Genomic DNA, 57,671 nt, shown 5'->3' with positions numbered 1-57,671 from the left:
CTTCTGCGGGTTTCGTGGAGCCAAGCGCCGAAGGGCCTGGCAGTCAGTGCCAGTCGTTTTCGAGAAGTTCGCGGGTTTCCGCGACGGCCACGTCCCAGATCGCCAGCATGTCCTCGTCGGGACGCTGGTAGAGGCCGTGATAGTTGCCGTCGCCGAGGAGCGCACGTTTGCGGGCCGCGTCGACGCGGGCGAGGCCGGCGAAATCTACCTTCGGTTTGGCACCCGTTGGCTGGCGCTGGTCGGTCGTGCGGGTCCAGGGGAAATTCTCCATCCAGGAGGCGTGCGAGGCGGCCGGATCGGTTTCCTGCACCTTTGCCCAGGTTTTGGGCGCCCGCCACCAGTCATGGAATTTCACAGAGGTATCAGGATGTGCATTCAGCCATTCGGAGATGACGGCTGTCGCAGGCGTATTGCCGCCATGGCCGTTGACGATCAGGACACGCCGGAAGCCGGAGCGGTGGATGCTGTCCATCAGGTCACGGATCACGCCGACATAGCTTGAGAGCGTCAGTGTCAGCGTACCGGGAAAGGTCGCAAACGACGAGGCGAGGCCGTAGGGGAGGACCGGGAAGACCGGAATGCCGAGCGGCTCTGCCGCATCGAGCGAGACCTTTTCGGCAAGGATCATGTCTGTCGCGAGGCTGAGATAGGCGTGCTGTTCAACGCTGCCGATCGGAAGCACGCAACGGTCATCCTCGACCGTCCGTTGCTCCACCTGCATCCAGTTCATGTCCGCGATCTTCATAAATTTCCACCTGCATCCCTACTGCGCAAAATTTGACCAAGATCTCACTCCTGCGCACAAAAAATGTGCCTTGACAGGCGCTGTGCCGATCAAGTGTAAAGTTCCATACGGAACTAAAAAAAGAGATTGACAGCCAAATAAGCTATCGTCAAGTTCCATACGGAACAAAATCCAGGTAGGATTTCTGCGGGAGTTGACGGCGTTGCAATTGGAAATCTCATCCTTCGATGCGCTCCTCAAGCAGGGCGGCAAGGCGGCCGCCGGCAATCATGGCGTCGATGATCTGGTGTCAGTGAAGCTGTGGCAGAACCCCTGCTGGCTTTCCTTCCGCATCAATTTCCTGGCACTGCTGTTCAACGAGCCAATCTATCGCTGGATCGAAAAAGAGTACGGGCTCGCCCGGCCGGAATTCGTTGTTCTCTATTCGCTCGGCCTTTCCGACGGACTGACGGCAAGCGCCATCAGCAGCTCCTCCGGTTTCCCCAAGAATACGATGAGCCGGGCGATCCAGAAGCTGATCGACAAGAACATCATCCGGCGCGAGGTCGATGCGGCGGATCTTCGAAGCTTCGTCCTTTACATCACCGACGAAGGAAGGCGCATTGTCGACGAAACCATGCAGCCGATGGTGGAGCGCGAAAAAGTCATGCTGTCGGGGCTGACGCCTGCCGAAAAGCTGATGCTCTCCGAACTGCTGGCGAAAGTCGTCGTGGACTCACCCAACTGGCCCCCAATGATAAATATAGAGGAGAACGAACAATGACGATTTTGAAGACATTCCGCACGGCGGCTCTCGCCGCCGTACTGCTCGGCGGCGTTTCGGGTGCTGCACTTGCCGCCGACCTGACGATCGGCGTACGCGCCGGCCCGTTGTCGGTGGACCCGCATTTCACCGCCGCCGGCACCCATGCCGAAGCGGTCAAGCATATCTACGACTCGCTGGTGAAATCCGGCAACAACCTCGAACTCGAGCCGGGCCTTGCAACCAGCTGGACGGCCGTTGACAGCACGACCTGGGAGTTCAAGCTTCGCCCGGGCGTCAAATTCCATGACGGTTCCGATTTCACGGCCGAGGACGTGAAATTCTCGATCGAGCGCATCCCGGCAGTTACGGGCCCGAACCCGACCACCATCTACGTCCGCCGCGTGCGGGGCATCGAGATCGTCGATCCGCTGACGATCCGGATCAAGACCGACGGTCCTGCGCCGAACCTGCCGAACGATTTCATCCGCCTGTTCATCGTATCGCATACGGCTGCCAAGGATTTTTCCGCCAATGCCGACAAGGCTTCTGAGGGTTTCAATTCCGGCAAGGCGGCGATCGGCACCGGCCCCTACAAGTTCGTCTCCTGGACGCCGAAGGAGCAGCTCGTGCTGCAGAAGTTCGACGGCTACTGGGGTGAAAAGGAGCCTTGGGACAAGGTGACTCGCAAGGAGATCCCCAATGATGCGGCCCGCGTTGCGCAGCTGAAGGCCGGCCAGGTCGACCTGATCTCGCGCATCCCTGCTTCCGACGTCCCGACGCTGGAGAAGGATACCAAGCTCACCGTCGTGCGCCAGAACAGCGTCTACCTCTTCAATATCGCCTTCGACTTCCGTGAGAAGCCGCCGCAGGTGAGCGCCAAGGACGGCTCGCCGCTGCCGAAGAACCCCTTCCTCGACCCCAAGGTGCGCGAAGCCTTCGATCTGGCGATCGACCGCGAAACGATCACCGAGATCGCCATGGAGGGCATGGGGGCGGTTCAGTCGCAGCTCGTGACGCCGAACATCTTCGGCTGGAACCCGGCCGTCAAATCCACGAAGGCCGATCCGGCAAAGGCCAAGAAGCTGCTTGCCGAAGCGGGTTATCCGAACGGCTTCAAGGTGACCTTCTCCTTCACCAACGACCGCCTGCCGGGCGACAAGGATGTCGGCACAACGATCGCCCAGATGCTGACGGCGGTCGGCATCCAAGCGGAGGCGAACGCGCAGCCGGGTGCCGTCTTCTTCCCGGCCAATACGCGCGGCGACTATTCGATGGCGATGTCGGGCTGGGGCACGCTGACGGGTGAATCGAACTACACGCTGTCGTCGCTTGCACACAGCAACGACCCGAACACCAAGCTCGGCGCCTTCAATCTTCGCGGCTATGTTAACAAGACGATGGACAAGCTGATCGAGGACGCCGCCGTCGAGATGGACCCCAAGAAGCGCGAAAAATTCCTGATGGATGCCAATGCCCTGGTGTCGACCGACCGGCCCTATCTGGCGATCGCCTCGACCGTCTCGGCCTGGGGCATGAAGAAGGGCATCACCATCGTTCCCCGTTCCGACGAGGACACGCTGGCAATGAACATCCGCCCGGCGAAATAAGCATCCCGCCCTGTGAGCTACCGGCCGGGCATCTCGCCCGGCCGTTTTTTCTGAAAAGCCTTCAAGTTCGGACGGGAGAAGGACCGATGGGAAAGATTGCGCTGGCGATCCACGGCGGCTGCGGCGTCATGGCAAAACTCGACCTGAGCGACGAGGAATGGACGGCTGCCCGTGTCGATCTCGGACGGGCGCTGAAAGCCGGCTGGGAAATCCTGACGGCAGGAGGTGCGGCGCTCGATGCGGTGCAGGCGGCCGTGGTCGTCATGGAGGATTCGCCGCATTTCAACGCCGGTTACGGTGCGGCCCTCAACACCAACGGCAAACATGAGCTCGACGCTTCGATCATGGACGGGCGCACGCTCGAAGCCGGCGCGGTGACGCTGGTTCGGCGTATCCGCAATCCGATCAAGGCGGCTCGCAAGATCATGGAAAAGGGCGATGCGATCCTGCTTGGCGGCGATGCGGCCGACGATTTCGCCCGCGAGGCCGGTCTCGATATGGTCGAGCCGGACTATTTCACCACCGAGCGGCGCATCAAGGCTCTGGCGGCAATGAAGGCGCATGCGGCAGCCGGCACGGCTGCGAAAGCGAGCGAGGCGGAAAAGCACGGTACCGTCGGTGCCGTGGCGCTCGACAGCGCCGGGCATCTCGCGGCTGCGACATCGACTGGCGGATACAACAACAAGCCGGAAGGCCGGATCGGCGACACCCCGATCATCGGCGCCGGAACCTACGCCCGCGACGGCGCCTGCGCTGTGTCCGGCACCGGCAAGGGTGAATATTTCATGCGTTATGCCGTCGGCCATGAAGTGGCGGCCCGCGTCTCCTATCTCGGTGAGAGCGTTGAGAAAGCCGCCGCAAAGGTCATCCAGGAGGACCTGAAGCAGCACGATATCGGGGCCGGGCTCGTGGCGGTCGGCGCCGACGGCTCGATCACCGCGCCTTACAACACGGACGGCATGTTCCGCGGCTGGGTGACACCGGAGGGTGAATTCTACGTCGCCACCCATGGCGAGGTTTTCCCGATCAAGCCCTGAGCCGGCAGAGCTTTCGACACGAAAAGCCCGGCGGAATGACCGCCGGGCCTTGCACCCCTCCGGAGCTGCTCTTGTTATTCGGCGGCTTCCTGCGGCTTCAACACGCCCCGGCGGATCTGGTCTTCCTCGATGGATTCGAAGAGGGCGCGGAAATTGCCTTCGCCAAATCCTTCGTCGCCCTTGCGCTGGATGAACTCGAAAAAGATCGGGCCGATCACCGTTTTCGAAAAGATCTGCAGCAGGATCTTGGTCATGCCGCCGTCGACCACGCCTTCGCCGTCAATCAGGATGCCGTGTTTCTTCATTCGGTCGATCGGCTCGTCATGGCCGTGCACCCGGGTGCCGGACTTTTCGTAATAGGTATCCGGCGGGCCGGGCATGAATTTCAACCCATTGTCGGCAAGCTTGTCGGTCGCCTCATAGATTCCGTCTGCGCCGACCGCGATGTGCTGGATGCCTTCGCCCTTGTACTTCTTCAGGAATTCCTCGATCTGGCTGGTCTCGTCCTTCGACTCGTTCAGCGGGATGCGGATCTTGCCGCAGGGCGAGGTGATCGCCCGGCTCGTCAGGCCGGTGATGCGGCCGTCGATGTTGAAAAAGTGGATCTGCTTGAAATTGAAGAGTTCGCGGTAGAAGTCCCACCACTTGTCCATGTTGCCGCGATAGACATTGTGGGTCAGGTGGTCGAGGTAATAGAAACCGACGCCTTCGGGCCTGGGGTTGCGCTCGCCCAGCCATTCGAATTCAGCCTCATAGGCCGACCCCTTCTCGCCGTAGGTCTCGATGAAATAGAGAAGCAAACCGCCGATGCCGACGATGGCCGGCACGTCGAGCGTCTTGTCCTTGCCCTCATAAGGCGTGGCACCCTTGGCGACCGCGTGGTCGAAGGCGTGTTTGGCATCGACGACGCGCCAGGCCATCGCCGGCGCGCAGGGGCCGTGCTCATCGACGAAGCGCATGGCGTGGCTGCCCGGCTCGGCATTGACGATGTAATTGATGTCGCCCTGGCGCCAGACGGTGATGTTCTTCGTCCTGTGTTTCGCCACCGGCCTGTAGCCCATGCGGGTGAACAGCTCTTCCAGCTTCTGCGGTTCGGGATGGGCGAATTCGACGAATTCGAAACCATCGGTGCCGGCCGGGTTATCGGCGGTAATCTGCGAAACCGGTGCGTCGTGCGGGAAAGGACCCATGGCAAACTCCTCCTGTCATTTGATCATCATGATGATGCAGGAGAGGCGCATTGTGCTTGCAATCTTGGCGATGTTCTGCTCGATTTGTGCATGAAATGTGCGGACATGAGGAGTTCCATGCACGATGGACGCGCTGGACGGATATGACCTGAAGATCTTGAGCCATCTGCAGACCGACGGGCGGCTGACCAATAACGAATTGTCGGAACTCGTCGCGCTCTCCCCATCACAATGTTCGCGCCGCCGGGCGCGGCTCGAAGGCGAGGGGTTTATCCAGACCTATCGGGCACATCTCAACCGGCAGAAGCTTGGTCTCGACCTGCTCGTAGTGATCGCCGTGACGCTCGCCACGCATAATCGCGACAATGCCAAGCGGTTCGCGCGCCTTGTCGAGGACCTACCGGAAGTGCTCGAGTGTTTCTCGCTGACCGGCGAGATGGACTATCACCTGAAGGTGGTGACGCGCGATCTCGCGGGCCTGTCCCATTTCGTCAACGACATATTGCTGCCGCATGAGAGCGTGCAACATGTCAAAACGTCGATCGTTCTCAACGTGTTGAAGGATTTTGGTGGGATTCCGATTCAGAAGCCCGCCAAGGCTTAAAGATCGTCCGGCTCCGGTCGCTTTCCCTTGTCCGAGCGGCGGATGACTTGCTCGATTGCCGCGAGGCCGGTCGAAAGCGCCTTGATGCCCGCTTGGCCGATTTCCGCCTCCAGTTCGGCCTGATAGCGGCGGGCGAGCTCGATCAGTTCCCGGTAGGCCAGCTGCCCGGCGGCGGTCAGTTCCAGATGCTCGACCCGGCGGTCTGCCTCGTCCTGGCTGCGCTTCAGCCAGCGACGCTGTTCGAGCGCGAAGACGGCGCGGCTGACCTTGGTCTTGTGCATGCTGGAATGAGTGCCGACAGCCTTTGACGCCATGCGGCCCGAACTGCCGAGCGCTGCGAGCGTGCGCCATTCCGGCCGGGTCAGGCCGTACTTTGCCTTGTAGTAGGCGGCGAAGCGCAGGCCAACGAATTCGGCGGCGCGGTTGAGCCTGTAGGGGAGAAACTGTTCGAGGGCGAAACTATCGGTCGTCATGATGTTGATCGGGCGTTGATGGTTACAAAAATAATGGTTACGTTTGCAACCATGTCGTCATCATGGGAGGAAACAAGCCATGCTGGACAAGGTCGATCCAAACGCCACGCAATTCACCGGGGCGAATGTCGAGACGCTCGCCTATATGCCGGGTTTCGGCAATGATTTCGAAACCGAGAGCCTGCCGGGCGCCTTGCCGCAGGGCCAGAACAGCCCCCAGAAATGCAATTACGGGCTTTATGCCGAGCAGCTTTCGGGTTCGCCGTTCACCGCCCCGCGCGGTACCAACGAGCGCTCCTGGCTCTATCGCATCCGCCCGAGCGTGCGCCATACCGGCCGGTTCACGAAGATCGACTATCCGCTGTGGAAGACGGCGCCTCACATCGCCGAACACTCGCTGGCGCTGGGCCAGCTTCGCTGGAGCCCGGTGCCGGCGCCGAGCGAAACGCTGAATTTTCTCGAAGGCATCCGCACGATGACGACGGCGGGCGACGCGCTTTCCCAGACCGGCATGGCGGCGCATCTCTATGTCTTCAATGCCGACATGGTGGACGATTATTTCTTCAATGCCGATGGCGAGATGATGATCGTGCCGGAGGCGGGCTCGATCCGCGTCTTCACCGAACTCGGCAAGATGGATCTCGAACCGTCGGAGATCTGCATCATCCCGCGCGGCACGATGTTCAAGGTGACCCGGCTCGGCGAGGAAAAGGTGTGGCGCGGTTACATCTGCGAGAATTATGGCGCCAAGTTCACGCTGCCGGATCGCGGCCCGATCGGCGCCAACTGCCTTGCCAATCCTCGCGACTTCAAGACGCCGGTTGCCGCCTACGAGGACAAGGAGACGCCCTGCCGGGTGCAGGTGAAGTGGTGCGGCTCCTTCCATGTGACCGAGATCGGCCATTCGCCGCTCGACGTGGTGGCATGGCACGGCAATTATACGCCTTACAAATACGACTTGCGCACTTTCTCGCCGGTCGGCGCCATTCTCTTTGACCATCCCGATCCGTCGATCTTCACGGTTCTCACCGCACCGTCCGGCGAGGAGGGGACCGCCAATGTCGATTTCGTGATCTTCCCGCCACGCTGGCTGGTGGCCGAACACACGTTCCGGCCGCCCTGGTATCACCGCAACATCATGAGCGAGTTCATGGGCCTGATCCAGGGCCGCTACGACGCCAAGGAGGAGGGTTTCGTGCCGGGCGGCATGAGCCTGCACAACATGATGCTGCCGCACGGACCGGATTTCACCGGCTTCGAAAAGGCCTCCAACGGCGAGCTGAAACCGGTCAAGCTCGAGAATACCATGGCCTTCATGTTCGAGACCCGTTTCCCGCAGCAGCTGACGAAATTTGCAGCCGAACTGGAGACGCTGCAGGACAATTATGTGGATTGCTGGTCGGGGCTCGAGCGAAAGTTCGACGGTACGCCGGGGATCAAGTGAGGCGGCGTTACATTACGGTTGCCTTCTGGCGCGATCTCCACACATTCTGTGGGCAATACCAACGATAAAACGGGAAACACTCATTCATGAAGCTCGCGACACTGAAGGATTCCACCCGCGACGGCCGCCTGGTCGTCGTCTCGAAAGACCTCACCCAGTGCTCGGAGGTCGGTCATATCGCCCGGACCCTCCAGGCGGCGCTCGACGACTGGGCGTATGTCGGTCCGCGGCTCGAACGGGTGGCGGACGGTATCGAGACCGGTGCGCAGCCGACCATCCGCTTCCATGAACATGATGCGGCGTCGCCGCTGCCGCGGGCATACCAGTGGGCCGACGGGTCTGCCTACCTCAATCACGTCGAACTCGTGCGCCGGGCGCGCAATGCGGAGATGCCGGAAAGCTTCCGGACCGATCCGCTGATGTATCAGGGCGGCTCCGACAGTTTCCTCGGACCGCGCGATCCGATCCCGCTTGGCGACGAGGCCTGGGGTGCGGATATGGAAGGCGAGATTGCGGTGATCGTCGGCGACGTGCCCATGGGGGCTTCGGTAGATGAGGCGCGGGAGGCGATCCGTCTCGTGCTTCTCGTAAACGACGTGTCTCTGCGCGGGCTCATCCCCTCCGAACTCGCCAAGGGTTTCGGCTTCTTCCAGTCGAAACCGTCCTCCGCCTTTTCGCCGGTCGCGGTCTCTCCGGACGAGTTGGGTTCCGCCTGGGATGGCGGTAGGCTTTCGCTACCGCTCAAGGTCGATCTGAACGGCAAGCCCTTCGGCCGGGCCAATGCCGGCGTCGATATGACGTTCGACTTCCCGCAGCTGATCGTCCATGCGGCGAAGACGCGGCCGCTGGTGGCCGGCACGATCATCGGTTCGGGCACGGTCTCCAACAAGCTCGACGGCGGACCCGGCAGGCCGGTCGCCGATGGCGGCGCCGGTTATTCCTGCATCGCCGAGATCCGCACCATCGAGACGATCAACCTCGGCGTTCCAAAGACGCCGTTCCTGCATTTCGGGGATACGGTGCGGATCGAGATGAAGGACGACAAGGGTCATTCGATTTTCGGTGCGATCGAGCAGACCGTGACGAAATACGAGAAGGCAGGATGAGCGACACGGTTCTCTACGATTACTGGCGGTCCTCGGCGAGCTATCGTCTGAGGATCGCCCTCAACATGGTCGCCGAAACATTCCGTACGGTTCCGGTCGATATTCTCGCCAAGGAGCACAGGTCGCAGGAGCATCTCGCCCGCAATCCGCAAGGGCTGGTGCCGGTTCTAGAGATCGACGGGCACAGTTTCACCCAATCGCTGGCGGTCATCGAATATCTCGACGAGACGCGCGGCGGCGCCTTCCTGCCGGGCGATTCTGTCGGCCGACAGCGGGTGAGGGCGCTCTCCTACGTTATCGCCATGGAAATCCACCCCGTCTGCAATTCGCATGTCGGCGCCCATGTCATGTCGATCACCGGCGGCGGAGAAGAGGCGCGGGTTGCCTGGATGCGGAAGTTCATCGGCGAGGGGCTGGCGGCGTTCGAAGTGTTGCTCGATTCACCCTCGACCGGCGCGTTCTGTCATGGCGACCGGCCGAGCATGGCGGATATCTGTCTCGTGCCGCAGGTCTACAACGCGCGGCGATGGGGCGTCGATCTCTCTGCCTGCCCCAGGCTCGTCGCGATCGCTGACCGCTGCGTCGAATTGAAGCCCTTCGCAAAAGCCCATCCGGACCAGGTTAAGCCTTCAGGTAGCTGATCACCGCGTCGGCGATCATGCCCTTGTGGCGCTCCATGGTCGCCGGCTCCGAAAGATCTCGGCGGAAGATGGTGCCGAACGTGTAGCGGTTGGAGACGCGGAAGAAGCAGAAGGCGCTGATCAGCATGTGAATGTCGATCGGGTCGGCCGTACGGGCGAATACGCCGGCGGCGACGCCGCGTGCCAGGATCACGGTAATCGTCTCGATGACCGAGACGTTCAGGTCGCGGATCGCGTCCGAGCGCAGCATATGGGCGGCGTGGTGGATGTTTTCGATGCTGACCAGCCGGACGAAATCCGGGTTGGCTTCGTCATGGTCGAACGTGGTCGAGATCAGCACGCGCAGCGCCTGTTCCGGCGGCAAGTTGGAAAGCTGCAGATCCTCTTCCAGGGTGCGGATCTTGCGGTAGGCGCGTTCGAGGACGGCAAGGTAAAGCCCTTCCTTGCTGCCGAAATAATAATAGATCATCCGCTTCGAGGTGCGGGTCTTCTCCGCGATCGCATCGACGCGGCCACCGGCAAGCCCGTGAGTCGCAAACTCCTCCGTCGCCACGTCCAGGATGTTTTCCTGGGTGCGCTGCGGATCATTTTTCCTGCCGTTTTCGCGTTTTGCCGCCATCCTCAAAGCCGCCTTTGCCCTTGCGTACCGCCCGTGCTCAGAGAATCGGGCATTGTGGATACTCGATCGGCCACATCGAATTTCCGCATTTTTTCCAAAATCATAACGGGCTTGCGGGTCGCTTTCAATAGATCGTGCTTGGCACACTGACTAGTTCGTACATTTTATTGTTCTTGCCGATTGATCCATGAGGAGGCGGTCCCGGCGGAAGCTATCTTGTCAAACCAATTGGACGGGTGGCTGTATTTCAGCTGTTCACTGGCCGGGAGCCGGACGCGGCTCGTATGCTCCAGCATTTCAAGGCACTGGCGGCCTGAGCGAAATCCCTGAAGCCTGTTCGTCACATAGTCGCGCACGACGATACGCCATTCGGTCCCGGATTTGGGATCGAGGTGCGCCTTTTTGAGCGCCGGCGATTTTTGCCCGTTGTCCCCGCAGCGGGTCTGGCGATCCTGGCTTGGCCGACTATAGTGACCGGGCCGCGCCTGCTGCGGTATCACCCCCGCCTGCCGAAGAACGCCCAAGGTAATTTCTCATGACGCTTGCCATTTCCGCCAAAGACATCGACGACAAGGCTCTCATCGACGAGTTGAAGCAGTGGGTCGAGATCGAGACGCCGACGCTCGATGCGGTTGCGGTCAATGTATTGGCGGATCGGGTCGAGGCGATCGGCAAGGCGGCGGGTCTGGAGACGGAGCGGCTGCCGGGCACGCTCGGTTTCGGCGATATCCTCGCGGTCCGCTCGCCACGTCCGGCCGGTAGCAACGAAAAGACCGTCCTGGTCCTGGCGCATCTCGACACCGTGCACGCGGTCGGGGTGATCAACAACCAGCTTCCGCTGCGACAGGAAGGCGACAAGCTCTATGGGCCTGGCATCTACGACATGAAATCCGGAGCGCTGATGGCGCTCGAGGCGATGAAGCTTGCCGTCATGCATGGCAGCAGGATGCCGATCCACCTGATCTTCGTTCCGGACGAGGAGATGGGCAGCCTGTCATCGCGCGCCTTCATGGAAGACGCGGCGAAGAGCGCCGGTTACACGCTGGTGGTCGAGCCCGCCCGCGACGGCGGCAAGGTCGTGGTCGCTCGCAAGGGTGTCGCCATGTACGATGTCACCATCCGGGGGCGTGCGGCACATGCAGGCGCGCGGCCGCAGGATGGCCGCAGCGCCATTCGCGCCGCAGCCCGGCTGGTTCTGGAATTGGAAGCACTCAACGATACCGAGCGCGGCGTGACCGTCACGGTCGGCACGATCCGGGGCGGAACGGGTCGCAATACGGTGCCGGCAGAATGCCGGTTGCAGGTGGATGTGCGTGTGCCCGACGATGCGATCGCTAAGGAGATCACGACCAAGATCGAGGCGATGAAGCCGGTCGATCCGGACATCACCTTCGAAATCGACGGCCAGATGAACCGCCCACCCTTCGCGCAAACGGATGAGGGCAAGCGCCTCTTCGACGTTGCGGCGGAAATCGCCGACGGCCTTGGCATGAAGCTCGAAGGCATGGCGACCGGTGGTGGCTCGGACGGCAATTTCACCGCAGCACTCGGCGTTCCGACGCTCGACGGACTCGGTGCCGATGGTGCCGGCCCGCATACGTTCAACGAGCATATCTTCGTCAGCAGCGTTGCACCGCGCACCGCGCTGCTCGCCAACCTGATGATTTCACTGGAAGCGAAATAAGCCGTCTCAGGCCGGCAAGGTCACCTCGAACGAGTTGGCAATGCGGCTCTTGCCGACCTCGATGACGTGTCGCATGGCGAAGATCGCCTTGTCAGGATCACGGGAGGCGACCGCATGGGCGATCCGCAGGTGGTTGGTGGCGACCTCGTCGATCTTTTCCGGCGAGGCGGCCGGCGAGGAGAGCTGGAAGGAGATGGCAAGCGCCGCCTCGATCAGTGCGCTCGCCGAGCGCATGAACGGATTGCCGGACATGCGGGCGATGGCAAGGTGGAATTCGAGGTCCACCTTTGCGATGGTTTCCGGCGTATGGGATAGGTCGTCGAATTTCGCGGCGATCGCGTAGAGCGCGACGATGTCGTCGCTCGAGGCGCGCAGCGCGGCCGCGGCCGCGGCTGCCGGTTCCAGCGCCATGCGCATTTCCGCCAGATGCTCGATGAATTCGAAATCCAGCCCGGATTCGAAGCGCCAGCCGAGCACGTCCGAATCGAAGAAGTTCCAGCTGGCCTTGTCGAGCACGCGGGTGCCGACCTTGGCCTTGGCTTCGACCAGCCTCTTGGCCGAGAGCGTCTTCATGGATTCGCGCAACACCGTGCGGGAGACGCCGAAACGGGCGGAGAGCTCGGTATCACCAGGCAGCAGGGAACCTTCCGGGATCTTGCCGGAAACGATCCCCCGGCCGAGCTCCGCCACCACATGCGCGTGGTTGCTGCGGCGCTTTCGCCCACTGATCGTCGTTTCCAGAAGTCCCACTCAGATCTCCTTCAGCCGGCTCTCGGCCAGTCGCCGGTTTGAATACCAGATGATTCCGCGCTGCAATACAATGAAGACGAAGAGCAGGATGCCGATGACGATTTTCGTCCACCAGGACGACAGCGTGCCGTCGAAGACGATGTAGGTCTGGATCAGCCCCTGGATCAAAATCCCGATGAATGTTCCCGCGACCAGGCCGACGCCGCCGGTGAGCAGCGTGCCGCCGATGACGACGGCTGCGATCGCATCGAGCTCGACGCCGACCGTCGCCAGCGAATAACCGGACGAGGTGTAAAGCGTGTAAGCGATGCCGGCGAGGCCCGAGAGGAAGCCGGACAGCGCATAGATGCCGACCGTCGTGGAGCCGACCGGAACCCCCATCAGCTCGGCTGATTGCTGGCTGCCGCCGATCGCATAGACATTGGCGCCGAAGCGGGTGCGGCCGGCGATGAAGGCTCCGACGATGAACACCAGCAGCATCAGCAGGGCAAGCGCGGTCAGCCTGCCGCCACCCGGGAAGCGGAAATAGAAGCCCTGGATCGCGTCGATCATCTCGTGGCTGATCGGCACGGATTCCGTCGAGATCAGGTAGGCAGCGCCTCGGGCCAGGAACATGCCGGCAAGCGTCACCACGAAGGGCGGTATGCCGAGATAGCGGATCATGGCGCCCATCAGACTGCCGAACAATGTCGAGACGACCAGCACTGCAGCGAAGGCGACCAGCGGGTGGACGCCGAGCGAACCGACCAGGACGGCGACGAAGACGCTGGTAAAGGCAATCACCGAGCCGATCGATAGATCGATACCGCCCGACAGGATGACGAAGGTCATGCCGACCGCGGCGATGCCGAGAAAGGCGTTGTCGGTCAAAAGGTTACCGATCACCCGGGTCGACAGCATGTTCGGGAACTGCAGAACGCAGAGGGCATAGGCGATGACGAAGATGCCGAGCGTGGTGACGAAGGGCAGGTTGCGGGTATGGATCATCGGACCGTTCCCTCCGCCTTGTGGGATGACTCTCGGGATACAGTTTCGGCTTTGCGCCGTGGAGCCTTGACGAAGCCGAGCAACGCCATGATCGCCGGCGACTGCAGGGTCAGAACGATCATGATGATGCCGGCCTTGATGATCAGGTTGAATTCCGGCGGGAAGCCGGAAACGAGGATGCCCGTGTTGATCGACTGGATGATCAGCGCGCCGATCAGGGATGCGGTGATCGAGAAACGCCCGCCGTTCAGCGAGGTGCCGCCGATGACGACGGCGAGGATGGCGTCGAGTTCAAGCCAGAGGCCGGCGTTGTTGGCATCTGCGCCGCGGATATCGGCGGTGACGATCAGGCCGGCGATGGCGGCGCAGAGGCCGGAGATCGCATAAACGAAGAACAGCAGGAAGCGGGCGCGCACGCCGGCAAGGGTCGCAGCGCGGCGGTTGATGCCGGTTGCCTCGATCAGGAAACCGAGCGCCGAGCGGCGGACCAGCAGGCCGATGATCAGGGCGGCGCAGACCCAGATGAGGATCGGGATCGGGATGCCGCCCAGCGAACCGGAACCGAGCGCTGCAAAGCTGTCATTGTTGAAGGTGAGGATGACGCCTTCGGTGATCAGCTGGGCGATGCCGCGGCCGGCCACCATCAGGATCAGCGTGGCGATGATCGGCTGGATGTCGAGCAGGGCGACCAGCACGCCGTTCCAGAGGCCGCAGGCGAGGCCGACGCCGAGCGAGATCAGGATCACGACCGGCAGCGGATAATCGTGTGCGATCAGCGTCGCGGCGACTGCGCCGCAGATGGCGATCACCGCGCCGATCGAGAGATCGATGCCGCGGGTGGCGATGACCAGCGTCATGCCGATCGTCAGCAGCGCGACGGGGGCGGCGCGCACCAGGATATCGATCAAACTGCCGTAGAGCCGGCCGTTCTGGAACGAAACGTTGAGGAAGCCGGGCGCGACTGCCGTGATAAGGGCAAGGATGACTGCAAGCGCGACAATCTGGGGTGCCAGCCGTTTCAGCCGGCGGGTGAAGCGGTCCATCATGCGGCCTCCGTGTGGGCCGGCGCTGCGATCGCCTGCATGATGTTGTCGGCAGTCACCCGATCGCCCTTGAGTTCGGCGATATGTTTGCGGTCTGAAAGCACGATGACGCGATGGGCGATGGCGGTCAGTTCCTCCAGTTCCGAGGAGATGACGACCAGCGACATGCCGTCGGCGCAGAGTTTTTCGATCATTTTCAGGATTTCCGCATGCGCGCCGATATCGATGCCGCGGGTCGGTTCGTCTAATATCAGCAGACGGGGTTCGGTCGCCAGCCAGCGGGCGAGGATCGCCTTCTGCTGATTGCCGCCGGAGAGGAATTTCATCTGCCTGTTGGGATCGGCCGGCCGAATATCCAGCGACTTGATGAAGTTTTCCGCGAGCGCTGCCTTTTCCCGCGAGGAGATCGGCTTTGCCCAGCCCTGGCGGGCCTGGACCGCGAGCGCGATATTATCGGCGACCGAAAAATCGCCGATGATGCCGTCCGTCTTGCGTTCTTCGGGGCAGAAGCCGAAGCCGCTGGCAATCGCCGCTTCCGGGGAGGAGAGGGCGACATGCTGGTTGTCGACGGTCGCCGTTCCGCTGTCGGCACGGTCGATGCCGAAAAGCAGGAAGGCGGTCTCGGTGCGGCCGGAGCCGAGCAGGCCCGCGACGCCGACCACTTCGCCGGGTCGGATGTCCAGATCGAAAGGTGCGACGCTGCCGCGCTTGCCGTAGCCTGAGAAGCGGATCGGCGCTTCGGCCGTCGAGGCGACGGTTTCCTCCTGCGCCTGATGTTCGCGGGTGATGTGCTGCAGCTCGCGGCCGAGCATCATCGAAATCAGCTCCAGCCGCGGCAATTCGGCGAGCTTGCGGGTGCCGACAAGCCGGCCGTTGCGTAAGACCGTGACACGATCGGCGACCGCATAAACCTGGTTGAGAAAATGGGTGATAATGATGATGCCGAGGCCTTCCTCGCGCAGCCGGCGCAGGACGGTAAACAGCATCTCCACTTCGTGAGCGTCGAGGCTGGCGGTCGGTTCGTCGAGCACCAGAACCTTGCCGGACAGGTCGACGGCGCGGGCGATGGCGACAAGCTGGCGGATTGCTACGGAATAGGTCGAGAGCAGGGCGTCGACATCGATGTCGAGGCCGTAACGTTCCAGAAGCGCCTTTGAGCGGCGGCGCATCTCGCGGCGGTCGATCAGACCGAACCGGCGCGGCTGGCGGCCCAGGAAAAGGTTCTCCGCGACCGTCAGGTTTTCGAGGAGGTTGACCTCCTGATAAACGGTGCCGATACCGAGGCCTTGTGCTTCCGCGACGCTCGACGGGGTCACCTCGGCGCCATCGAGGCGCATGGTGCCGTGATCGCGGCTATAGACCCCGGTCAGGATCTTGATCAATGTTGATTTACCGGCGCCGTTTTCCCCGAGAAGAGCATGAATCTCGCCGCGTTCGAGGGTGAAATCCACGCCCTCAAGCGCTGTGATGCCGAGGAAGGCCTTGCCGATGCCCCGGGCTTCCAAAAGTGAATTCGTATCCGACATGCCTAAGTCCCGCGTCTATCGAAGAACCGGAGCGGCGAGGTGCACCGCTCCGGTTGCTGGAGTCGCCCGGCTCTAAGGGGTAAGGGTAGAGCCGGGCGGCGGGAGGTCAGTAACCGAGGCCTTTCTTGGCTTCGTAGACCTTCATCGGGTCATCCTTGGCGGTATAGAGTTTCGATTCCGTCTGAATCCACTTCGGCGGAGCCTTCTTGTCCTTGAGATAGGCATTGAGGGCTTCGAAGGCGGGGCCGGCCATGTTCGGGGTCAGCTCGACCGTCGCATTGGCTTCGCCCTTGGCCATCGCCTGGAAGATGTCCGGCACGGCGTCGATCGAGACGACCTTGATGTCGGAACCGGGCTTCAAGCCGGCTTCCTTGATCGCCTGGATGGCGCCGACCGCCATGTCGTCGTTATGGGCATAGACCGCGCAGATATCCTTGCCGCCGCCCTCGGCCTTGATGAAGCTTTCCATGACTTCCTTGCCCTTGGTGCGGGTGAAGTCGCCGGTCTGCGAGCGGGCGATCTTGATGTTGGAATGTCCGGCGATCGCCTGTTCAAAACCCTTCTTGCGGTTGATGGCGGGCGAAGAGCCGGTCGTGCCCTGAAGTTCCACGACCTTGCAGTTCTTGGAACCGATTTCCTTGACCAGCCAATCGCCGGCGACCTTACCTTCGAACACCTGGTCGGACGTGACGGCGGTCAGATAGAGGTCCTTCGGCGATTCGATGTCGCGGTCGAGCAGGATGACCGGGATTTTCTCTTCCTTGGCTTCCTTGAGAACCGCATCCCAGCCGGTGGCGACCACCGGTGCGATGAAGATCGCGTCGACCTTTTGGGCGATGAAGCCACGGATCGCCTTGATCTGGTTTTCCTGCTTCTGCTGGGCGTCGGCGAATTTTAGGGTGACGCCGCGTTTTTCGGCTTCCTGCTTGGTGACCGTGGTTTCGGCGGCACGCCAGCCGGATTCCGAACCGATTTGCGAGAAGCCGACCGTTAGAGACGCGGCGGAAACACCGGATGCCAAAGATAGGGTGAGAGCGGCTGCAGCTGCCGCGAGAGCTCTTTTCATCTTAAATCCTCCCAGAGATGAGAAAGCGAACTGACGCTGCAAGGTTTGGCATATAATATTACTTTTTCAAGCGCTATTTTCGAATGAATTTTGAAAAGAGCGACGTCCCCTCTACCATTGAGGGAAACAATCGTTTGAATCTGCAGGATAAATGGGGTTTCTGAAAAATATCGGAATTGGCGAAAGCGCTTTTTCTTATCCTTGACAAGCCCGCCGCCAATCCAATAGTCGTATTAATGACTACATCGGGCCAGACGGTTCTGATGGGAGGAGTGGCATGGCGACAGGAGACGCCATGTTGATATTGGAAGCATTTGGGTGATGAAATCGATGTTGCGGGTTCTTCAGGTCGTGAATGGCGCTGGTGCGTCTATTGTCGTCGCGTGGGATGGCGAAGGTGCTGCCCGCGCGGTCAACGGCGTTTCGTCAACCTATGACCTCGCCTCCCAGGCGATTGCCGCCGGCCGGACTTTGGCTCAGCGTATCGACACGGCCGGTCTCGGCGATGTCGTCGATCTTGAAAAGGCCGCGGGCGAGGGTCGCCTTGGCCTGCCGATCACCCATCCGGACCCAGCGCATTTCATCGTTGCCGGCACCGGATTGACCCATCTCGGCTCGGCCGATGGCCGTGACAAGATGCACAAGGCGGCGCAGTCGGCGGAAAAGCCGACCGATTCCATGCGCATGTTCCTGATGGGCGTCGAAGGCGGCAAGCCGAAGCCCGGTGAGGCCGGCGTGCAGCCGGAATGGTTCTATAAGGGCAACGGCTCGCAGCTTCGCGCCACCGGCAGTGATCTCGTGTCGCCGGCCTTTGCGCTCGACGGCGGCGAGGAGCCGGAACTGGCGGGCATCTATCTGATCGGTCCGGACGGCACGCCCTTCCGGCTGGGCTTCTGTCTCGCCAACGAATTTTCCGACCACGTGACGGAGAAGGGCAACTACCTCTGGCTCGCCCATTCCAAGCTGCGCCAGGCCGCCCTCGGCGCGGAACTCCTGGTCGGTGACCTGCCGGACCACGTGGAGGGTACGTCCCGCGTGCTGCGCGGCGGCGAGGTAATCTTCGAAAAGCCGTTCCTGTCCGGCGAGGCGAACATGTCGCACACGATCGCCAATCTCGAACACCATAACTTCAAATACGACATCTTCCGTCAGCCCGGCGATCTGCATGTGCATTTCTTCGGCACGGCGACGCTGTCATTCTCGGAAGGGATCAAGACGGAGCCCGGCGACGTTTTCGAGATTTCCGCTGCTCCCTTCAAGCTGCCGCTCGTCAACCGGCTGACTGTCGCGGCGGACACGCCCGTGACGATCAAGAAGCTCTGAGGCGGCCATGGCTCCCATCCGCGTTGCTATTGTCGGGCTTGGAAAGATCGCAAGGGATCAGCATCTCGGCGCGATCGAAGCGACCGACGGCATCGAGCTCGTCGCCGTCGCCAGCCGTCACGCCAAGCTCGATGACATCGCTTGTTTCCACGAAATCGGCGACCTGCTCGCCTCGGACGTCAAGTTCGACGCTGTCTCTCTCTGTACGCCGCCCGTGGGGCGCTTCGAGCAGGCAAAGGCGGCACTCGATGCCGGCAAGCATGTGATGCTCGAAAAGCCGCCGGGTGCGACGCTTTCGGAAGTGTACGCGCTGGAAAAACTCGCCAAGGCGAAGGGCGTTTCGCTGTTCTCGACCTGGCATTCGCGGGCTGCCGCTGCCGTCGAGCCGGCGCGGGCGCTGCTTGCCAAACGCAAGATTCGCAGCGTTGCGGTGGAATGGAAGGAAGACGTCCGCCACTGGCATCCGGGCCAGGCCTGGATCTGGGAGCCCGGTGGCCTCGGCGTCTTCGACCCCGGCATCAACGCGCTGTCGATCGTCACGCGCATCCTGCCGGAGAGCTTTCATCTCACCCGTTCCGAATTGACCTTCCCGGCCAACCGGGCGGCGCCGATTGCGGCAAGCCTGTCTTTCGAAACGGATAGCGGCGTGCCTGTTTCGGCCGAATTCGACTGGCGCCAGACCGGACCGCAGACCTGGGATATCCGTGCGGAGACCGACGAGGGTCCGATCGTTCTGACCCATGGCGGCAGCCGCCTTTTCGTCGATGGCAAAAGCGCGATCGTCGAAGAAGACCGGGAATACCGCAATCTCTATCGTGATTTCGTCACGCTGGTGGCCGAAAGCCGCAGCGATGCCGATTTCTCGCCGCTGGTGCATGTCGCCGATGCCTTTATGCTGGGCCGGCGCATTCAAACAGACGTATTTGAGGACTGATGATGACCAACTCGGAAAACGTAACTTCGAACGAGATCGCCGAAACCGACAAGAGCCGCCAGGCGGCCCGAAAGCTCCGCTCGCGCGCGTGGTTCGACAACCCGTCGAATGTCGATATGACGGCGCTCTATCTTGAGCGCTACATGAATTTCGGTCTCAGCCAGGCGGAACTGCAGTCCGACCGGCCGATCATCGGCATCGCCCAGACGGGTTCCGATCTTTCGCCGTGCAATCGGCACCACCTGGAACTGGCGCATCGTCTGCGCGAGGGTATTCGCGAAGCAGGCGGCATCGCCATCGAATTCCCGGTCCATCCCATCCAGGAAACCGGCAAGCGCCCGACCGCCGGCCTTGACCGCAACCTTGCCTATCTCGGCCTTGTGGAAGTGCTTTACGGTTATCCGCTCGATGGCGTCGTGCTGACGATCGGCTGCGACAAGACTACGCCGGCCTGTCTTATGGCGGCGGCAACCGTCAACATTCCGGCGATCGCGCTCTCCGTCGGCCCGATGCTGAACGGCTGGTTCCGCGGCGAGCGCACCGGCTCCGGTACCATCGTCTGGAAGGCGCGCGAACTGCTGGCCAAGGGCGAGATCGATTATGCGGGCTTCGTGAAGCTCGTTGCCTCCTCGGCGCCGTCCACCGGCTATTGCAACACGATGGGCACGGCGACGACAATGAATTCGCTCGCCGAAGCGCTCGGCATGCAGCTTCCGGGCTCTGCTGCAATCCCCGCGCCTTATCGCGACCGGCAGGAAGTCTCCTATCTGACCGGGCTTCGCATCGTCGAGATGGTCAAGGAAGACCTGAAGCCTTCCGAAATCCTGACCAAGGAAGCCTTCATCAACGCCATTCGCGTCAATTCGGCGATCGGCGGTTCGACCAACGCGCCGATCCATCTGAACGCGCTCGCCCGTCACATCGGCGTGGAGCTCACCGTCGACGACTGGCAGACCTACGGCGAGGAAGTGCCGCTGCTCGTCAACCTGCAGCCGGCAGGCGAATATCTCGGCGAGGACTATTATCATGCCGGCGGCGTCCCGGCCGTCGTCAACCAGCTGATGACTCAGGGCCTCATCCATGAGGACGCGATGACGGTCAACGGCAAGACGATCGGCGAGAATTGCCGTGGCGCGATCATCGAGGACGAGAAGGTCATCCGCCGCTATGACGAGCCTTTGAAGGCCCATGCGGGTTTCCGGGTGCTGCGCGGCAACCTGTTCTCTTCGGCGATCATGAAGACCAGCGTCATCTCGCCGGAATTCCGTCAGCGTTATCTCTCCAACCCGAACGATCCGGAAGCCTTCGAAGGCAGGGCGGTCGTGTTCGACGGGCCGGAGGATTATCATCACCGGATCGACGACCCGTCGCTCGAAATCGACGCGCATACGGTCCTGTTCATGCGTGGCGCCGGCCCGATCGGGTATCCGGGTGCTGCCGAGGTCGTCAACATGCGCGCCCCGGATTATCTCCTGAAGCAGGGCATCTCGTCGCTCGCCTGCATCGGCGACGGCCGCCAGTCGGGAACCTCGGGCAGCCCGTCGATCCTCAATGCCTCGCCGGAAGCCGCCGCCGGTGGTGGTCTCGCGATCCTGCGGACCGGCGATCGGGTGCGCATCGACGTCGGTCGCGGCACCGCGGACATCCTGATCTCCGACGAGGAGATGGCAGAGCGCCGCAAGGCTTTGGAAGCCGACGGGGGATACCGTTATCCGGAGCATCAGACGCCCTGGCAGGAAATACAGCGCCACTATGTCGGCCAGCTCGAAACCGGCGCAGTGCTGGAGCCGGCCGTCAAATACCAGCGGATTGCCCAGACCAACGGCATTCCGCGCGACAATCACTGACCGTTTCGGTTCTCAGGGCGGCGAGGGGCCGCCCTACAACAAGATTGGCGGCTCGAAGGGAGCCGCTCCAAAGGAGGAGTAATCCATGCGAATGTTCAAATATCTCGCGACAGCGGCCATGTTGGCCGGTCTGGTCGTCGCGGCTCCGGCCAGTGCCCAGGAAAAGGGCCTCGTCGGCGTCGCCATGCCGACCAAGTCTTCCGCCCGCTGGATCGCCGACGGCGACAACATGGTCAAGGTTCTGAAAGAGCGCGGTTACAAGACCGACCTTCAGTACGCTGAAGACGATATCCCGAACCAGCTCTCGCAGATCGAGAACATGATCACCAAGGGCGCCAAGGTGCTGGTGATCGCCTCGATCGACGGCACGACGCTGACGGACGTGCTGCAGCAGGCTGCCGACAAGAAGATCAAGGTCATCGCCTATGACCGCCTGATCCGCAACAGCGCCAATGTCGACTACTACGCCACGTTCGACAACTTCCAGGTCGGCGTCCAGCAGGCGACCTCGCTGGTCAAGGGTCTCAAGGCAGACACCGAGAAGGGCCCGTTCAACATCGAGCTCTTCGGCGGCTCGCCGGACGACAACAACGCCTTCTTCTTCTACAACGGCGCGATGAGCGTTCTGCAGCCGCTGATCGACAAGGGCGTGCTGAAGGTCGGCAGCGGACAGGTCGGCATGGACAAGGTCGCAACGCTTCGCTGGGATGGCGCAACCGCCCAGGCCCGTATGGACGCGATCCTCTCCTCCACCTATTCCAACAAGAAGCTGGATGCAGTCCTGTCGCCTTATGACGGCATCTCGATCGGTATCCTTTCGTCCCTGAAGGGCGTCGGCTACGGAAGCGGCAACATGGCGATGCCGCTCGTGAGCGGACAGGATGCCGAAGTGCCTTCGGTCAAGTCGATCCTTGCCGGCGAACAGTATTCCACCATCTTCAAGGATACTCGTGATCTTGCTAAGGTGACTGTCGATATGGTTGATGCGGCCATGAGCGGCAAGGAGCCGACCGTGAACGATACCAAGACCTATGATAACGGCAAGAAGGTCGTTCCTTCCTACCTGCTGAAGCCAGTCGTGGTTGACAAGTCCAACTGGAAACAGGTTCTGGTCGACAGCGGTTACTACAAGGAATCGCAGATCAAGTAAGTCTTTCCACCCGCGCGGCGGCAACCCCGCCGCGCGGTCCTGTTATCCGGAGTCATTATGCTCGATCCTGTCTCTCTTCCCGAAAAGCCGCCCATTCTAGAAATGCGGGGCATTTCGAAGAGCTTTGGCGCCATCAAGGCGCTTTCCGATGTCAGCTTCACCGTCAAGGAAGGTGAGATCCACGCGCTCGTCGGCGAAAACGGTGCCGGCAAGTCGACGCTGATGAAGGTCCTGTCGGGTGTGTATCCGCACGGCTCCTATGAAGGCTCGATCCTTTTCGCGGGTGAAGAACGCCACTTCCGCGACATCAACGGTTCCGAGAAGCTCGGCATTATCATCATCCATCAGGAACTGGCGCTCATTCCGCTGATGTCGATCGCGGAGAACATTTTCCTCACCAACCCGCCGGCGCGTTACGGCGTCATCGAGCGGCATGAGCGGCATGAGCGCACCAAGACGCTACTCGCGAAGGTGGGCCTTACTGAACGGCCAGATACGCTGATCACCAATATCGGCGTCGGCAAGCAGCAGCTCGTCGAGATCGCCAAGGCGCTTTCGAAGGATGTGCGGCTGCTCATTCTCGACGAGCCGACCGCGTCGCTCAACGAGACGGACAGTGCTGCGCTCCTCGAACTCCTGAAGGAGTTTCGCGCGCATGGCATCACGTCGATCCTGATTTCCCACAAACTCAACGAAATCTCCGCCGTCGCCGACCGCATCACGGTGCTGCGCGACGGCCGTACGGTAGGCACCCTCGATTGCCATGCCGGGCCTGTCGAAGAAGACGAGATCATCCGCCGCATGGTCGATCGCGACCTCGAAAGCCGCTATCCGAAGCGCGAGCCGAAGATCGGCGAGGTGATTTTCGAGATCGACAACTGGTCGGTCTACCATCCGCTGCATTCGGATCGTCAGGTGGTCAAGAACGTGTCGCTGAAAGCCCGCGCCGGCGAGATCGTCGGCATTTCGGGCCTGATGGGCGCAGGCCGCACCGAGTTCGCGATGAGCGTTTTCGGCCGCTCCTGGGGCCGCGACATCACCGGCACCGCAAAACTGCACGGCAAGGAAGTGGACCTTTCCAACGTGCATCGCGCGATCAAGGCCAAACTTGCGTATGTCACCGAAGACCGCAAGCAGCTCGGCCTCATCCTGCCGGAGGACATCCGCAAGAACGTCTCGCTCGCCCATCTCGGCGGGGTTTCCTCGCGCGGGGTGATCGATGACATCGCCGAGATGAAGGTGGCTCAGGAATTCCGCACCCGCATGCGCATCCGCAGCCATAACGTCTATCAGGAAACCGGAAAGCTCTCGGGCGGCAACCAGCAGAAAGTGGTATTGTCGAAGTGGCTGTTCACCGAGCCTGACGTGCTGATCCTCGACGAACCGACGCGCGGCATCGATGTCGGCGCGAAATATGAAATCTATACGATCATCAACGAGCTCGCCAATGCGGGCAAGGCGGTGATCGTCATCTCGTCGGAAATGCCTGAGCTGATCGGCATTTGCGACCGTATCGTGGTCATGCACGAAGGTGCGTTCGTCGGCGAAGTCGCCGGCGAAGAGGCCACGCAGGAAAATATCATGCGCGCCATCATGCGGCGCAAAGGGAGAGAAGTATGAGCACCCCCCAGGAAACAATCGCGGTGCCGCAGAGCGCGGCCGGTTTTCTGAAGGACAACCTGCGCGATTTCGGCATGCTGATCTCGCTGGTTGTCATCGTCATCTTCTTCCAGGTCGCCACCGGCGGCGTTCTTCTGATGCCGCTCAACATCACCAACGTGGTGCTGCAGAACAGCTATATCGTCATCATGGCGCTTGGCATGCTGATGGTGATCGTCACCGGCCATATCGACCTGTCGGTCGGTTCGGTGGCCGGCTTCATCGGGGCGGTCGCCGCGGTTCTGATGGTTCAGTATGACGTCAACTTCATTGTCGCGACGATCCTGTGCCTGGCACTCGGCGGGTTGATCGGAGCCGTTCAGGGATATTGGGTCGCGTATTTCAAGATCCCGTCCTTCATCGTAACGCTTGCGGGCATGCTCGTGTTCAAGGGCCTGATGATTTCGGTGCTCGACGGGCGCTCGATCGGGCCGTTCCCGCCGATCTTCCAGAAGCTGTCGTCCGGCTATATCGTTGAGCTCATCTCTTCGGCCGGCGGTCTCTACATCACTTCGCTCCTGCTCGGCCTCGTTCTTGCGGTGATCCTCATCGTGCAGAATATCGCGAGCCGCAAACGCCGCATTTCACATGGCGTCGAGACGGAGCCGTTCGGTTTCTTCATCGCCAAGAACCTGCTGATCTTCGCCGGCGTCGGCTACGTCGCCTTCCTGATCTCCTCGCATCGCGGCATGCCGAACGTGCTGATCATCATGGCGGTGCTCATCGCGGCCTACGGCTTCCTGACCAACCGCACGATCATCGGCCGGCAGATCTATGCCGTCGGCGGCAATATCCGCGCCGCCGAACTTTCGGGCATCAAGACGACGCGGCTGACCTTCTGGACATTCGTCAACATGGGCGTTCTGGCGGCGCTGGGTGGTCTCATCGTCGCAGCCCGTCTCAACACGGCGCAGCCAAAGGCAGGCATCGGTTTCGAACTCGACGTCATTGCCGCCTGCTTCATCGGTGGTGCGTCCGCCTATGGCGGTGTCGGCAAGGTGACGGGTGCCGTCATCGGCGCCTTCATCATGGGCGTGATGAACAACGGCATGTCGATCCTCGGCATCGGCATCGACTACCAGCAAGTGATCAAGGGCCTGGTCCTGCTCGGCGCCGTCTGCGTCGACGTCTACAACCAGCGGCGCTGAGGCGCCGCTTTCCTTCGAGATTGCCTGATGAAACTTGAAAGCCCGGATGCGTCAGACGCCTCCGGGCTTTTTTGTGGGCTGCTCTGGTGTCGCGTCGGCTTCAGGCGCGACGGGTGGAACGGTCCAAACCGGCTTCACGTCGCCTGCTCGGTCACCGCCTCTTCGATCACATCCTCGGGGATATCATCGAAGGACGAGTAGTTAAGATTGTAGAGTTTCGAATAGAGCTTTTTGTTCTTCATCAGCTCGCGGTGATTGCCGCTCTCGATCAGCTCGCCGTTCTGCAGCACGATGATGCGGTCGGCCTCTCGGATCGTTGCCAGGCGATGGGCGATGACGAGGCCGGTGCGGCCTTCGAGCAGCTTCACCAAAGCCTTCTGGATCAGCATTTCGGTATAGCTGTCTATATTGGCGGTCGCCTCGTCGAGCACCAGGATTTTCGCATCCGCCACAAGCGCGCGGGCAAAGCTCAGAAGCTGGCGCTGGCCGAGCGAGAGATTGCCGCCGCGCTGGCCGAGAATGCTTTCGTAACCATCCGGCATGCGCATGATGAAATCATGGGCGCCGACTGCCTTGGCCGCCTCGATCACCTGTTCGCGGGTCGCGTCCGTCTTGTGGTAGCGGATGTTCTCGAACACCGTTCCGGTGAACAGGAACGGCTCCTGCAATACCATGGCGATCTGCCGGCCGAGCGATTCCTGGGTCAGGTCGCGCACGTCGTGACCGCCGACCAGAACCTGGCCCTGCTGCACGTCGTAGAAACGATGGATCAGCGACATACAGCTGGATTTGCCCGAGCCCGTTGGGCCGACCAGCGCGACCGTTTCGCCCGGGTTCACCTTGAAGCTCACATGTTTCAGGACCGGGTGCTTGGGATTGTAGCCGAACACCACGTCCTTGAATTCGACCGAGCCGTCCATGTCCGATGTGAGGACCTTGGCGTTCGGCGCATCCTGGACATCGACCGGTACATCCAGCACTTCGGTCAGGCGCTGGCCGGATGCCATGGCGCGCTGCATCACCGAATATTGCAGCGTCAGCGACCGGATCGGGTCGAAGAAGCGCTGGATGTAGAACAGGAAGGCGACCATGACGCCGACGTCGAGCGCCTGGTTGAGCACGCGGGCGCCGCCGACCACGACGACCAGCGCCATCGCAAGGCCGGTCAACGAGTCGACGATCGGCACCATGACCTGGGCGTATTTGGCCGCATTCAGATGCGTGTTGAGGTTGGCGCGGGCCTTGTCGTCATAGAGTGTGAAGTTGACGCTCTGGCGGTCCATGCTCTGGACGGCGCGCACGCCGTGGATGGCTTCGGCAAGCGCGCCGTTGGCGATCGAGTTGGTTTCATGCGCGGCCATGAACGATTTTCGCGCCCGCGGCAGCCAGAAGAGGCGCACGACGAAAAGGACGGGCAGGGCGCAGAGCGTCAGCAGGCCGAGTTTGAAATCGAGCGTCAGCATGACGAAGACGATGCCGAACAAAAGGGTGATGTCGCCGACCGAGAGAACCGAGGTTTCGAGGAATTCCTGCATGGAATTGACGTCGCCCTGCAGGCGCGACATCAGTCGTCCGACTTCCGTCTTGTCCATCCAGGAGAGCGAGACGCGCTGCAGATGGGTGAACATCGCCCTGCGGATATCGAAGAGCACGTCTTCGGCGACGCCGCCGACCAGCGTTTCCTGCGCATAGCTGGCCGCGAAATTGATGAGGATCGCCACAAGAAAGGCAACGATCGACCAGATCAATATCGACTGGCTGTCGCTGCCAGCCTGCATGCCGTGGTCGATCGCGTAGCGGATGATCAGCGGGATGAGGAGCTGCATCGCCGTGAAGGTCAGTACCGCAAGCACGGCCCAATAGATCTTGGTACGATAAGGCCGCACGAAACCCCAGATGCGTCTGACGATATCGCTGTCGAAGACCTTGCCGAAGATTTCCTCTTCGATGCGATGCGAGCCGACCACCGCGCGGGGCGGGCGCCTGCCGTCGTCACGAACGTCGGAGCGTTCGGTTTCCAGTTCCTCGGCCATGTATCCTCCCTCAGGCGCTGAGTGCGTCGTCGCCTGGACGTACCTGCAGATCGTAAAGCGCCTTGTAGCGGCCGCCGAGCGCCAACAGCTCGTCATGCGTTCCGCTTTCGACGATGCGGCCTTCTTCCATGAACAGGATGCGGTCGGCATGCATCAGCGAGCTCAGGCGATGGGCGACGATGATCGTCACCCGGTCGGCGGCGTATCTGCGCATGGCGCTACGAATGCGCTGTTCGGTGCCGGCATCGATTGCCGCCGTCGAGTCGTCGAACACCATCACCGCCGGCCGCAGCATCAGCGCGCGGGCGATCGACAGGCGTTGGCGCTGGCCGCCGGAGAGCGAAACGCCGCGTTCGCCGACGACGGTGCCGTAACCGGTCGGCAGCCCGAGCACGTAATTGTGGAGCTGGGCGCTTTCGCTGGCGCGCTCGATGCGGCCTTCCTTGGCCCAGGGGTCGCCATAGGCGATGTTGTTCTCGATCGTCGTCGTGAACAGGAAGCTGTCCTGCTGGACCACGGCCACCGACCGGCGCAGCGACTGCAGCGTGGCGTGGCGGATGTCCTGGCCGTCGATGGTGATCCTTCCGCCCGTCACATCGTAGAAACGCGGGATCAGGTGCGCCATGGTCGATTTGCCGCTGCCGGGCGGCCCGACGATGCCGATCGTCTCGCCGCGCTTCGCCTCCAAGGACACATCGGTCAGGACCTGATGCTTTTCGGCGCCTGGATAGGCGAAATCGACATTTTCGAACCGCAGCGTGCCGTCGGTGACCTTCAGCTCCTTGGCGCCCTTTTCGTCCTTGATGGCGATATCGAGATCGAGCAGTTCGAACAGGCGCGCGCCGCAGGTGGAGGCGCGGGCAAAAGCGTTGACCATCAGGCCGAGCTGGCGCACCGGCATCTGCAGGATGGTCATGAAGGTGAGGAAGGAGGTGAGCGTGCCGACGGTCATTTCGCCGGCCATCACCTTGGTGCCGCCGACCCAGAGCACGAGGCCCATGGAGGCGAAGAAGGACAGCGTCATGGCGCTGGTATTGGCGACGCGGATGCCGACGCGCTGATGTGCCAGCGATACCGCGCTCTTCGACGCCACCTCGAACTTGTCGAGTTCGTGGTCCTGGGCGGCGAAGGCACGCACGACGCGGATGCCGCCGAGGTTTTCTTCCATGACGCGGGTCAGCACCGAAAGCCGTTCCTGCAGGTCGAGCCAGGTGGCGCGTAGCCGGAGCTGGGTCACCGACGACCGCCAGCCGACGAAGGGCACGAAGCTCAGGGCCAGCAGTCCGAGCACCACGTCGGTCGACAGCAGAAGATAGGCGCCGATGCCGATCAGCACGGTCAGCAAAACCATGCGCACCAGCGCGGTCGAGAAATACATGCGCACGCCTTCGAGGTCGAGCAGCCCGACGGTGATCAGGTCGCCCGAATGCATGCTGTCATGGAAGCTGAAGGAGAGCCGCTGGATCTTTTCGTAACAGGCGAGCCTGAGGCGGTAGCCCATATGATGGCCGACCGCCTCGCTGAAATAGTTCTGGAACAGGGTGAAGATGCCGCGCAGCACGCTGGCGCCGAGTAGGAGCAGTGCTGTCGTCAACAGCGCATCCTGGGCCGCCTGGCCGGCATCACCGCCGGTCAGTGCCACCTGCGTGTGATCCACCGCCTGACCGAGCAGCCGCGGGATCATCAGCTGGAAGCTGGAGGCGATCAGGGTCGCGCCGATCGCGAAGCTCGATTGCCACGGATGACGGAAGGCCATGACGGTAATGCGGGTCAGTATCGAGAAGCCTTTGCCCCAACCTGCCGCATTCACCAGCGCCAACGAAGCCGACGGCTTCGCGACGCGAACTGTTGCATCGCTGCTCACGGTTTTATTCCAAAATGAATTACAGAGCCGGAAAAATATCCGGAAAGACGGCCATTATGAGATGAAGATTCGAGACTTGGATCTAGCCTGCATACTGAAGCTGATCAGTCAACCGATTTGGACCGAAAACGAAACCCTTGTGATGATTTTTTGATCTGTGTGTCGCCTGAATTTTCAGCAACGGGCCTCTCGGTATTCCAATGCCTGAGCATGCGGATGCGGGAGGGAGAATGCCCATCAGGATGTTGACCGCGCTTTCTTTTGTCTCCGTGCATATCGCTAGGTCAGTTCCAGCCTGATATCGTCGCGTCATAACTCACATGAAAGAGGTTTGGCTTTCGCATGACCAGCGGCCTTCATCACATCACCGCCATCACCCGCAAGATCCAGTCGAATGTCGATTTCTACGCAGGTTTCCTCGGCCTGCGGCTCGTCAAGCGGACGGCCGGCTTCGAGGACGCTCGCCAGCTGCATCTGTTCTACGGGGATGGTGCGGCGACACCCGGTTCGCTGGTGACCTTTCTTGCCTGGGAGGACGGCTCGCTCGGGCGTGTCGGGCATGGCGCGCCGAGCGAGATCGGTTTCGCGATTGCGCCCGAGGCAATCGGTTTCTGGCTGACGCGCGCGCTGCAGTTCAACGTCAAGCTTTCCGGCCCGGCCCAGGAATTCGGGGAACCGGTGTTGCGGCTGATCGATCCGGACGGGATCATCGTCAAGCTCGTCGGCGTCGAGGAGACGACGCCCTGGGTCTGGTGGAGCGGCGGCGGCATAAGCGAGGTGGATGCGATCCGAAAACTCTATGGGGCGACGATCCTTTCCGAAAAACCGGAGCAGACGGCTGAGTTTTTGACACGCCACATGGGGCTCAGGCTCGGGTCGAAGGACGGTAATATCCAGCGGCTGGTGTCTGATGCGCGAGATATCGTCGATGTCCGTGATGCGGGCGGTTTCTGGACTGCGGCACCCGGCACCGGCACGATCGACCATATCGCGTTTCGCGCCGTCGATCGGCCCGAGGTCGAGGCGGTGCATGCGGGATTGCTGGCGGAAGATGCCGGCGAGATGAACATGCATGACCGGCATTATTTCCATTCGCTCTATGTCCGCGAGCCGTCCGGTACGCTGATCGAACTTGCGACGGACGGGCCGGGTTTCACGGCCGACGAGCCGGTTGAAACGCTGGGGTCCGAGCTATTCATCCCGGCGCATTTCAAGGAGGACCACGACGTCTTGCGGGTGATGCTGCCGCAATTCGGCCTGCCGGGGGAGGAACGCATCATCTATCGCGACCTGCCTTTCGTGCACCGCATCCACATGCCGGAAAGATGGGACGGTTCGACGCTGGTGCTGATGCACGGCAGCGGCGGCAATGAGACGACCATGCTGCCCTTCGGCCGCAAGGCGGCTCCGAACGCCATGCTGATCGGGGTGCGCGGGCGGTCCACGGACGAGGGGCATCCGCGATATTTTCGTCGTTTCACGGAGATGACGTTCGATCAGAAGGAGATCGTCTCGGAAGCGGAGGCCTTCGTCGCCTTCGTGGAGGAACTCGGTCCAGCCTATGGCGTCGATCCGGCGCGGACGGTATTTGCCGGCTGGTCCAACGGCGGCAACATGATCGGTGCGGTGATGCAGCTTCATCCGGACCTGATCCGCAGAGCGGTCCTGCTGCGGTCGATGAACTGCCTGGAGGATCGGCCAGCCGTCGATCTTACGGGCGCCCAGGTCCTGTCGCTCAGCGCAACCGACGATTTTTACGGTTCGCTGGCCCGGGAACTCGAAGAGCGGCTTTTCGCCGACGGAGCGGAAGTCACCGCCAGAACGCTTGACGCCAATCATGGTATCGGCACCGAGGACGAGATGATCGCCCGTGACTGGCTGATCGAAAAAGGCTTCTAACTAGTCGCCGTAATGCAGAGCGATGGCATCAACCGCCGCGGATATGTCCGCCTTGAACCCACGCCTTCGAAGGGCCATGCCATAAGCGGTCAGATTGCCGAGCACGATATCGAAACGGGCACGCTGGCCGGTATGGTTCAGCCGGATCAGCCGCTCGGCGCCGGGGCCGACGCCGGCCGAAAGCTCGATGCCGCGCGGGGCGACGGAGAGCACGGCGGCCGGATCGGCTGCGGCCGGAAGCTTGGCGGTCGTCACCAAGTTGGAGCCATGCAGGGCGTCGATCCAGAGTTCGCCGCCCATCGCGACGAGCGCCGCACGGGTCGCACGGGCCGCGCGGACATGCCTGGCAACGATCGCGTCGATACCTTCCGCCTCGACGCGATCGAGGGCCGCTTCGAGCGCAAAGAATTCCAGCGGGGCGGTGGTGCCGGATAGTGCGCCGCGGCCAGTTTCGAGCCAGGCTTTCTGGTCTAGAAGCGAGAGAATCGAATCCCTTGGCGCCCCTTGTTCAGAAATCAGTTTCCAGGCGGCAGGGCTGACGGAGAGCGCCGAAACCCCGGCCGGTCCTGCCAGCGCCTTCTGCGGTCCGATAACGGCGATGTCGATGCCGAGTTCGTCGATGCCAAGTGCATGGCCGCCGATCGAAGCGACCGCATCCACCACCGTGACGATACCGCGCGAGCGGGCGAGCGCGACGATCTCCTCCAGCGGGTTGCGGATGCCGCTTGCCGATTCCGCATGGACGAGGGCCAGGACCTTGATGTCCGGATGTGCATTCAGCGCCGCCTCGACCGCTTCCAGCCCGATCGGGCGTGCGGGCTCTGCGGCGAGATCGACAACCTCCGCACCGCCACGCCTGAGCCAGGTGCCGAACCAGCCGCCATACATGCTCGTGACGATGTTGATCGCCTTCAGGCCGGGGCGGGCGAGACTGAGAGCAGCCGCCTCGAGCGCGACAACAGCTTCCGCCTGGATCAGCAGCACGTCGTTGCGGGTCTTCAGGATTTTGGCGATCCGGTCGGCAATCGCAGCATAACGCGCCGCAGGGAAGGAGGGGGCGTCGTTCAGCGGGTTCCAGCGGTCAAACGTCATGGGAAGGTCCTTCCGTTGGCTCTGTCACAAGGCGTGGTACGGCACCAATCAGGGCCCTGGCCGCCGAAGATTGCGGGTTTTCGATCACTTGCCGCATCGGCCCGGTCTCGACCAGCCGGCCGGTTTCCATGACCGCGATCCGATGCGAGACGGCGCGCAGGACGGCGAGATCATGCGAGACGAAAAGATAGCTGATGACGCGCTCTTCCTGCAACTCGACCAGCAGTTCGAGGATCTTGCTGCGGATGGAGACATCCAAGGCCGAAACAGCCTCGTCGAGCACGATCAGCGACGGTTTTGTAGCGATGGCGCGGGCAATGGCGATGCGCTGCCGCTGGCCGCCGGAAACCTCGCGGATCGACCGCTCTGCATAGTTCGCGGGCAGGCCGACGCGATCGAGCAGCGCTGCGATCTCCCTCGTTCGCTCGGCTTTCGGCACGATGTCGTGGATGCGCAATGGATCATCCAAGACCGAGGCAACGGTGGCGCGCGGGTTGAAGGCGCCCAGCACGTCCTGAAACACCATCTGCATCCGGGCACGGCGGCGGCGCAGGTCGGCGCCGGACAGCGTGAGCCAATCCTCGCCCTCGAACCGGATGCAGCCGGCATCGGCCGGCAGCAACTGCATCAGGATACGGGCGAGGGTGGATTTGCCGCTGCCCGAAGCGCCGACCAGGCCAAGCGTCTCGCCGGGTTCAAGCGTCAACGAAACATCGTTGACCGCCGCGACCTCACGGCCGCCGGAGGAAAAACGTTTCGAGAGGTTTTCGATCGCCAGCAGGGTCACAGCACGGCCTCCCGGATGAGCGGCGGCGTCGTGAGGTCGCGATGGCTGGCGATCAGCGTTTTTGTGTAAGCCTCTTTGGGAGAGGTGAGGACGGAGTCGGTCAGGCCCGATTCCACCAGCCTGCCATCCTTGAAGATCGCCACGCGGTCTGCAAAGCCCGAAGCCAGCGCGATATCGTGGGTGATGAAGATCAGCGTCATGCCGGCCTCCCTTACCAGCTCGTCGAGCAGCGAGACGATCTCGGCCTGCACGACCATGTCGAGCGCGCTGGTGGCCTCGTCGGCAATCAGGATGCCCGGTTTTGCGGCAAGGGCGGCGGCAATCGCGACGCGCTGGCGCTGGCCGCCGGAAAGTTGATGCGGAAAGGCTTTCATCGCCTTATCCGGCTCCGGAATGCGGACTCGCTCCAGCATTTTTAGCGCATGGGCATAGGCCTCTGTCCAGGACAGGCGGAGATGTCGGCGGGCGCCTTCGGCCACCTGTTCGCCGACGCGGAGCACCGGGTTGAGGCTGGAGGACGGGTCCTGGAAAACGAAGCCGAGATCGCGGCCGGGCAATGGCGTCAGGCCGGAGGACCATCGCATCTCGCCTGCCAGCCGGGCACCCGGCGGCAAGAGGCCGGCCAAGGCGCGGGCGAGCGTACTTTTGCCGGACCCGCTTTCGCCGATGATCGCCAGACGTTCGCCGGCGGCGATATCGAGGTCGATCTGGTTCAGCGCCGGCAGCGTCTGGCCACGATAGGTGACCGACAGGTTTCTGATCTGGCAAAGCGTGCTCATGGCTCTAGCCTCCGACCGCCAAGCGCCTTGGTGAGGCCTTCGCTGAAGAGGTAGACGCCGACCACCGTGACCACCAGGGCGATACCCGGGATGATCGACAGCGACGGCGAGGAGCGCAGGATGTTCCGGCCCTCTGCAATCATCGAGCCCCAGGTGACCACGTTCGGATCGCCGAGGCCGAGGAAGGAAAGGGCGGCTTCGGTGAGGATCGCCGCTGCGACGATGATCGCGGACAGCGCCAGAACCGGTGGCAGGGCGTTGGGTAGGATTTCCCGGAAGGCGATTTCGGCCGGGTGCATGCCGATCACCCGGGCGGACGCGACATAGTCCCGCTCGCGGATGGAAAGCACCTGCGCCCGCGTCAGCCGCGCCGGATCAGCCCAGGCGCCGAGCGCGATCGCCAGCACCACGACCGGCACCGAGGCGCCGATGACACTGACGAAAGCGAGCGCCAGCAGGAAGCTCGGGACGATCTGGAAGGCGTCGACGACGCGCATCAGCCCCTCGTCGACCAGGCCGCCGGCAAAGCCGGCCGTCAGGCCGACGCATAGGCCGATGGCAATCGCCGCCAGCGCCGCCGCAAGGCCGACCGCCAGCGAGGTGCGGGTTCCGTGGAGGATGCCGGCCAGCACATCGCGGCCGAGCCGGTCGGTGCCGAGCGGAAAGGCGGGGTCGGTGAAGGGCGGCAGCAGCGCCCGGCCGGCGATGCGCAACGGATCGCCGAGGGACAGCATCGGCGCGAACAATGCCACGAGCACCAGAGCCGCCAGGATGCCGAGCCCGATCGCGCCTTCCGGCGTCCGGATGAGATCGCGAAGGAGCCTCATGAATTGGGCTCCGAGGCACCGACACGGGGGTCGAGGGCGGCATAAACGAGATCGACGAGGAGATTGACGCAGATGACCAGCACAGCGCTGACGACGATGATGCCCATCAGCAGCGGCGTATCGCGGCCGCTGACGGCCTCCTGCGCCAGCCGGCCGAAACCGGGAATGGCAAAAATGCTCTCGATGACGACGCTGCCGCCGAGCACGGCGGCCGATTGCAGGCCGAGCATGGTGACGAGCGGCAGAAGCGCATTGCGCGCCACATGGCGCAGCACGATGCGGCTGCGGGAGAGGCCCTTGGAGCGGGCGAACAGCACGAAATCCAGCGTCCAGGCCTCGGCCATGCCGGAGCGCATCACCCGCAGGAACAGCGCCATGTAGATCAGCGCCAGAGCGCCGACCGGCAGGACGAGGTGCCGGGCGATATCCATGGCGCGGGCAAGCCCGACTTTGCCGGAGGCGATCGTCTCGATACCCGAGGTCGGCAGCCAGCGGAGCTGCACGGCAAAGACGATGCTGAGCACCAGGCCCAGCCAGAAGCTGGGGATCGCGTAAAGAATGAGGGAACCGGTCGAAAGCACTCTGTCCCTTATACTTTCAGGCTTTGCACCGGCGACAATGCCGAGCGCGGAACCGAGCCCGAAGGAAAGTGCCGTGGCGCTGCCCATCAGCAGCAGGGTGTTTGGCAGGCGCTCAAGAATGAGGTCGAGAACCGGTCGTCCGAAAGCGACCGACCAGCCGAGATCGAGCCTCGCCAGCGACGAAAAATAGAGCCACAGCCGGGCGAGCATCGACTGGTCGAGACCATAGGCCTGCCGCAGCGACTGGGCGATGGTCGCGTCGCCACCGCCGATCGACAGGAGATAGGCATCCACCGCATCGCCGGAGGCGGATTCGAGCAGAAGGAAGGTCAGGACGATGACGATCAGCAGCACCGGAATGCTGCTGATCGCGCGACGTCGGATCAATCGAATGGCACGGTTCACGCCGGAAAGCGCCTCTGAATCGGATAGTCCGTCAAGCCTATCACGATTTCAGCGCGGTATCCGACCAGTTCGAGACTGCCCAGCGCGGATTGTTGGAGACGTTCGAAACCGTATCGCGCGCTACCGTGATGAAGCCCCATTCGGCGACGTTGATCAGCGGCAGGTCGGTGGCGACGATCTTCTGGAACTGCTTGTAAAGTTCCGTGCGGGCCGCAGTGTCGATAGTTTCGGAGGCCCGGCCGATGATGCCGTCGAGCTCCTTGTTCTCGTAGCCGCCCTGATTGGAGAAAGGCACGCCGGCCGGAATGCCGGACTGGACGAGAATAGTCGTCGAGATCGCCGGGTCGCCGCGGAAGACCGGTGGGCCGATGGCGAGATCGTAGTCGTGATCCGTATAGACCGCCTTCTGGTGGGCGGCGGAATCGGCATTGATGAGCTGCGCATCAATGCCGACGGCCGCCAGCGCCTGGCGCAGGTAGTCGCCAAACTGCTTGGTTTCGTTGAAATAGGGCGCGGGACGCAGTTTCAGCGAGAAGCGGGTGCCGCCCGCGCCCTTCTTGTAGCCGGCCTCGTCGAGCAGGGCGTTCGCCTTGGCGATGTCGAAAGCGTAGGTCGGCACGCTGGCATCGTAGAATTCCGGCGCGTTCTTCGGCACGGGGCCGGTGGAGGCAGCGGCGTAACCGAGGAAGATCGTGTCGACGACGAATTTCTTGTCGATCGCATGGGCGATCGCCTGGCGCACCTTGACGTCACCGAGCTCCTTGCGGCGATGGTTGATCTCGACAACGAGCTGGTAGGTCAGCGCCTCGTAGCCCTTGGAGATCACCTTGATGCCCGGCACCTTGGAGATGCGGGCGAGATCGGTGAGCGGCACGGCCGAGAAAGCGGCGAGTTGGATCTCTTCGGCTTCAAGCGCCGCGCCGGCGCCGGCGCGGTCCGGCAGGACGCGGAAGATGATCTCGTCGATCTTAGGTTCGCCCTTGCCCCAATAATCGGCGTTCTTGGTCAGGCGGTAATATTCGCCCGGCTTGTATTCTGTGAGTTTGAACGGACCGGTGCCGACCAGTTTCACATTGGCCGGATTGGTGGCGATGTCCGTGCCTTCATAAAGATGTTTCGGCACGACGCTGCTGACGACCGGCAGGGCGTTGCGGATCAGCTGCAGCGGCGTGGGCTTGGAGAACTTGAAGACCGCGGTCGTCGCGTCCGGCGTCTCGACGGCTTCGAGATTGGCGAAGACGAGGCGGCCGAGGTTCTGCAGCGGCTTCCAGATGCTGAGTGCCGAATAGGCGACGTCGGCCGAGGTGAACGGCTTGCCGTCATGCCATTTCACGCCCTCACGCAGCTTGAAAGTGACCGACTTACCGTCAGCCGAGCCTTCCCAGGAGGTTGCGAGGCGCGGCGCCAGGCCGTCCTTGCCATCGAAGGAGGCTTCTGCCAGCGGCTCGATCACCTTGCTGGCGATGAAGAACACTCCGTTCGAGGCGACGATCGCCGGGTTGAGGTTTTTAGGTTCGGAGTCTGCAGCGACGATCAGCCGGTTGCCGGCGCCCTGAGCAAGGGCGAAAGTCGGCAAAGCCGTCGAGGCGAGCAGTGTACCGCCCACCTGCAAAAGGGTCCGTCGGGATAGGTTGGCGATCGTCATTGCGCTCTCCTGCGTCCAGCCATTTTTCAGCATATTGCCAGCGAAAATGCTGGCCGCACAGGCAGGAAATTCCTCTGCGGGGCATTCGGGAACAAATTCTTGGATGCGCAGGGCTGTAAGGTGAATTTTCCGTTGCGCCATAAAGGTTTAGTGCCGTGTCTCCAGCTCGTCGCGAAGGGCGGCGAGGATCTCCGCTGCAAGCGGCGCATCGCCGACCGCGCGGGCGAGCGTCAGCCCGCCGACCATCTGGGACAGGACGACGATCGACTTGCGTCGCCTTTCTTCGTCGCCTTCGCCGTCGACGATCTCCTGCAGCAGCCGCAGGTGATTTTCGATGCCCTCGGCGAACACGGATTGCACCGCTTCGCCCTGGCGAGACGCATCGGCGCAGAGCGAGGCGAAGGTGCAGCCCTTGGCCCTGACGAGCAGGTTCGGCCGGGAAAGATACATGCCGGCGATCGCCTTGAGCGCCTTGCCGCGGGTGCGGTTGATCGTCTCCCGCCACAGGGTGATGTTGAGCGCCAGCGCCTGGCGCGTTGCCTCGGCCGCCAGGTCCACCTTGGATTTGAACTGGCCGTAAAATCCACCATGCGTCAGGCCCGCCGCCTTCATCAGGTCGGCGATGCCGATGCCGTCAAAGCCGTATTCGCGGAACAGTTCGCCCGCTTTCAACACCACGCGGGCGCGGTTCTCCTCGGCTTCCTGGCGGCTCACCTTCATCGTCTTCTCCTTCGAATACCTTGACTCTTATATTTGGATCGTCATTTAAAGGGGATAAATGATGATCAAAATTTAAATCGAGGTGAAACATGCCGGCAAGACCGAGCGACAGAATAGTGATCACCGGCATGGGCATGGTCTCGCCGCTTGCCAGCGGCGTGGAAGCCACCTGGAAACGCCTGATAGAGAGCCGCTCCGGTCTGCGCCGGCTTTCCGACGAGATGGTGCCGGATATCGACGCCAAGGTCGGCGGCGTCGTGCCCGGCATCGATGAGGACGAGTTCGGTTTCAATATCGACCTTGCGGTGCCGCACAAGGAGCGCAAGAAGATGGACCGTTTCATTGCATTTGCGCTTGAGGCTTCGCGGCAGGCACTGGAGCAGTCCGGCTGGATCGCCGATACGGACGACAAGCAGGACCGTACCGCGACGATCATCGCCTCCGGCATCGGCGGGTTCCATTCGATCGCCGAGGCGGTGCGTACGGTGGACGCGCGCGGCGCCGGCCGGCTTTCGCCCTTCACTGTCCCGTCCTTCCTCGTCAATCTCGCGGCCGGCCATGTCTCCATTCGCTACGGCTTCAAAGGTCCGATCGGCGCGCCGGTGACGGCTTGCGCGGCAAGCGTCCAGGCGATCGGCGACGGCGTGCGGATGATCAGGAGCGGCGAAGTCGACGTGGCGCTCTGCGGCGGCACCGAGGCCTGCATCAACCGGGTAGCGCTTGGTGGATTTGCGGCGGCACGTGGTCTCTCCACCGCCTTCAACGATACGCCTGAAAAGGCGTCGCGGCCGTTCGATGCCGCGCGCGACGGTTTCGTCATGGGCGAAGGCGCCGGCATCGTCATCATCGAAACGCTCGAACACGCGCTTGCGCGCGGCGCGACCCCGCTTGTCGAAGTGGTCGGTTACGGCACCAGCGCCGATGCCTATCACCTGACCGCTGGTCCGGCCGATGGTTCCGGCGCAAAAAGGGCGGTCCAGCGGGCACTGCAGATGGCAGGCCTTCAACCGGAAGCGATCGGTTATCTTAATGCGCATGCCACATCGACACCGGTGGGGGACGCGGGTGAGCTTGCGGCGATCAAATCCGTTTTCGGCACAAATAAAGGCCCGGCGATCTCCTCTACCAAATCGGCGACCGGCCATCTGCTCGGTGCCGCCGGCGGACTTGAGGCAATCATCACCGCACTGGCGCTGCGCGACGGCATATTGCCGCCGACGCTCAATCTCGAAGATCCCGATCCGCTCGCCGAAGGGCTCGATCTCATCGGCCCGCAGGCCCGTCACGCAGAGGTCGAATATGCGCTGTCCAACGGCTTCGGCTTCGGCGGTGTGAACGCCAGCGTCATCCTGCGCCGCTTCGACGAAAACGCAAACTAGGAGAACCATCATGTCCGAAGTCGTCATCGTCCAGCCGGTCCGCACCGCGATCGGCAAATATAACGGTTCTCTCGCCGGCATCCCGGCGGTCGATCTCGGCGCCGCGGTGATCCGTGAGACGATCGCGCGATCCGGCCTTGATGCCGCCGAGGTGGCCTCGGTCACCATGGGCAATGTCGTTCAGGCAGGAAACAAAATGAACCCAGCGCGGCAGGCGGCGATCCATGGCGGCCTGCCGGTCTCGGTGCCGGCCGTCACGGTCAACCGCGTCTGCGGTTCCGGTGTCGAGGCGATCGCCAGTGCGGCCAAGGATATCTGGCTCGATCATGCCAAGGCGGCCATCGCCGGCGGCATGGAGAACATGGACCGCGCGCCCTACCTGATGAGTGGCGGCCGCTGGGGGTATCGCATGGGCCATGCGGAAATCTTCGACAGCATGCTGCTCGACGGGCTGCACGATGCGTTTTCGGACAGACATTCCGGCTGGCACACGGAGGACATGATTGCCTCGCAGCAGATCAGCCGCGCGGATCAGGATCGCTGGGCGGCACGTTCGCAGCAGCGTTTCAGCGCCGCTCAGGCCGAGGGCAGGTTCGCTGCCGAGATCGTCGGCATCGACCTTCCGGTGAAGGGCAGCGTGAAGAGTTTTGCCGTCGATGAAACCCCAAGGCCGGATACCACGATAGAGGCGCTTGCCAAACTGAAGCCAGCCTTCCGCGACGACGGCACGATCACCGCCGGCAATGCACCCGGCCTCAACAGCGGTGCGGCGGCGATGATCGTCGCGGATCGGGCCTTTGCCGAAGCCAAGGGCCTGCGCCCGATGGCGCGGCTGGTATCCTATGGCGTCGCCGCGGTCGAACCCGGCATGTTCGCGCTTGGGCCGATCCCGGCCGTCAACCAGGCGCTGGAGCGTGCCGGCTGGGCGATCGGCGATATCGAGCGGATCGAGATCAACGAGGCCTATGCGGCGGTACCGCTTGCGGTCCTGAAAGGGCTCGGCCTGCCGGAGGATATCGCCAATGTCGAAGGCGGCGCGGTGGCGCACGGTCATCCGATCGGCGCCACCGGCGCCATCCTGACGACGCGGCTTCTGCATTCGATGCAGCGCGACGGCCTGAAGCGCGGTGTGGTGACGCTCTGCATCGGCGGCGGCCAGGGCATTGCGCTGGCGCTGGAAATGATCTGATCGGAGCAGCAAAAAGCGCGGCAAGAGGGATTGCCGCGCTTTCCGTCTATCCAGGCAGAGAGGACCTTTTCGGATAGAGCTTGGTTTATTCAGATCTCGACGACGACGTAGTCCTCATCGATGGAGACCGGAAAGGTTTCGGCCTGATAAGGACCTTCCGTCAGCGCTCCGCCCTTGGCGACGGAAACGTCGAAACTCTTGACACGCGTCCGGGCCGGGTCGCACCAGGACTTTCCGGTGCGGATGTCGAATTCCCAGCCGTGCCAGGGGCAACGGATGAGTTCTCCGTGCCGCGTCATGCGGACCTTTCCGGGCTCGTCCGCTTCGGCCAGCCCCACGACCTGGCCGCGGCAGAGGTCGGCGCCTTCGTGCGGGCAGCGGTTGGCAATGGCGAAGAACTCGCCCTTGACGTTGAAGAGGGCAATGTCGCGGCCTGCGACCTTCACCAGCTTGGACTTGCCGATGTCGAGTTCGTCGACCTTGGCGATGACATGACGGGCCATTCTCTATTTCAATCCATCGATACTGATTGCGTTTCCGGAAGAGCTGATCTTGTCTTCAATTCAGGGCAGGCGGTAGACGCGCTTCGCATTATCGCGAAAGATCTGCGCGCGCTCGGTCGGCGACAGCGGCACCTTGAAGGCGTAGCGCGGATCGTCGAAATCCCAGTGCGGATAATCGGTCGAGAACATCAGCCGGTCGGTGCCGACCCAACGCAGCGTGTCGAGCAGGTGGCGGTTGTTTTCCGGCTCCTCGATCGGCTGAGTGGTGAACCAGACGTTTTCGCGGATATATTCTGACGGCGGCCGCTTCACATGCGGGACCTCCGAGCGCATCCGTTCCCACTGCTTGTCAAGGCGCCACATCAGCGGCGCCGCCCATGCGAAACCGCCTTCGACGACGACCAGTTTCAGCTTCGGGAAGCGTTCGAAGGCGCCCTCGAAGACCATGCTGGTGACGACGCTCTGCAGGCTGTGCGAGAAGGCATAGTGTTCCTCGATATAGAAGTTCAGCCAGCCGGCGCCGCTGTTGGCGTGCTGGCCGTAGGCGGCGGAATGCATGCCGATCGGCATGTCGTAATGTTCGGCGGCCTCGTAGATCGGCCAGTAGCGCCGGCGGCCGGCCGGCTCGATGGTGCGCGGCGGAATGGCGATCTGGGCAAAACTCTTATCACCGATGCGCGCTTCGATTTCGGCAAGCGCCGCCGGCACGTCTTCCTGGGTGACGGAGATTGAGGCTTTCAGGCGCGGGTCGGGGCCTGTCCATTTGTCGAGCTGCCAGTCGTTGACGGCGGCGCACATGGCAGCACCCAGTTCCTGGTTCAATGTCGACGAACCGGCGGCCAGCGGCTGCAGGATGCCGTATTCGATGCCGAGCGGGTCGAGCAGCTGTTCCTGCAGAAAGGCAAGGTCGGAGGCCGGTGGTCCGCCGTTCGGCGGCCAGGCGTCGCGGCGCATGCCGTTGCCGGGCGTCATGCGCGGATAGGGCAGGGTTCCGACGACCGGATTGGCGCTACGCTGGCCGTAATCGGCGAGATGGTCACGCCAGCGAACGGGCAGGAATTTCGCAAGTTCGGCGGGCGAACCGAAGGCCGGATGGATATCGCAGTCGACGATCCCGAGCTTGGCGTCTGCTTTGGCGTCCTTGTCCAGAACGGCATGGTCCATGGCTTAGTCCTCCAGTCGCGGATAGGTGGCGAGCGCATTGTCCCGAACCAGCCGGTCGATCAGGCGTTCCGGGAAACCGGCGGGGATCGCGGCATCGCCCTCGAATTGCGCATGCGGATAGTCGGTCGAGAAGAGCAGCATGTCGTCGCAATCGAGATGCTCGATGATGCGTTCCAGTTCGGCCGGATCGCGCGGCGCATCGAAGGGCTGCGTCGTCATGCGGATCTGGCGGCGGACGAGGGCCGACGGCGGCTCCTTCACCCAGGGGATCTCGATGCGGGCGCCGCGCCAGTCCTTGCTCATCCGCCACATCTGGCCGGGCAGCCAGGAGACGCCGGATTCGATCAGCACGATCTTCATGTCGGGGAATTTGCCGAGCACGCCTTCGGCGACGAAACTGCCGACCTGGGTAGCAAAACCCTGGACCTGGTGGACGTAATCCTCGGCGAGATAGGAGAGGAAACCGCTCTGGCTCGGCGCGTGGCGGTAGGCGCTGCCGGCATGCACGCCGAGCGCGAAGCCATGCCGCTGGGCCGCTTCGTAGACCGGCCAGTAGATGCGGCGGCCGAGCGGCATCTCGCCCATGCAGAGCGTCAGCACCTGCACGAAACGCTTGTCATCGGCGAAGCGCTCGATCTCCTCGACGGCGGCTTCCGGGTTCTGCATCGGCAGCACCAGGGAGGCACGCAGGCGCGGGTCGCGGTCCAGCCATTCCGCCTTCAGCCAGTCGTTGGTGGCGCGGCAGACGGCGGTGGCGAGATAGGGATCGTAGATCGCGTGCACGGCGGTGACGCAGTTGAGGATCGCGTATTTGAGACCGTAGGGATCGAGCAGGTTCTTGCGGAGCTTTTCAACGCCCTTGCCTTCCGTCGCCTTCCAGTCCTCCCGGAAGAAGGGCTTGGTGCGTGTCGGGAAATTGGTGAGTTCCAGACGGTCGACATCGCGCGTCGTGACGATCTCGCGCCAGTATTCGTCGAAATAGGGTAGAAGATCCTCGCGCAGCGGCGCGTCCGGATGAACGTCACAATCGATCGCGCCCAATTGCGAAAGCACAGGGCGCTGCTGGGTCACAGCAGTATCCACCGCTTAAAACCTCCCTTGTCTGTCGGCCCGACCGCTCGTTTCGCGGCGTACCTGAACCTCACTCCCGGGCGGCACGTCGACAGACGGTGGCCACCCTCGCATCACCGATGCGTTTCCTCGATTTGGGAGGGTAAGCGGCACAGGAAGCCAAGAGAATATGCTTTTTCATCGTAGCGGCTTTCTCGATTCGAGAAAGCCAAAGGGCTTTCAGCTTTTCTTCCCAGGCAAAAGTGCCACGCTCAAGCGGCGCGGTCGCCGATCACCAGAGCCGTGTGCATATGGATACGCAGCCATTCCATCAGCGCGCGCACGGTCGGTTTGCGCGCCTGGGTTTGGGGGATGAGCGCCTTCAGCCAGAGCTCCGCCACGGGAAAGTCCGGCAGCAACTCGATCAGCCTGCCGCTCCGGATCGATTCCTCCGCTACGTAGCTCGCCACCATGGCGACGCCACGGCCCCGGAGCGCCAGGTCGTGCAGGATTTGGGTATCGTTGGCGCTGAAGGCGGAGCGCACCTCGACATCGATCGGGCCGCCGGGGCTCAGGAACGACCAGGTCGAGCCGGTCGCGTGGAAGGTAAGGCAGATATGATCGACGAGGTCGCGCGGATGTTTCGGCAGGCCGCGGTTTTCGAGATAGTCGGGAGCGGCGCAGAGTTTTCGCGGGTAGGGACAGAGCGGCTCGTCGATGACATTCGAATAGGAGGCAGGCAGGGCGCCGAGCGCGATATCGTATCCCTCTTCCGCCGGATTGACCGAACGGTCGACCAGCGCAAGGTCCATGGTGACGTTCGGATTCTCCTGCTGGAAATCGCTGAGGATGCGGGCGAGGAAGGCGATCGTCACCGTCGTCGGCGCCTTTATCCTCAAATGTCCCTCGATCCGCTGGGCGACGGCCGCCGCTCCGCTGATGGCATCGTCGATCTCCTTGACCAGCGATTGGTAGCGGGGCAGGTAGCGTTCGCCGACCTCCGTCAGGATAATCTGGCGGGTCGAGCGGATGAAGAGTTTCACCCGCATCTGGTCCTCCAACCGGCTGACGCGTTTCGTCACGACCGAGGGTGCGACGCCGAGATGACGGCCCGCCGCCGAAAAGCTGCCGGACCGGGCAACGGCTAGAAACGTGCGGATATTGATAAGCGTATCCAATGTCTTAGGTCTCCCATGCCGCCCTGTCGAGTGGCCCTCCGCGTAAACGGTAGCACAATTCATCTTTCTATTTTCGAGAAAAGTGAATGTAAAAAAATGGTGCTTTTCCCCTGCACGGGAAAAGGTCAATCTAACAGATGAGGGAATTCCGATGCCGGGTGGCATTACCGCGACTGGCAGGGAGAGCCGGCGCAGATCGGAGTTCAAAAAGGGAGTTCGCAGTTGGCCAAGGCCAATCCCGTCCAAACCGAAGGCCCAGATGTTCCGCATCATGCGATGCTTATCAGGGACCTTGTCAATTGCAGGGCGCGCGCCAGATCGTTCCGAAGCGATAGGTGAGCCGTCGGGATTGAGTAGCTGTTCGGGAAAGCGGCACCGCTTGCGGTGAAAAGGGAGATTGCGGTCGGTGGCCGCTGAAATTTTTGAGCGTCGAGTGCCGGGATCAGGTCCCGGGCGCGATGCTCGATCGTCGGTTCCAGGGAGGAGAGACACGTGACGACAAACACATTCATGACTTCGGCCATTCAAAAATGGTCGCGCCGGTTTTTCATGGCGGCTGCGGGCAGCCTTGCCATCTCGGCAGCGGCCGGCCTGCCTGCCTTCGCGCAGGATGCCGAATGGCAGAAGGTGATCGACGCGGGCAAGAAGGAGGGCTCGCTCGTCCTCTATACCGCGCTCGTCGGCCAGCCGAGCACCAAGCAGATCGCCGAGGCCTTCACCAAGCAATACGGAATTTCCGTCGAAGTGCTTGAAGCGCGCGCCTCCGAAATCCGCGAACGCGTCCGCGTCGAGCAGGCCGCTGGCCGCTTCGCCGCCGACGTGATGTTCACCAGCGAAGGGCAGACCATGCTCTACGACAAGGAGGACAAGTCCGTCGATCCGCTGCCGGTGACCCCGAATTCGCAAAAGATCGGCGACAAGTTCAAGCTCAAGGTGCCGATGGCCTCGGTCATGACCATTCCCTACGGGATCATGATCAATACCGGCCTCGTGAAGCCTGCGGACGAGCCGAAGAGCTGGAAAGACGTTGCCGATCCCAAATGGCAGGGCAAGATCCTGTCCGATGATCCGCGTGCGATCGGTGCCGGCTACCTCTGGTTCTTCTCGACCTATGACAGGATTGGCGAGGACTATGTGAAGAAGGTCGCGAGCCAGAAGCTCGTCTTCACCCGCGACCAGCGCGAATCGCAGCGCCGCACCGCACGCGGCGAATATTCGATCTACATGCCGGTCATCATGACCGATTTCTCGGATCTGAAGGGGTTGCCGGTCAAGTTCATCATTCCGGAGGAGGGCGTTCCTTACGTTCTTTACGGCAACGTCATGCTCAAGAAGGCTCCGCACCCGAACGCCGCCAAACTCTATCTCGATTTCATGCAGGGCCCGGTCGTGCAGAAAATCTATGCGAGCCTCGGCTACGGTCCCGTCCTTTCCGGCATGACCGAAGGCCTGCCGGCGGACGTCAAAGCGATTTCCGAAGCCAAGCTCTACGGCACGACGGACACCACCCGCCAGAACGAGATGCTGGCCAAGTCCAAGGACATCTTCAAGTAAGCCTCCCAGGCCGCTGCCGGTCCGATGTTCGGGCCGGCGGTGCCGTTTTTCATACCCGGAGCCGCGAGGATCCCATGACGATTATCCACAATCGCCCCCTAGACGACATCGCCGAAACTGCGCCGACGATTGCCGGCAATGCTTTCACGCGCGCCTTTTCGGGCGGATCGCTGTGGCGTCTGATCGGCATGCTGGTGCTGATCCTGATCCTCGGCTTCCTGACCATCTATCCGCTCGCCATGCTGCTTTACGGCAGCCTGCATTCCACCCCGCCCGGCATGGCCGGGGAGTTCAATCTGAACGGCTACCGCTCGATCATGACCACCCAGAACCTCATCGTTCTGGCCAACACGATCGGCATATCGCTTGCCAAGACCATACCGTCGCTGACGATCGCGGTGTTTCTCGCCTGGATCGTCGCGCGCACCGACACGCCGTTCCGCGGCACGCTGGAAGTGCTGATCACGCTGCCGTTCTTCATTCCGCCGATCCTGACCGCGATGGCCTGGGGCATGCTCGCCAACCCGCAGGTGGGCGTCATCAACATGGTCTGGCGCTGGGCAACCGGCGCGACCGATCCGCTCGTCAACATCTATTCCTATGGAGGCGTCATCTGGCACATGTGCCAGTATTCGATCCCGTTCCTGTTCCTGTTCATGGTCGACGCGTTCCGGGCAATGGACCCGTCGCTCGAGGAATCGAGCCGCATGTGCGGCGCCTCGCGCTGGACGACCTTCCGCAAGATCACCCTGCTCCTGATGCTGCCGGTGCTGACCAGCTCGTTCATGCTGAGCTTCATCAAGGGCATCGAGACCTTCGAGTCGGCGCTGTTCTTCGGTCTGCCCGCAGGCATCAAGGTGATCACCACCGACATCTACGAGTCGATCAACCACCGCGCGACGCCCGACTACCAGTACGCGACGTCGCTTTCCTTCGCGATCATGGGGCTGATGTTCCTGCTCGTCATCTGGCAGTGGTGGATGCTGCGCGGCAAGAGTTTCCAGACCGTCACCGGCAAGGGGTTTCGCCCAAGCGTCATGGAACTCGGCCCCTGGCGCTGGGTTACCTTCGCCTTCTGTGTGCTGTTCTTCTTCATCACGGTGGTGTTGCCGATCGGACAGCTGATGCTCGGCTCGTTTTTCCGCTTCTTCGGCTTCTACACCTACGACATGCTGACGCTGGAGCACTACAGGGCCGTCTTCGCCAACAGCGAATTCTGGCGGGCGGTCCGCAATACGATGGTGCTCGGCCTGCTCGGCGCCACCGCGACCATGGCGCTCGGCGCGATCGTCGCCTACATCTCGGTGCGCACCCGCTGGCGCGGTCGCAACCTGATCGACAGCATGGCCTGGCTTCCGTGGATGATGCCGGGCATGGTGCTCGGCGTCGGTTTCCTCTGGGCGTTTGCGATGCTGCCGGGACCGATCCCGATCTATGGCACCATCTGGGCGCTGCTGCTTGCCTATATCGCGCTCGGCACGCCGGTCTCCGTGCGGGTGATGACCGGTGCCTATCACCAGCTTTCCTATGATCTGGAAGAATGTTCGCGCGTCCACGGCGCGAGCTGGTTCCAGACCATGTGGCGGATCATGGTGGCGCTTGCCTGGCCGGCCTTCGCCGTCGGCTGGGTGCTGACCTTCTTCGGCATCATGCGCGAGCTGTCGGCGTCGATCCTTCTCTATTCGGTGGGATCGGAAACGCTGGCGGTCGTGCTGATGAAGCTCTGGGCCAACGGCAATGCCGAACAGGTGAGCGTCATCGGCTTGATGATGATGCTCCTGGTCATCGTGTTCCGCTGGGTGCAGCTCAGCTTCATCAAATCGCGCATCAGCAAGCTTTAGGCTTCACGCCCGGCGGCTGCGGCCGCCGGCCGATTTTTGGTTGTCGTTTAAGCGGATTCTGGCATCCGCTCCGAAAGGAAGAGAAATATGGCTTCGGTGACGCTCGAAAACGTGAGCCGCATGTATGGCGCGGTAACGGCCGTGGACAATGTGAACCTGAAGATCAAGAGCGGCGAATTCGTCACGCTGCTCGGGCCGTCGGGCTGCGGCAAGACGACGACGCTGCGCATGGTGGCCGGCCTTGAGAAAAATACCGGCGGCCGCATTGCGATCGGCGACAATGTCGTGTCGGATTCGGAGAAGGGCTATTTCGTGCCCTCCGAACGGCGCCGCCTCGGCATGGTCTTCCAGTCCTATGCGATCTGGCCGCATATGACGGTGTTCGACAACGTCGCCTATCCCTTGCGCATCCGTCGCCGCCCGGACAAGGAAATCAACGATCGCGTCATGAACGCGCTGCGCCTCGTCGAGATGGAGCAATATGCCGAGCGTCCGTCGCCGGCACTGTCCGGCGGCCAGCAGCAGCGCGTGGCGATCGCCCGTGCGCTGGTGTTCGAGCCGGAAGTGCTGCTGCTCGACGAGCCGCTCTCCAACCTCGACGCGCGCCTGCGCACCCAGATGGGCGACGATTTCCGCGCGCTGCAGCAGCGCCTGAAGATCACCGCGCTCTACGTCACCCACGACCAGGCGGAAGCCATGGCGCTGTCCGACCGGGTGGTCGTCATGCATGGCGGCAAGATCCTGCAGGTCGGCGCGCCGGAAGAGATCTACCGCCGGCCGGAAAACCGGCAGGTCGCCGCCTTCTTCGGAACGCCCAACCTTTTGAACGCCACGGTCAAGGACTGCCGTCCGAATGGCGGGCAATATTTCAAGCTCTCGGTCGAAGGCCAGGGCTGGTCCGGCGACTGTCATGCGGCAACTGAAATGCCGAAGGGTGCGGATGTCACGGTGATGGTCCGCCCGGAAAACCTGCATGTCCGCGATGCGGGCCAGGTGAACGGCGATCTCTCCTGGTCGGGCGAGGTTTCGCAGGCAATCTTCCGTGGTTCGCATCGCTCGATCATGGTGAAGACCCCGGCGCAGACGCTGCATGTCGAGGCCTCGTCGCTTTCGAACGTCGATATCGGCCGCCCGGTGACGGTCGCCGCACCCGTGGAGGCTGCCTGGGCCGTGCGGAACTGATCGTTCCCGGCTGCCCGGGCCTGTCCGGACTGGGCCCAAGCGTCCAATAGGGAAAACTTGCGTTTTGTCGCAGATATTCAATATTGAGCGATGTTCCGGGCCGTCCTTTCTGGCCCGGCGCAATCCGCATTTCGATATGGCGCAGGTGAGGCCCAAGCATGACCACAGGCACCCGACCCCCGAACCCTCCCGGGCCTGAGAAGCAGGAAACCCGCCAGCAGCACGTGATCGACAAGCTCAGGACCTGGGCGAGCGACGGCACGATCGATCCGCGCAAGAAGCTGTCCGAATCCGGGCTTGCCGAAGCGCTCGGCGTGTCGCGCACGCCGATCCGGCATGCGCTGGCCGTACTCGTCGAAGAGGGCGTGCTGCAGCGGGTCGGCGCCCGCGGATATCGGGTCAGGGCCTACAAGGTTGCCGATGTGATCGAGGCGATCGAGCTGCGTTCGATGATCGAAGGTTATGCGGCCAAGAAGATCGCCAGCGAAGGCCCGTCGCCGACGCTGGTGGCGGAACTCAAGGATTGCCTGCGGGAAGGTGACGACATCTTCGAGAACGGCGGTATCGACGATCCCGTCAACGAGGGGCGCTATGCGGCGATGAACCTGCGTTTCCACACGCTGATCACCGAGGCCGGCGGCGGAAACCTGCTGCACCAGCTCACCAGCCTTTTCGACCGCGTGCCGTTCGGCGCACCGGATTCGATCCGCTTCGACAACATCACCCGCAAGGAGCGGGCGCAGCATCTTCACTACGCGCACTGGCAGCACCATCACATGGTCTCGGCGCTGATCGCCCGTGACGGCGCCCGTGCCGAAAGCCTTTTCCGCGAGCATGGGGAAGGGGTGAAGATCAGCCTCGGCATCAGCAAGGGGCTTTTTGCGATCGACGGTTCGCGCATCCTGCCGATCTTCGACCTCGATAGTCCCGCCGGTCATATCAATGGCCTGATGCAAGACGAAAACGAAGACTAGGAACGTTTGCAGGCGCCGAAGCGATTCACTTTGGGATCCCAAAATACCGATTTGGTTCGGGGATGGTGGCAATCCGGATCCAGTTTGTTTTTCCGCACCGCATCAATTATCACCATATATTATGCCAACGGCACAATTCTAATGGGCTGTCGCGGCACTTTTGGCGGGGCGGCCAAAATCGGGTATTGTATCCCAAAAATGATTGCTCTATGAATTGCTTCGACCGGGAGGAGGCCTCGATTTCCGCCAAGCCGTCGAGGCGAGGTTCGAGAACCGGGCTGTTGGGAGGAGATGGCGGGAGGAGACCGCTGACCCTCAATTGCATGAGACATCTTGAGACGATGCATATCGTATCCCGAACCGGCTTTGCCGGGGGGCGGCATGCAGGAGAGCAACCGAGGGAAGGTTAAGAAAATGCCGAAGAATCTGACCCAGATCCTGAAAGAGAAGGGCAATACTGTCGAGATGCTGCGCAATTCGCGCATCGGCATGTATATCTATCCGGTCGTCGCGCCGGAATTTTCGAACTGGCGCACCGAGCAGATGGCATGGCGCCATTCGGCGGTCCTGTTCGACCAGTCACATCACATGGACGAGCTGATCGTCGAGGGCCCGGATGCTTCCAAGTTCCTGGAAAGCCTGGCGATCAACAGCTTTGCCAATTTCGGCGTCGACCGCGCCAAGCACTATGTTCCGGTGACGCCTGCCGGACACGTCATCGGCGACATGATCATCTTCCGCGAGCGTGATGACAAGTTCGTGCTTGTCGGCCGTGCGCCGACCGCCAACTGGCTGCGCTACAACGCTTCGCTCGGCAAGCACGACGTCAAGCTTACCCACGACCCGCGTTCGCCTTCGCGCCCGGACGGCAAGGAAGTCAACCGCGTTCATTACCGCTTCCAGATCCAGGGCCCGGACGCTCCGAAGATCTTTGAAAAGATGAATGGCGGCCCGATCCCCGACATCAAGTTCTTCCATGTCGACTGGATCAATATCGGCTCCAAGAAGGTCCAGGCCCTGCGCCACGGCATGGCCGGTGCTCCGGGTCTCGAAGTCTGGGGTCCCTATGCCGAGAAGGACGAGGTCCGCGAGATCATCGTCAAGGCCGCCAAGGATGCGGGCGTCGATCTCTACCTCGTCGGTGCGCGCGCCTATTCCACCAACACGCTGGAATCCGGCTGGATTCCGTCGCCGCTGCCGGGCATCTACACCGGCGCAGAACTGCAGGGTTATCGCGACTGGTTAACGGAAGACAGCTATGAAGCGACCGGCTCGATCGGCGGCAGCCTCGTCTCCGAGAATATCGAAGACTACTACGTCAACCCGTACGAGCTCGGCTACGGCATCTACGTCAAGTTCGACCACGATTTCGTCGGCCGTGAGGCGCTCGAAAAGATGAAGTCGCAGCCGCAGCGCAAGAAGGTCACCTTCGAGTGGAACGCGGAAGACGTGATGAAGGTCATCGCCTCGAACTTCGTGCCGGGCGGTGAAGCCTACAAGTGGATCGACCTGCCGCAGCCGAACTATGCGTCTTCGAGCGCCGACAAGATCATGCATGGCGACAAGGTCGTCGGCATGTCGATGTTCAACGGCTACAGCTATAACGAACGCTGCATGCTGTCGCTCGGCATCGTCGATGCCGACGTGCAGGAAGGCGACGTCCTGACGCTGATCTGGGGCGAGCCGAACGGCGGCACGGGCAAGACCTCGATCGAAAAGGGCCACAAGCAGGCCGAGATCCGCGTCCGCGTCTCGCCCACCCCTTATGCGGCCGAAGCCCGTGAAAACTATGCCGAAAGCTGGCGCACCAAGAAGGTCTGATATCCTCCCAGGATACGACATGAGAACGGCGCCTTCGGGCGCCGTTTTTTGTTGGTGGAGGGTCGCTGCCGCCGCTGTGATGCTGACGCGGAGAATTAAGAACTTCCTCATTCCTGCGCTGGGTCACAGGAATCCAGCCACCGCGCGTCTGCGCGGTGAAAAGAATCCCTTGCGCTCAAGGACTTGAGCGTGCTGGATTCCAGTGACAAGCACAGGGATGAGGGAGAGCAATGGCATTGTCTCTCACCCTGCATCCCCCATCTTGCCCGGGTTCATGATCCCCAGCGGATCCAGCGCCGCCTTGATGCGTTTCATCACGTCCACCGCCTTGCCGTGCTCCTTGCGCATGAATTTGAGCTTGGCGATGCCGATGCCGTGTTCGCCGCTCGCCGTGCCGCCGACGGCGAGTGCGCGTTCGACGACGCGATCGGCCATCTCGTCGGCTTCCTTCAGATGCTCTGGATTGTTCGGGTCTATCAGGTAGGCGGTGTGGAAATTGCCGTCGCCGACATGGCCGATGATCTGGCCCTTCAGCGACGAAGCATCGATATCGGCACGCGCCGCGACGATGCTTTCGGCAAGCCTGGAGATCGGCACGCAGATGTCGCCGGTATAGAGCTCAAAGCCGGGAATGATCGCCTTGGTCGCCCAGTAGAGATCGTGGCGGGCCTGCCAGAGTTTGGCGCGCTCGTCGGCATCCGCGGTCCAGCGGAAGGAGATCGCGTCATGGCCCTTGGTGATCTCCTCGACGAGTTGGGCTTGTTCCTTCACCCAGGCCTCGGTGCCGTGGAACTCGAAAAACAGGGTGGGGGCGACCGGCAGGCCGAGCTTCGAATAGTTGTTGGTCGAGGCGATCGCCACCTCGTCCAGGAATTCGACGCGGGCGACCGGGATGCCGTATTGCACCGCCTCGATCACCGCTTCGACGGCGTTGGCGACCGTCGGGAAGGAGCAGATCGCCGACGAGATGGCTTCCGGGATCGGATGCAGGCGGACCGTCAATTCGGTGATGACGCCGAGCGTGCCCTCCGAGCCGACGAAGAGATGCGTCAGGTCGTAACCCGACGAGGATTTTCTGGCCCGCGATCCAGTCTGGATGGCCTCGCCGTCCGGTGTCACCACCCGGAGAGCCAGCACGTTTTCGCGCATCGTGCCGTAGCGCACCGAAGTGGTGCCGCTGCCGCGGGTCGATGCCATGCCGCCGATCGAGGCATCGGCGCCGGGGTCCACCGAGAACATCAGGCCGGTTTCGCGCAGGTCCACATTCAGCTGCTTGCGGGTGACGCCGGGCTGCACGACGGCGAGCAGATCTTCCGGCCGAATCTCGACGATCCTGTTCATCTCGCGGGTATCGAGCGAAATGCCGCCGCGGATCGGGATCGTATGACCTTCCATCGAGGAACCCGCGCCGAAGGGCACGACCGGTACGCCATGCGCCGCACAGGCTGAGACGATCGCCTGGACTTCTTCCTCGGTGCGTGGAAAGACGACTGCATCGGGCAGGTGAGGGGCAAGCCGCGAGGTGTCGTGGCTGTGATGTTCGCGCACGGAGGCCGACGTCACCAGCCTGTCGCCGAGCAGGCCCTTGAGTTGCGCAATCGCCTTGCTGACCGGTGTGACGAGATCATCCATGTGTTTTTCCTCCCCAGTGTCCTGATGATGATTTGAATATCCGCGTCCAAGGCTCATTCCGGGCGTGCCGACCAAGGGTGATCGGGGCCGGCTCGCAAGAAGAGCCTACGTTCCGCTACACGGTTTTGAACGCCTAGACCGTATCCCAATCGATCGGCCGAAGGATTCTCGCGGCCGAACGTTTTCTCCCGTAGATCCGATCTCCCGGTTCCGCTCCGCCGCCGCATTCCATCCTCCGTGTATGCATGGCAGGTGCATTGCGACATTCTAGACGGTTTGAAGCTGGGGTGAAGAGCCCGCGGGAAAAATCTCAGGCGACCTGATTTTTTGTATCCCAAACCGAAATGGATGCTTGTCGTTCCGGCCTGGATGTGTTGAAATTCGGATGCTCGGGTAGGTGATGTCAGGAGGAGGGCGTCACCTTGGGAGACCGGGCATGGGAGGAAATCGGTGTATACACGACTGTTCAAGACAGTTGCGACTGCCATGGACATGGCAGGTTCGGTTTCGGCCGCGGAGATGGCGCAGCCTGATCTCCGCAGGTCCTTTGACGCATCGCTGGCAGGCGGGCTTTCCGCATCCGGCAGTTGCGCCCCTTCACGGAATTTCCGACGACCTTGTCGATCCGCCAGCGAGCTAAGTCTCCACGCGGATTGATAGCGATATTCGCCGGCCGGAACGGGAAGGGAGCCCTCCGGTCTCTGATCTCAAAGGGAGGAGAAACACATGACACTGAAGGCATTGCTTGCTTCGGCCTGCCTCGCGGCGCTGACTGCGTCCGCGCTGACCACGACTGCACGGGCCGCCGATGTGGAACTGACATTGTCGCACTGGGTGCCGGCCACCCATGCGCTGCAGCCGGGCGGCATGGAGATCTGGGCGAAATCGATCAGCGACGCTTCCGGCGGGCGCATCAAGATCACCATATACCCGGCCTCGCAGCTGGGTGCTGCGCCTGACCATTACGACATGGCGCGCGACGGCATCGTCGATATCGGCTTCATCAATCCGGGCTATCAGCCGGGCCGTTTCCCGATCATCGCAGCGGGCGAAATCCCGTTCCTGATCTCGAATGCCAAGGGCGGTTCGCGGGCGCTCGACGAATGGTACACCCAGTATGCCGCCAAGGAGATGAAGGACGTCCAGTTCTGCATGGCGATCGTTCATGATCCGGGCACGCTGCATGGCACCAAGGGACCGATCCAGGTTCCCGCCGACCTCAAGGGCAAGAACATCCGCCCGGCGCACGCTACCATGGCACGGCTGGTCAATTCGCTCGGCGCGGCCTCCGTTCAGGTTCCGGCCGGCGACATGCGCGAGCTGATCTCCAAGGGCGCCGCCGACATGACGGCCTCCCCGTGGAACTCGATCTACACGTTCGGCCTGCAGGACGTCACCAAGCACCATCTCGATCTGCCCTTCTACGTCACGACCTTCGCCTTCGTGATGAACAAGGCCAAGATCGATGGCCTGTCGCCTGCCGACCGCAAGGTGATCAACGACCATTGCACGCCCGACTGGGCGGAGAAGATGGCCTCCAAATGGGCGGATGCGGAAGCCGCCGGCCGCCAGAAGATGATCGATGCGGGCGGCCACACCCTCTACAAGCCGACAGCGGACGAAGTCGGCCTCTGGAAGAAGGCGACAGCCTCGCTGCAGGGCGAATGGGAAACCTCTGCCACCAAGGCCGGTGTCGACGCCAAGGCTGCCTGGGCAGGCCTCGGCGAGACGCTGAGGAAGTACAATGCCGACGTGAAGTGACGATCTATCGAGATCCAGCCGGGCGGGCGTTTCGGCGCCCGCCCTTCCCATCATCCGTATTTCGAGCTTAGACATGACCCGATATCTCGAACGCTTCACCGAAGCAGTCGATATGATCGCCGGCCTCCTATTGGGGCTGTGCACGATCCTGATCGTCGTCTCCACCATCGGCCGCTATATTTTTTCCTGGGCGATCCCGGACAGTTTCGACCTGTCCCGCTACCTGATCGGCGCCTGCATGATGTGGGGTTTCGCCTCGATCGGTTATCGCGGCGGCCATATCGCGGTCGATCTGCTCTATGAGCCGCTCGGGCCGAAGGGTCGTCGGGTCCTCGATTTCATCGCCTGGAGCACACTGCTCGCCTTCACGGCCATGCTCGCCTACATGATGTTCTTCCGCCTGACGAGTGCTTACAACAGTAATGAAACCACCTTCGATCTGCGGATACCGGTCTGGCCGCTCATCGGCCTGATCTGGCTCGGCTGCGCCTCCGCCGTCGTCACCACGGCGGTCGTTCCTTTCCTGCGGCGCGAGGCCGAGGAACCCAATCCGCTCGAGGGGCATGGCGTATGAACACCGCTGATCTCGTTGCCATTGGCGGCTTTGTCGCCATGTTCGTGCTGATGGGCCTGCGCGTGCCGCTCGGCGTCTCGATGGGTCTTGTCGGGGTCTTCGGGTTTGCTGCCATGCGCGGCATCTCGCCGGCGCTCAACCTTTTGACGACCTCGCCGATCCGGGTCATCACCGATTTCAATCTGACGCTGGTGCCGTTCTTCATCTTGATGGGCGTCTTTGCCACCAATTCCGGCATGTCACGGGAGTTGTTCAGGACCGGCAATGCCTGGCTCGGGCAGTTCCGCGGCGGGCTGGCGCTCTCGACGATCGCGGCCTGCGCCGGGTTTGCGGCGATCTGCGGGAGTTCGATCGCGACTGCCGCCACCATGACCCGCGTGGCGCTTCCGGAAATGCGCAAGGCCGGTTATGCCGATGCCACGTCCACCGGCGTCATCGCCGCCGGCGGCACGCTCGGCATTCTCATCCCGCCCTCGGTGATGATGGTCGTCTACGCCTTCCTCACGGAGACCGATGTCGGCCAGCTGCTGATGGCCGGCGTCGTTCCGGGCATCCTCGCGACCCTGATGTACATGGCGACGGTGCTGATCGCCCACGGCAAACGCCTGCCGCCCGGCACCAAGTTCGATCTGAGGGAAGCCCTGACCTCGCTGCGGGACGTCTGGGCGGTGTTGGTCCTGTTCCTCGCCGTCATCGGCGTCATCTATCTCGGCGTTGCGACGGCCACCGAAGCAGCGGCGGTCGGGGCGATGCTGACGATGATCATCGGCATCCTGCGTGGCCGGCTCGGCTTCAAGCTGATCATGCAGAGCCTCGTCGAGTCGCTACGCACCTCCGTGTCGCTGTTCAGCGTGCTGATCGGCGCCATCCTGTTCGGCTATTTCCTGGCGATCACCCAGTCGCCGCAGAAGCTGACGGCCTTCCTGGTCGGCATGGATCTCGGCCCCTATGGCACGCTGACGCTGATCCTGGTGATCTTCTTCATCGCCGGCGCGCTGATGGACGAGATGGCGATGATCATCCTGCTTGTACCGATCGTCTTTCCGGTCATCACCCATCTTGGTTTTGATCCGATCTGGTTCGGCGTCATCATCGTGGTCTCCTGCGAACTTGGGATGATCACCCCGCCGGTCGGGATCAACGTCTTCGTTATCAACTCGATCGCCAAGGACGTGAAGATAACGACGATCTATGGAGGGGTGATGCCGTTCATCCTGACGGACATCATCCGCCTCATCCTGCTCGTTCTCTTCCCCGCGATCGCGCTGTGGTTGCCGACGACGATGCGATAGGAGGATAGGATGCAGGCTCCGGGTCTGAGACAACTTTGCGAAATCCGCGCCGAACTCGGCGCGCCGATCGAGAAGGGAGGCGGTCCCGGCGGCCGCTGGCGGATCATCCCGATCATCGGCGGCGTGGTGGAAGGGGAGCGCCTTTCCGGGCGCGTCCTCAATCTCGGCGCGGACTGGCAGAGCGTCTATGACGCCGGTTATGCGGAACTCGACACGCGTTACGTGATCGAAACTCATGACGGGGCGATGATCGACATCCGCAATTTCGGTTTCCGGCACGGGCCGCCGGAGGTGCTGGCGCGGCTGGCGGCCGGCGAGATGGTCGATCCGGCGCTCTACTACATGCGCACCACGCCGCGCCTGCAGACCGGCGATCCGCGGTATGCTTGGCTGAACCACACAATCTTCATCGGCACCGGCGAGCGTCTGGCAAGTGCCGTGCGCATCAGCGTTTTCGAAGTGCTCTGATCCACCAGTCCACCGAGAAATGGAAAGGCCGCCGGACCATGAACCCGGCGGCCTTTTTGTTCACTATGAAACCCAGCTGGCCTCAGGCCATATGGATCGTCTTGACCTCAAAATAGTTTTCGAGACCTTCCGGTCCACCTTCGCGGCCG

Annotated in this window: 51 protein-coding genes (1 of these 51 running past the window's edge); 26 read left to right on the top strand and 25 right to left on the bottom strand. The window is 62.2% G+C overall.

The features are described 5' to 3' along the window. Positions 1–43 precede the first annotated feature (43 nt). Positions 44–745, bottom strand: a complete 702-nt coding sequence (locus RG540_RS11440) for a creatininase family protein (protein WP_038587887.1) — start codon at positions 743–745, stop codon at positions 44–46. Between the two features lie 208 nt (positions 746–953). Here RG540_RS11440 and RG540_RS11435 point away from each other — a divergent pair, with 208 nt between their 5' ends. The 3 genes from RG540_RS11435 to RG540_RS11425 all read left to right on the top strand — a co-directional run bounded on the left by RG540_RS11435 (position 954) and on the right by RG540_RS11425 (position 4,134). Beyond that, the gene (locus RG540_RS11435; protein ID WP_244446652.1) at positions 954–1,508 is read left to right on the top strand and encodes a MarR family winged helix-turn-helix transcriptional regulator; all 555 of its coding nucleotides are present in this window, start codon (positions 954–956) and stop codon (positions 1,506–1,508) included. Beyond that, on the top strand, positions 1,505–3,097 hold the full coding sequence (locus tag RG540_RS11430; RefSeq protein ID WP_038587883.1) for an ABC transporter substrate-binding protein: 1,593 nt from the start codon (positions 1,505–1,507) through the stop codon (positions 3,095–3,097). The genes RG540_RS11435 and RG540_RS11430 overlap by 4 nt, the downstream gene beginning before the upstream one ends. An 86-nt stretch (positions 3,098–3,183) precedes the next feature. Further along, positions 3,184–4,134, top strand: a complete 951-nt coding sequence (locus tag RG540_RS11425; protein ID WP_038587880.1) for an isoaspartyl peptidase/L-asparaginase family protein — start codon at positions 3,184–3,186, stop codon at positions 4,132–4,134. 74 nt (positions 4,135–4,208) lie between these two features. Here the strand turns inward: RG540_RS11425 and hppD are convergent, their stop codons facing one another. Beyond that, positions 4,209–5,324 (bottom strand): 4-hydroxyphenylpyruvate dioxygenase, encoded by a 1,116-nt coding sequence (gene hppD / locus RG540_RS11420; protein ID WP_038587877.1) that lies wholly within the window; start codon positions 5,322–5,324, stop codon positions 4,209–4,211. Positions 5,325–5,448: 124 nt separating this feature from the next. Here hppD and RG540_RS11415 point away from each other — a divergent pair, with 124 nt between their 5' ends. Further along, positions 5,449–5,928, top strand: coding sequence for an Lrp/AsnC family transcriptional regulator (locus RG540_RS11415; RefSeq protein WP_038587874.1), 480 nt, complete (start codon positions 5,449–5,451; stop codon positions 5,926–5,928). On the opposite strand, the gene RG540_RS11410 is transcribed toward RG540_RS11415, so the two are convergent. Continuing rightward, the gene (locus tag RG540_RS11410; protein ID WP_038587870.1) at positions 5,925–6,401 is read right to left on the bottom strand and encodes a MarR family winged helix-turn-helix transcriptional regulator; all 477 of its coding nucleotides are present in this window, start codon (positions 6,399–6,401) and stop codon (positions 5,925–5,927) included. The genes RG540_RS11415 and RG540_RS11410 overlap by 4 nt on opposite strands. A 79-nt stretch (positions 6,402–6,480) precedes the next feature. Between RG540_RS11410 and hmgA the strand changes: the two genes are divergently transcribed. From hmgA to maiA, 3 genes are all read left to right on the top strand, one after another. Beyond that, on the top strand, positions 6,481–7,845 hold the full coding sequence (gene hmgA, locus RG540_RS11405; RefSeq protein WP_038587867.1) for a homogentisate 1,2-dioxygenase: 1,365 nt from the start codon (positions 6,481–6,483) through the stop codon (positions 7,843–7,845). Positions 7,846–7,931: 86 nt separating this feature from the next. After that, positions 7,932–8,951, top strand: a complete 1,020-nt coding sequence (locus RG540_RS11400; protein WP_038587864.1) for a fumarylacetoacetate hydrolase family protein — start codon at positions 7,932–7,934, stop codon at positions 8,949–8,951. Continuing rightward, positions 8,948–9,592 carry a maleylacetoacetate isomerase gene (gene maiA, locus RG540_RS11395; RefSeq protein WP_038587862.1) on the top strand — a complete coding sequence of 215 codons (645 nt, stop codon included), beginning with the start codon at positions 8,948–8,950 and terminating at the stop codon, positions 9,590–9,592. The genes RG540_RS11400 and maiA overlap by 4 nt, the downstream gene beginning before the upstream one ends. Here maiA and RG540_RS11390 read toward each other — a convergent pair. Beyond that, the gene (locus RG540_RS11390; RefSeq protein WP_038587859.1) at positions 9,573–10,211 is read right to left on the bottom strand and encodes a TetR family transcriptional regulator; all 639 of its coding nucleotides are present in this window, start codon (positions 10,209–10,211) and stop codon (positions 9,573–9,575) included. The two genes, maiA and RG540_RS11390, sit on opposite strands and share 20 nt — an antisense overlap. 164 nt (positions 10,212–10,375) lie before the next feature. Continuing rightward, complete coding sequence (locus tag RG540_RS11385) at positions 10,376–10,735, bottom strand: hypothetical protein (RefSeq protein ID WP_038587856.1); 360 nt, start codon at positions 10,733–10,735, stop codon at positions 10,376–10,378. 11 nt (positions 10,736–10,746) lie between these two features. Here RG540_RS11385 and RG540_RS11380 point away from each other — a divergent pair, with 11 nt between their 5' ends. Beyond that, on the top strand, positions 10,747–11,895 hold the full coding sequence (locus tag RG540_RS11380; protein WP_038587853.1) for a M20 family metallopeptidase: 1,149 nt from the start codon (positions 10,747–10,749) through the stop codon (positions 11,893–11,895). 6 nt (positions 11,896–11,901) lie between these two features. On the opposite strand, the gene RG540_RS11375 is transcribed toward RG540_RS11380, so the two are convergent. From RG540_RS11375 to ytfQ, 5 genes are all read right to left on the bottom strand, one after another. After that, on the bottom strand, positions 11,902–12,645 hold the full coding sequence (locus RG540_RS11375) for a FadR/GntR family transcriptional regulator (RefSeq protein ID WP_038587849.1): 744 nt from the start codon (positions 12,643–12,645) through the stop codon (positions 11,902–11,904). After that, positions 12,646–13,632, bottom strand: a complete 987-nt coding sequence (yjfF, locus tag RG540_RS11370; RefSeq protein ID WP_080724918.1) for a galactofuranose ABC transporter, permease protein YjfF — start codon at positions 13,630–13,632, stop codon at positions 12,646–12,648. It abuts the gene before it with no gap. Next, positions 13,629–14,678 (bottom strand): ABC transporter permease, encoded by a 1,050-nt coding sequence (locus RG540_RS11365; protein WP_038587846.1) that lies wholly within the window; start codon positions 14,676–14,678, stop codon positions 13,629–13,631. The genes yjfF and RG540_RS11365 overlap by 4 nt, the downstream gene beginning before the upstream one ends. Then, a complete protein-coding gene (locus tag RG540_RS11360) occupies positions 14,675–16,201 on the bottom strand; it encodes a sugar ABC transporter ATP-binding protein (RefSeq protein WP_038587843.1) in 1,527 nt (508 codons plus the stop codon). The genes RG540_RS11365 and RG540_RS11360 overlap by 4 nt, the downstream gene beginning before the upstream one ends. A 106-nt stretch (positions 16,202–16,307) precedes the next feature. Continuing rightward, a complete protein-coding gene (gene ytfQ, locus RG540_RS11355) occupies positions 16,308–17,267 on the bottom strand; it encodes a galactofuranose ABC transporter, galactofuranose-binding protein YtfQ (protein ID WP_038587840.1) in 960 nt (319 codons plus the stop codon). 330 nt (positions 17,268–17,597) lie between these two features. On the opposite strand from ytfQ, the gene araD1 reads away from it, so the two are divergent. The 6 genes from araD1 (at position 17,598) to mmsB (ending at position 25,328) form a co-directional block, all read left to right on the top strand. Continuing rightward, positions 17,598–18,590 (top strand): AraD1 family protein, encoded by a 993-nt coding sequence (gene araD1, locus RG540_RS11350; protein WP_038593575.1) that lies wholly within the window; start codon positions 17,598–17,600, stop codon positions 18,588–18,590. Positions 18,591–18,597: 7 nt separating this feature from the next. Continuing rightward, a complete protein-coding gene (locus RG540_RS11345; protein ID WP_038587837.1) occupies positions 18,598–19,524 on the top strand; it encodes a Gfo/Idh/MocA family protein in 927 nt (308 codons plus the stop codon). A gap of 2 nt (positions 19,525–19,526) precedes the next feature. Continuing rightward, positions 19,527–21,371 carry an IlvD/Edd family dehydratase gene (locus tag RG540_RS11340; protein ID WP_157884651.1) on the top strand — a complete coding sequence of 615 codons (1,845 nt, stop codon included), beginning with the start codon at positions 19,527–19,529 and terminating at the stop codon, positions 21,369–21,371. Between the two features lie 118 nt (positions 21,372–21,489). Next, positions 21,490–22,521, top strand: a complete 1,032-nt coding sequence (gene chvE, locus RG540_RS11335; protein ID WP_244446674.1) for a multiple monosaccharide ABC transporter substrate-binding protein — start codon at positions 21,490–21,492, stop codon at positions 22,519–22,521. 57 nt (positions 22,522–22,578) lie between these two features. Beyond that, positions 22,579–24,141, top strand: a complete 1,563-nt coding sequence (gene mmsA, locus RG540_RS11330; protein ID WP_038543711.1) for a multiple monosaccharide ABC transporter ATP-binding protein — start codon at positions 22,579–22,581, stop codon at positions 24,139–24,141. Continuing rightward, positions 24,138–25,328 carry a multiple monosaccharide ABC transporter permease gene (gene mmsB, locus RG540_RS11325; RefSeq protein WP_038543709.1) on the top strand — a complete coding sequence of 397 codons (1,191 nt, stop codon included), beginning with the start codon at positions 24,138–24,140 and terminating at the stop codon, positions 25,326–25,328. Before mmsA ends, mmsB begins: the two co-directional genes overlap by 4 nt. 134 nt (positions 25,329–25,462) lie before the next feature. Here mmsB and RG540_RS11320 read toward each other — a convergent pair whose 3' ends face one another. Further along, a complete protein-coding gene (locus RG540_RS11320) occupies positions 25,463–27,361 on the bottom strand; it encodes an ABC transporter ATP-binding protein (protein ID WP_038587830.1) in 1,899 nt (632 codons plus the stop codon). A gap of 10 nt (positions 27,362–27,371) precedes the next feature. Beyond that, the gene (locus RG540_RS11315; RefSeq protein WP_174479283.1) at positions 27,372–29,225 is read right to left on the bottom strand and encodes an ABC transporter ATP-binding protein; all 1,854 of its coding nucleotides are present in this window, start codon (positions 29,223–29,225) and stop codon (positions 27,372–27,374) included. Between the two features lie 342 nt (positions 29,226–29,567). Between RG540_RS11315 and RG540_RS11310 the strand changes: the two genes are divergently transcribed. Beyond that, positions 29,568–31,124, top strand: coding sequence for a prolyl oligopeptidase family serine peptidase (locus RG540_RS11310; RefSeq protein WP_038587827.1), 1,557 nt, complete (start codon positions 29,568–29,570; stop codon positions 31,122–31,124). Here the strand turns inward: RG540_RS11310 and RG540_RS11305 are convergent, their stop codons facing one another. The 7 genes from RG540_RS11305 to RG540_RS11275 all read right to left on the bottom strand — a co-directional run bounded on the left by RG540_RS11305 (position 31,125) and on the right by RG540_RS11275 (position 37,960). After that, entirely contained in the window at positions 31,125–32,216 is a 1,092-nt protein-coding gene (locus RG540_RS11305; protein WP_038587824.1) for a pyridoxal-phosphate-dependent aminotransferase family protein, read from the bottom strand. Next, complete coding sequence (locus RG540_RS11300) at positions 32,206–33,003, bottom strand: ABC transporter ATP-binding protein (protein ID WP_038587820.1); 798 nt, start codon at positions 33,001–33,003, stop codon at positions 32,206–32,208. Before RG540_RS11300 ends, RG540_RS11305 begins: the two co-directional genes overlap by 11 nt. After that, on the bottom strand, positions 33,000–33,782 hold the full coding sequence (locus RG540_RS11295; protein WP_038587817.1) for an ABC transporter ATP-binding protein: 783 nt from the start codon (positions 33,780–33,782) through the stop codon (positions 33,000–33,002). Before RG540_RS11295 ends, RG540_RS11300 begins: the two co-directional genes overlap by 4 nt. Next, on the bottom strand, positions 33,779–34,609 hold the full coding sequence (locus RG540_RS11290) for an ABC transporter permease (RefSeq protein ID WP_038587815.1): 831 nt from the start codon (positions 34,607–34,609) through the stop codon (positions 33,779–33,781). Before RG540_RS11290 ends, RG540_RS11295 begins: the two co-directional genes overlap by 4 nt. Continuing rightward, positions 34,606–35,595, bottom strand: a complete 990-nt coding sequence (locus RG540_RS11285; protein WP_038587812.1) for an ABC transporter permease — start codon at positions 35,593–35,595, stop codon at positions 34,606–34,608. Before RG540_RS11285 ends, RG540_RS11290 begins: the two co-directional genes overlap by 4 nt. A 40-nt stretch (positions 35,596–35,635) precedes the next feature. Further along, positions 35,636–37,240, bottom strand: coding sequence for an ABC transporter substrate-binding protein (locus RG540_RS11280; protein WP_038593569.1), 1,605 nt, complete (start codon positions 37,238–37,240; stop codon positions 35,636–35,638). 147 nt (positions 37,241–37,387) lie between these two features. Then, entirely contained in the window at positions 37,388–37,960 is a 573-nt protein-coding gene (locus tag RG540_RS11275) for a TetR/AcrR family transcriptional regulator (RefSeq protein ID WP_038587810.1), read from the bottom strand. A gap of 89 nt (positions 37,961–38,049) precedes the next feature. Here RG540_RS11275 and fabF point away from each other — a divergent pair, with 89 nt between their 5' ends. Continuing rightward, positions 38,050–39,339, top strand: coding sequence for a beta-ketoacyl-ACP synthase II (gene fabF / locus RG540_RS11270; RefSeq protein ID WP_038587807.1), 1,290 nt, complete (start codon positions 38,050–38,052; stop codon positions 39,337–39,339). Positions 39,340–39,349: 10 nt separating this feature from the next. Beyond that, entirely contained in the window at positions 39,350–40,528 is a 1,179-nt protein-coding gene (locus tag RG540_RS11265) for a thiolase family protein (RefSeq protein ID WP_038587804.1), read from the top strand. An 89-nt stretch (positions 40,529–40,617) separates the two neighbouring features. Here the strand turns inward: RG540_RS11265 and RG540_RS11260 are convergent, their stop codons facing one another. The 4 genes from RG540_RS11260 to RG540_RS11245 all read right to left on the bottom strand — a co-directional run bounded on the left by RG540_RS11260 (position 40,618) and on the right by RG540_RS11245 (position 44,423). Then, positions 40,618–41,031, bottom strand: coding sequence for a Rieske (2Fe-2S) protein (locus RG540_RS11260; RefSeq protein ID WP_038587802.1), 414 nt, complete (start codon positions 41,029–41,031; stop codon positions 40,618–40,620). Positions 41,032–41,091: 60 nt separating this feature from the next. Further along, entirely contained in the window at positions 41,092–42,195 is a 1,104-nt protein-coding gene (locus tag RG540_RS11255) for an amidohydrolase family protein (protein WP_038587799.1), read from the bottom strand. Between the two features lie 3 nt (positions 42,196–42,198). Continuing rightward, positions 42,199–43,278, bottom strand: a complete 1,080-nt coding sequence (locus RG540_RS11250; RefSeq protein WP_080724916.1) for an amidohydrolase family protein — start codon at positions 43,276–43,278, stop codon at positions 42,199–42,201. A gap of 239 nt (positions 43,279–43,517) precedes the next feature. Further along, the gene (locus RG540_RS11245) at positions 43,518–44,423 is read right to left on the bottom strand and encodes a LysR family transcriptional regulator (RefSeq protein WP_038587796.1); all 906 of its coding nucleotides are present in this window, start codon (positions 44,421–44,423) and stop codon (positions 43,518–43,520) included. 492 nt (positions 44,424–44,915) lie between these two features. Between RG540_RS11245 and RG540_RS11235 the strand changes: the two genes are divergently transcribed. The 5 genes from RG540_RS11235 to ligM all read left to right on the top strand — a co-directional run bounded on the left by RG540_RS11235 (position 44,916) and on the right by ligM (position 51,795). Next, positions 44,916–45,977 carry an ABC transporter substrate-binding protein gene (locus RG540_RS11235; protein ID WP_157884612.1) on the top strand — a complete coding sequence of 354 codons (1,062 nt, stop codon included), beginning with the start codon at positions 44,916–44,918 and terminating at the stop codon, positions 45,975–45,977. Between the two features lie 74 nt (positions 45,978–46,051). Further along, positions 46,052–47,818 carry an ABC transporter permease gene (locus RG540_RS11230; RefSeq protein WP_244446651.1) on the top strand — a complete coding sequence of 589 codons (1,767 nt, stop codon included), beginning with the start codon at positions 46,052–46,054 and terminating at the stop codon, positions 47,816–47,818. Positions 47,819–47,905: 87 nt separating this feature from the next. Further along, positions 47,906–49,000, top strand: a complete 1,095-nt coding sequence (locus RG540_RS11225; protein WP_038587790.1) for an ABC transporter ATP-binding protein — start codon at positions 47,906–47,908, stop codon at positions 48,998–49,000. A gap of 158 nt (positions 49,001–49,158) precedes the next feature. Continuing rightward, the gene (locus RG540_RS11220; RefSeq protein ID WP_080724915.1) at positions 49,159–49,974 is read left to right on the top strand and encodes a GntR family transcriptional regulator; all 816 of its coding nucleotides are present in this window, start codon (positions 49,159–49,161) and stop codon (positions 49,972–49,974) included. 414 nt (positions 49,975–50,388) lie between these two features. Continuing rightward, positions 50,389–51,795, top strand: coding sequence for a vanillate/3-O-methylgallate O-demethylase (gene ligM, locus RG540_RS11215; RefSeq protein WP_038587787.1), 1,407 nt, complete (start codon positions 50,389–50,391; stop codon positions 51,793–51,795). 243 nt (positions 51,796–52,038) lie between these two features. On the opposite strand, the gene RG540_RS11210 is transcribed toward ligM, so the two are convergent. Beyond that, the gene (locus tag RG540_RS11210) at positions 52,039–53,427 is read right to left on the bottom strand and encodes an FAD-binding oxidoreductase (RefSeq protein WP_038587784.1); all 1,389 of its coding nucleotides are present in this window, start codon (positions 53,425–53,427) and stop codon (positions 52,039–52,041) included. Between the two features lie 726 nt (positions 53,428–54,153). Between RG540_RS11210 and RG540_RS11205 the strand changes: the two genes are divergently transcribed. The 4 genes from RG540_RS11205 to RG540_RS11190 all read left to right on the top strand — a co-directional run bounded on the left by RG540_RS11205 (position 54,154) and on the right by RG540_RS11190 (position 57,522). Further along, positions 54,154–55,188, top strand: coding sequence for a TRAP transporter substrate-binding protein (locus RG540_RS11205; RefSeq protein ID WP_038587781.1), 1,035 nt, complete (start codon positions 54,154–54,156; stop codon positions 55,186–55,188). 73 nt (positions 55,189–55,261) lie between these two features. Then, complete coding sequence (locus RG540_RS11200) at positions 55,262–55,762, top strand: TRAP transporter small permease (RefSeq protein ID WP_038587778.1); 501 nt, start codon at positions 55,262–55,264, stop codon at positions 55,760–55,762. Further along, positions 55,759–57,054 (top strand): TRAP transporter large permease, encoded by a 1,296-nt coding sequence (locus RG540_RS11195; protein WP_038587776.1) that lies wholly within the window; start codon positions 55,759–55,761, stop codon positions 57,052–57,054. Before RG540_RS11200 ends, RG540_RS11195 begins: the two co-directional genes overlap by 4 nt. A gap of 9 nt (positions 57,055–57,063) precedes the next feature. Continuing rightward, a complete protein-coding gene (locus RG540_RS11190) occupies positions 57,064–57,522 on the top strand; it encodes a DUF3237 domain-containing protein (protein WP_038587774.1) in 459 nt (152 codons plus the stop codon). Positions 57,523–57,604: 82 nt separating this feature from the next. On the opposite strand, the gene mdlC is transcribed toward RG540_RS11190, so the two are convergent. Continuing rightward, on the bottom strand, positions 57,605–57,671 hold the 3' end of the coding sequence (mdlC, locus tag RG540_RS33470; RefSeq protein ID WP_197560179.1) for a benzoylformate decarboxylase. 3,017 nt of this gene lie beyond the right edge of the window; only the last 67 of its 3,084 coding nucleotides appear in the window; its start codon lies off the right edge, out of view; its stop codon occupies positions 57,605–57,607.

Source organism: Neorhizobium galegae bv. orientalis str. HAMBI 540 (genome assembly GCF_000731315.1).
GTDB lineage: Bacteria > Pseudomonadota > Alphaproteobacteria > Rhizobiales > Rhizobiaceae > Neorhizobium > Neorhizobium galegae.
Note: the sequence above shows the minus strand (reverse complement) of the source record. Positions and strands in the feature narration are given on the sequence as shown.

Excerpts from the sequence above, each read along its gene's own strand:
- RG540_RS11290 (WP_038587815.1), bottom strand. The coding sequence starts at position 34,609 with ATGAGGCTCCTTCGCGATCTCATCCGGACGCCGGAAGGCGCGATCGGG.
- RG540_RS11225 (WP_038587790.1), top strand. The coding sequence starts at position 47,906 with ATGGCTTCGGTGACGCTCGAAAACGTGAGCCGCATGTATGGCGCGGTA.
- maiA (WP_038587862.1), top strand. The coding sequence starts at position 8,948 with ATGAGCGACACGGTTCTCTACGATTACTGGCGGTCCTCGGCGAGCTAT.
- RG540_RS11200 (WP_038587778.1), top strand. The coding sequence starts at position 55,262 with ATGACCCGATATCTCGAACGCTTCACCGAAGCAGTCGATATGATCGCC.
- hppD (WP_038587877.1), bottom strand. The coding sequence starts at position 5,324 with ATGGGTCCTTTCCCGCACGACGCACCGGTTTCGCAGATTACCGCCGAT.
- RG540_RS11425 (WP_038587880.1), top strand. The coding sequence starts at position 3,184 with ATGGGAAAGATTGCGCTGGCGATCCACGGCGGCTGCGGCGTCATGGCA.
- RG540_RS11400 (WP_038587864.1), top strand. The coding sequence starts at position 7,932 with ATGAAGCTCGCGACACTGAAGGATTCCACCCGCGACGGCCGCCTGGTC.
- araD1 (WP_038593575.1), top strand. The coding sequence starts at position 17,598 with ATGTTGCGGGTTCTTCAGGTCGTGAATGGCGCTGGTGCGTCTATTGTC.
- RG540_RS11390 (WP_038587859.1), bottom strand. The coding sequence starts at position 10,211 with ATGGCGGCAAAACGCGAAAACGGCAGGAAAAATGATCCGCAGCGCACC.
- RG540_RS11320 (WP_038587830.1), bottom strand. The coding sequence starts at position 27,361 with ATGGCCGAGGAACTGGAAACCGAACGCTCCGACGTTCGTGACGACGGC.
- RG540_RS11440 (WP_038587887.1), bottom strand. The coding sequence starts at position 745 with ATGAAGATCGCGGACATGAACTGGATGCAGGTGGAGCAACGGACGGTC.
- RG540_RS11275 (WP_038587810.1), bottom strand. The coding sequence starts at position 37,960 with ATGAAGGTGAGCCGCCAGGAAGCCGAGGAGAACCGCGCCCGCGTGGTG.
- hmgA (WP_038587867.1), top strand. The coding sequence starts at position 6,481 with ATGCTGGACAAGGTCGATCCAAACGCCACGCAATTCACCGGGGCGAAT.
- RG540_RS11260 (WP_038587802.1), bottom strand. The coding sequence starts at position 41,031 with ATGGCCCGTCATGTCATCGCCAAGGTCGACGAACTCGACATCGGCAAG.
- RG540_RS11380 (WP_038587853.1), top strand. The coding sequence starts at position 10,747 with ATGACGCTTGCCATTTCCGCCAAAGACATCGACGACAAGGCTCTCATC.
- RG540_RS11340 (WP_157884651.1), top strand. The coding sequence starts at position 19,527 with ATGACCAACTCGGAAAACGTAACTTCGAACGAGATCGCCGAAACCGAC.
- RG540_RS11430 (WP_038587883.1), top strand. The coding sequence starts at position 1,505 with ATGACGATTTTGAAGACATTCCGCACGGCGGCTCTCGCCGCCGTACTG.
- RG540_RS11345 (WP_038587837.1), top strand. The coding sequence starts at position 18,598 with ATGGCTCCCATCCGCGTTGCTATTGTCGGGCTTGGAAAGATCGCAAGG.
- mmsA (WP_038543711.1), top strand. The coding sequence starts at position 22,579 with ATGCTCGATCCTGTCTCTCTTCCCGAAAAGCCGCCCATTCTAGAAATG.
- RG540_RS11305 (WP_038587824.1), bottom strand. The coding sequence starts at position 32,216 with ATGACGTTTGACCGCTGGAACCCGCTGAACGACGCCCCCTCCTTCCCT.
- ytfQ (WP_038587840.1), bottom strand. The coding sequence starts at position 17,267 with ATGAAAAGAGCTCTCGCGGCAGCTGCAGCCGCTCTCACCCTATCTTTG.
- RG540_RS11265 (WP_038587804.1), top strand. The coding sequence starts at position 39,350 with ATGTCCGAAGTCGTCATCGTCCAGCCGGTCCGCACCGCGATCGGCAAA.
- ligM (WP_038587787.1), top strand. The coding sequence starts at position 50,389 with ATGCCGAAGAATCTGACCCAGATCCTGAAAGAGAAGGGCAATACTGTC.
- yjfF (WP_080724918.1), bottom strand. The coding sequence starts at position 13,632 with ATGATCCATACCCGCAACCTGCCCTTCGTCACCACGCTCGGCATCTTC.
- RG540_RS11255 (WP_038587799.1), bottom strand. The coding sequence starts at position 42,195 with ATGGACCATGCCGTTCTGGACAAGGACGCCAAAGCAGACGCCAAGCTC.
- RG540_RS11205 (WP_038587781.1), top strand. The coding sequence starts at position 54,154 with ATGACACTGAAGGCATTGCTTGCTTCGGCCTGCCTCGCGGCGCTGACT.
- RG540_RS11415 (WP_038587874.1), top strand. The coding sequence starts at position 5,449 with ATGGACGCGCTGGACGGATATGACCTGAAGATCTTGAGCCATCTGCAG.
- RG540_RS11365 (WP_038587846.1), bottom strand. The coding sequence starts at position 14,678 with ATGATGGACCGCTTCACCCGCCGGCTGAAACGGCTGGCACCCCAGATT.
- RG540_RS11210 (WP_038587784.1), bottom strand. The coding sequence starts at position 53,427 with ATGGATGATCTCGTCACACCGGTCAGCAAGGCGATTGCGCAACTCAAG.
- RG540_RS11190 (WP_038587774.1), top strand. The coding sequence starts at position 57,064 with ATGCAGGCTCCGGGTCTGAGACAACTTTGCGAAATCCGCGCCGAACTC.
- RG540_RS11295 (WP_038587817.1), bottom strand. The coding sequence starts at position 33,782 with ATGAGCACGCTTTGCCAGATCAGAAACCTGTCGGTCACCTATCGTGGC.
- chvE (WP_244446674.1), top strand. The coding sequence starts at position 21,490 with ATGTTGGCCGGTCTGGTCGTCGCGGCTCCGGCCAGTGCCCAGGAAAAG.
- RG540_RS11410 (WP_038587870.1), bottom strand. The coding sequence starts at position 6,401 with ATGACGACCGATAGTTTCGCCCTCGAACAGTTTCTCCCCTACAGGCTC.
- RG540_RS11195 (WP_038587776.1), top strand. The coding sequence starts at position 55,759 with ATGAACACCGCTGATCTCGTTGCCATTGGCGGCTTTGTCGCCATGTTC.
- fabF (WP_038587807.1), top strand. The coding sequence starts at position 38,050 with ATGCCGGCAAGACCGAGCGACAGAATAGTGATCACCGGCATGGGCATG.
- mmsB (WP_038543709.1), top strand. The coding sequence starts at position 24,138 with ATGAGCACCCCCCAGGAAACAATCGCGGTGCCGCAGAGCGCGGCCGGT.
- RG540_RS11220 (WP_080724915.1), top strand. The coding sequence starts at position 49,159 with ATGACCACAGGCACCCGACCCCCGAACCCTCCCGGGCCTGAGAAGCAG.
- RG540_RS11230 (WP_244446651.1), top strand. The coding sequence starts at position 46,052 with ATGACGATTATCCACAATCGCCCCCTAGACGACATCGCCGAAACTGCG.
- RG540_RS11280 (WP_038593569.1), bottom strand. The coding sequence starts at position 37,240 with ATGACGATCGCCAACCTATCCCGACGGACCCTTTTGCAGGTGGGCGGT.
- RG540_RS11310 (WP_038587827.1), top strand. The coding sequence starts at position 29,568 with ATGACCAGCGGCCTTCATCACATCACCGCCATCACCCGCAAGATCCAG.
- RG540_RS11360 (WP_038587843.1), bottom strand. The coding sequence starts at position 16,201 with ATGTCGGATACGAATTCACTTTTGGAAGCCCGGGGCATCGGCAAGGCC.